At 68.2% G+C, this 43,703-nt stretch carries 43 protein-coding genes, 1 tRNA gene and 1 other RNA gene (1 of these 45 cut by a window edge); 21 read left to right on the forward strand and 24 right to left on the reverse strand.

What is annotated here, in order from left to right:
- The 3 genes from A5732_RS15240 to A5732_RS15250 all read right to left on the reverse strand — a co-directional run.
- Positions 1-219, reverse strand: partial view of an aromatic ring-hydroxylating oxygenase subunit alpha gene (locus A5732_RS15240; protein ID WP_076102661.1) — the beginning only. 1,086 nt of this gene lie to the left of the window's left edge; 219 of the gene's 1,305 nt are visible here — the first part of the coding sequence; it begins with the start codon at positions 217-219; its stop codon lies off the left edge, out of view.
- Complete coding sequence (locus tag A5732_RS15245) at positions 216-1,115, reverse strand: enoyl-CoA hydratase/isomerase family protein (protein ID WP_076102662.1); 900 nt, start codon at positions 1,113-1,115, stop codon at positions 216-218. The genes A5732_RS15240 and A5732_RS15245 overlap by 4 nt, the downstream gene beginning before the upstream one ends.
- Positions 1,116-1,217: 102 nt before the next feature.
- Entirely contained in the window at positions 1,218-2,183 is a 966-nt protein-coding gene (locus A5732_RS15250) for a TIGR03621 family F420-dependent LLM class oxidoreductase (protein WP_064953861.1), read from the reverse strand.
- A gap of 135 nt (positions 2,184-2,318) precedes the next feature.
- Between A5732_RS15250 and A5732_RS15255 the strand changes: the two genes are divergently transcribed.
- From A5732_RS15255 to A5732_RS15265, 3 genes are all read left to right on the forward strand, one after another.
- Positions 2,319-3,023, forward strand: a complete 705-nt coding sequence (locus A5732_RS15255) for an SDR family NAD(P)-dependent oxidoreductase (RefSeq protein WP_076102663.1) — start codon at positions 2,319-2,321, stop codon at positions 3,021-3,023.
- A 31-nt stretch (positions 3,024-3,054) separates the two neighbouring features.
- Complete coding sequence (locus tag A5732_RS15260) at positions 3,055-4,509, forward strand: aldehyde dehydrogenase (RefSeq protein ID WP_076055832.1); 1,455 nt, start codon at positions 3,055-3,057, stop codon at positions 4,507-4,509.
- 77 nt (positions 4,510-4,586) lie between these two features.
- The gene (locus tag A5732_RS15265) at positions 4,587-4,976 is read left to right on the forward strand and encodes a PPOX class F420-dependent oxidoreductase (protein WP_076102664.1); all 390 of its coding nucleotides are present in this window, start codon (positions 4,587-4,589) and stop codon (positions 4,974-4,976) included.
- A gap of 12 nt (positions 4,977-4,988) precedes the next feature.
- Here A5732_RS15265 and A5732_RS15270 read toward each other — a convergent pair whose 3' ends face one another.
- Genes A5732_RS15270 through A5732_RS15280 form a run of 3 tightly spaced genes read right to left on the reverse strand, consistent with a single transcriptional unit; the run spans position 4,989 to position 6,897 of the window.
- A complete protein-coding gene (locus A5732_RS15270) occupies positions 4,989-5,975 on the reverse strand; it encodes an NAD-dependent epimerase/dehydratase family protein (RefSeq protein WP_076102685.1) in 987 nt (328 codons plus the stop codon).
- Between the two features lie 26 nt (positions 5,976-6,001).
- Positions 6,002-6,724, reverse strand: a complete 723-nt coding sequence (locus tag A5732_RS15275; RefSeq protein ID WP_076102665.1) for a cutinase family protein — start codon at positions 6,722-6,724, stop codon at positions 6,002-6,004.
- Complete coding sequence (locus tag A5732_RS15280) at positions 6,724-6,897, reverse strand: CsbD family protein (protein WP_064953855.1); 174 nt, start codon at positions 6,895-6,897, stop codon at positions 6,724-6,726. Before A5732_RS15280 ends, A5732_RS15275 begins: the two co-directional genes overlap by 1 nt.
- Before the next feature lie 61 nt (positions 6,898-6,958).
- On the opposite strand from A5732_RS15280, the gene A5732_RS27355 reads away from it, so the two are divergent.
- Entirely contained in the window at positions 6,959-7,120 is a 162-nt protein-coding gene (locus tag A5732_RS27355) for a hypothetical protein (protein ID WP_170880131.1), read from the forward strand.
- A gap of 14 nt (positions 7,121-7,134) precedes the next feature.
- Here A5732_RS27355 and A5732_RS15285 read toward each other — a convergent pair whose 3' ends face one another.
- On the reverse strand, positions 7,135-8,154 hold the full coding sequence (locus tag A5732_RS15285) for a phosphotransferase (RefSeq protein WP_076102686.1): 1,020 nt from the start codon (positions 8,152-8,154) through the stop codon (positions 7,135-7,137).
- Positions 8,155-8,341: 187 nt separating this feature from the next.
- On the opposite strand from A5732_RS15285, the gene A5732_RS15290 reads away from it, so the two are divergent.
- Positions 8,342-8,935, forward strand: coding sequence for a TetR/AcrR family transcriptional regulator (locus A5732_RS15290; protein ID WP_076102666.1), 594 nt, complete (start codon positions 8,342-8,344; stop codon positions 8,933-8,935).
- 77 nt (positions 8,936-9,012) lie between these two features.
- Entirely contained in the window at positions 9,013-10,287 is a 1,275-nt protein-coding gene (locus A5732_RS15295; RefSeq protein ID WP_076102687.1) for a serine hydrolase domain-containing protein, read from the forward strand.
- Here the strand turns inward: A5732_RS15295 and A5732_RS15300 are convergent.
- Genes A5732_RS15300 through A5732_RS15315 form a run of 4 tightly spaced genes read right to left on the reverse strand, consistent with a single transcriptional unit; the run spans position 10,282 to position 14,490 of the window.
- On the reverse strand, positions 10,282-10,923 hold the full coding sequence (locus A5732_RS15300) for a cutinase family protein (RefSeq protein ID WP_076055838.1): 642 nt from the start codon (positions 10,921-10,923) through the stop codon (positions 10,282-10,284). The two genes, A5732_RS15295 and A5732_RS15300, sit on opposite strands and share 6 nt — an antisense overlap.
- Entirely contained in the window at positions 10,920-11,987 is a 1,068-nt protein-coding gene (locus A5732_RS15305; RefSeq protein WP_064953852.1) for an NAD(P)H-dependent amine dehydrogenase family protein, read from the reverse strand. Before A5732_RS15305 ends, A5732_RS15300 begins: the two co-directional genes overlap by 4 nt.
- 38 nt (positions 11,988-12,025) lie before the next feature.
- The gene (locus A5732_RS15310; protein WP_076102667.1) at positions 12,026-13,165 is read right to left on the reverse strand and encodes a hypothetical protein; all 1,140 of its coding nucleotides are present in this window, start codon (positions 13,163-13,165) and stop codon (positions 12,026-12,028) included.
- Entirely contained in the window at positions 13,162-14,490 is a 1,329-nt protein-coding gene (locus A5732_RS15315; protein ID WP_076102668.1) for a hypothetical protein, read from the reverse strand. Before A5732_RS15315 ends, A5732_RS15310 begins: the two co-directional genes overlap by 4 nt.
- 44 nt (positions 14,491-14,534) lie before the next feature.
- On the opposite strand from A5732_RS15315, the gene A5732_RS15320 reads away from it, so the two are divergent.
- Positions 14,535-14,873, forward strand: coding sequence for a hypothetical protein (locus A5732_RS15320; RefSeq protein ID WP_065126407.1), 339 nt, complete (start codon positions 14,535-14,537; stop codon positions 14,871-14,873).
- 3 nt (positions 14,874-14,876) lie between these two features.
- On the opposite strand, the gene A5732_RS15325 is transcribed toward A5732_RS15320, so the two are convergent.
- The 3 genes from A5732_RS15325 to A5732_RS15335 all read right to left on the reverse strand — a co-directional run bounded on the left by A5732_RS15325 (position 14,877) and on the right by A5732_RS15335 (position 18,503).
- The gene (locus A5732_RS15325; RefSeq protein WP_076102688.1) at positions 14,877-16,262 is read right to left on the reverse strand and encodes a CHAT domain-containing protein; all 1,386 of its coding nucleotides are present in this window, start codon (positions 16,260-16,262) and stop codon (positions 14,877-14,879) included.
- A complete protein-coding gene (locus A5732_RS15330) occupies positions 16,259-17,947 on the reverse strand; it encodes a hypothetical protein (protein WP_076102669.1) in 1,689 nt (562 codons plus the stop codon). Before A5732_RS15330 ends, A5732_RS15325 begins: the two co-directional genes overlap by 4 nt.
- Before the next feature lie 97 nt (positions 17,948-18,044).
- The gene (locus A5732_RS15335) at positions 18,045-18,503 is read right to left on the reverse strand and encodes a lipoprotein LpqH (RefSeq protein ID WP_170880145.1); all 459 of its coding nucleotides are present in this window, start codon (positions 18,501-18,503) and stop codon (positions 18,045-18,047) included.
- A gap of 176 nt (positions 18,504-18,679) precedes the next feature.
- On the opposite strand from A5732_RS15335, the gene A5732_RS15340 reads away from it, so the two are divergent.
- A complete protein-coding gene (locus tag A5732_RS15340) occupies positions 18,680-19,060 on the forward strand; it encodes a hypothetical protein (RefSeq protein WP_064953846.1) in 381 nt (126 codons plus the stop codon).
- 14 nt (positions 19,061-19,074) lie between these two features.
- The gene (locus A5732_RS15345) at positions 19,075-19,815 is read left to right on the forward strand and encodes an enoyl-CoA hydratase/isomerase family protein (RefSeq protein WP_253189073.1); all 741 of its coding nucleotides are present in this window, start codon (positions 19,075-19,077) and stop codon (positions 19,813-19,815) included.
- Between the two features lies 1 nt (position 19,816).
- Here A5732_RS15345 and A5732_RS15350 read toward each other — a convergent pair whose 3' ends face one another.
- Both A5732_RS15350 and A5732_RS15355 read right to left on the reverse strand, forming a co-directional pair.
- Entirely contained in the window at positions 19,817-20,665 is an 849-nt protein-coding gene (locus A5732_RS15350; protein ID WP_076102671.1) for a hypothetical protein, read from the reverse strand.
- An 89-nt stretch (positions 20,666-20,754) separates the two neighbouring features.
- Positions 20,755-20,843 (reverse strand) — tRNA-Ser (locus A5732_RS15355).
- A gap of 76 nt (positions 20,844-20,919) precedes the next feature.
- On the opposite strand from A5732_RS15355, the gene ffs reads away from it, so the two are divergent.
- From ffs to A5732_RS15370, 3 genes are all read left to right on the forward strand, one after another.
- Positions 20,920-21,016: signal recognition particle sRNA small type (gene ffs / locus A5732_RS15360), an RNA gene on the forward strand.
- Positions 21,017-21,101: 85 nt separating this feature from the next.
- Positions 21,102-22,394 carry an aminotransferase class I/II-fold pyridoxal phosphate-dependent enzyme gene (locus A5732_RS15365; protein WP_142248343.1) on the forward strand — a complete coding sequence of 431 codons (1,293 nt, stop codon included), beginning with the start codon at positions 21,102-21,104 and terminating at the stop codon, positions 22,392-22,394.
- A 49-nt stretch (positions 22,395-22,443) separates the two neighbouring features.
- Complete coding sequence (locus tag A5732_RS15370) at positions 22,444-24,324, forward strand: DNA polymerase III subunits gamma/tau (protein ID WP_076102673.1); 1,881 nt, start codon at positions 22,444-22,446, stop codon at positions 24,322-24,324.
- Between the two features lie 4 nt (positions 24,325-24,328).
- Here the strand turns inward: A5732_RS15370 and A5732_RS15375 are convergent, their stop codons facing one another.
- Both A5732_RS15375 and A5732_RS15380 read right to left on the reverse strand, forming a co-directional pair.
- Complete coding sequence (locus tag A5732_RS15375; protein WP_212568107.1) at positions 24,329-25,639, reverse strand: class I SAM-dependent methyltransferase; 1,311 nt, start codon at positions 25,637-25,639, stop codon at positions 24,329-24,331.
- Positions 25,636-27,027, reverse strand: a complete 1,392-nt coding sequence (locus A5732_RS15380; protein WP_076102689.1) for an FAD-binding oxidoreductase — start codon at positions 27,025-27,027, stop codon at positions 25,636-25,638. The genes A5732_RS15375 and A5732_RS15380 overlap by 4 nt, the downstream gene beginning before the upstream one ends.
- 82 nt (positions 27,028-27,109) lie before the next feature.
- Here A5732_RS15380 and A5732_RS15385 point away from each other — a divergent pair, with 82 nt between their 5' ends.
- Complete coding sequence (locus tag A5732_RS15385) at positions 27,110-27,547, forward strand: SRPBCC family protein (protein WP_076055857.1); 438 nt, start codon at positions 27,110-27,112, stop codon at positions 27,545-27,547.
- 1 nt (position 27,548) lies between these two features.
- Here the strand turns inward: A5732_RS15385 and A5732_RS15390 are convergent, their stop codons facing one another.
- Positions 27,549-28,310 (reverse strand): Rv3717 family N-acetylmuramoyl-L-alanine amidase, encoded by a 762-nt coding sequence (locus A5732_RS15390; protein WP_196770756.1) that lies wholly within the window; start codon positions 28,308-28,310, stop codon positions 27,549-27,551.
- 99 nt (positions 28,311-28,409) lie between these two features.
- Between A5732_RS15390 and A5732_RS15395 the strand changes: the two genes are divergently transcribed.
- Positions 28,410-28,754: a YbaB/EbfC family nucleoid-associated protein gene (locus tag A5732_RS15395; protein ID WP_075235041.1), complete on the forward strand. Its 345-nt coding sequence runs from the start codon at positions 28,410-28,412 to the stop codon at positions 28,752-28,754.
- A gap of 14 nt (positions 28,755-28,768) precedes the next feature.
- A complete protein-coding gene (gene recR, locus A5732_RS15400) occupies positions 28,769-29,380 on the forward strand; it encodes a recombination mediator RecR (protein WP_064953839.1) in 612 nt (203 codons plus the stop codon).
- 18 nt (positions 29,381-29,398) lie between these two features.
- Here recR and A5732_RS15405 read toward each other — a convergent pair whose 3' ends face one another.
- The 3 genes from A5732_RS15405 to A5732_RS15415 all read right to left on the reverse strand — a co-directional run bounded on the left by A5732_RS15405 (position 29,399) and on the right by A5732_RS15415 (position 32,750).
- Positions 29,399-30,721, reverse strand: a complete 1,323-nt coding sequence (locus A5732_RS15405) for an MFS transporter (RefSeq protein ID WP_076102690.1) — start codon at positions 30,719-30,721, stop codon at positions 29,399-29,401.
- 99 nt (positions 30,722-30,820) lie between these two features.
- Positions 30,821-31,516, reverse strand: a complete 696-nt coding sequence (locus A5732_RS15410; protein WP_142256626.1) for a type 1 glutamine amidotransferase — start codon at positions 31,514-31,516, stop codon at positions 30,821-30,823.
- A 4-nt stretch (positions 31,517-31,520) separates the two neighbouring features.
- Positions 31,521-32,750, reverse strand: a complete 1,230-nt coding sequence (locus A5732_RS15415) for a Mur ligase family protein (RefSeq protein ID WP_076102675.1) — start codon at positions 32,748-32,750, stop codon at positions 31,521-31,523.
- Between the two features lie 122 nt (positions 32,751-32,872).
- Here A5732_RS15415 and A5732_RS15420 point away from each other — a divergent pair, with 122 nt between their 5' ends.
- Positions 32,873-33,865, forward strand: a complete 993-nt coding sequence (locus tag A5732_RS15420; RefSeq protein ID WP_076102676.1) for a DEDDh family exonuclease — start codon at positions 32,873-32,875, stop codon at positions 33,863-33,865.
- On the opposite strand, the gene leuA is transcribed toward A5732_RS15420, so the two are convergent.
- Positions 33,866-35,665, reverse strand: coding sequence for a 2-isopropylmalate synthase (leuA, locus tag A5732_RS15425; RefSeq protein ID WP_076102677.1), 1,800 nt, complete (start codon positions 35,663-35,665; stop codon positions 33,866-33,868).
- Positions 35,666-35,959: 294 nt separating this feature from the next.
- Here leuA and A5732_RS15430 point away from each other — a divergent pair, with 294 nt between their 5' ends.
- From A5732_RS15430 to A5732_RS15440, 3 genes are read left to right on the forward strand one after another with little or no spacing between them, the layout of a single operon-like run.
- Complete coding sequence (locus tag A5732_RS15430) at positions 35,960-37,225, forward strand: aspartate kinase (RefSeq protein ID WP_064953834.1); 1,266 nt, start codon at positions 35,960-35,962, stop codon at positions 37,223-37,225.
- Positions 37,226-38,260 (forward strand): aspartate-semialdehyde dehydrogenase, encoded by a 1,035-nt coding sequence (locus A5732_RS15435; protein ID WP_076055867.1) that lies wholly within the window; start codon positions 37,226-37,228, stop codon positions 38,258-38,260.
- Positions 38,261-38,267: 7 nt separating this feature from the next.
- Positions 38,268-39,419 carry a DUF4185 domain-containing protein gene (locus A5732_RS15440; RefSeq protein ID WP_076102678.1) on the forward strand — a complete coding sequence of 384 codons (1,152 nt, stop codon included), beginning with the start codon at positions 38,268-38,270 and terminating at the stop codon, positions 39,417-39,419.
- Between the two features lie 26 nt (positions 39,420-39,445).
- On the opposite strand, the gene A5732_RS15445 is transcribed toward A5732_RS15440, so the two are convergent.
- Positions 39,446-42,088 (reverse strand): adenylate/guanylate cyclase domain-containing protein, encoded by a 2,643-nt coding sequence (locus A5732_RS15445; protein ID WP_076102691.1) that lies wholly within the window; start codon positions 42,086-42,088, stop codon positions 39,446-39,448.
- A gap of 490 nt (positions 42,089-42,578) precedes the next feature.
- On the opposite strand from A5732_RS15445, the gene A5732_RS15450 reads away from it, so the two are divergent.
- Both A5732_RS15450 and A5732_RS15455 read left to right on the forward strand, forming a co-directional pair.
- Positions 42,579-42,866 (forward strand): hypothetical protein, encoded by a 288-nt coding sequence (locus A5732_RS15450; protein ID WP_249266844.1) that lies wholly within the window; start codon positions 42,579-42,581, stop codon positions 42,864-42,866.
- Positions 42,867-43,142: 276 nt separating this feature from the next.
- Positions 43,143-43,577, forward strand: coding sequence for a hypothetical protein (locus A5732_RS15455; protein ID WP_170880150.1), 435 nt, complete (start codon positions 43,143-43,145; stop codon positions 43,575-43,577).
- Positions 43,578-43,703: the final 126 nt, after the last annotated feature.

Below are 43,703 nucleotides of genomic sequence, written 5' to 3' on the forward strand. Positions count from 1 at the left end.
CCGCCCGGGCAGGTCGCGGGTGAAGTACGACCCCTTGCGGGGCAGGCGTTCAATCCGCCCGACGCACAACCAGTTTCGCTCGAAGACCGCCTTGCGCTCGGCGGTGAAGAACTCTTCGGAGATGGAATCCTCATAGCTGACGGGCGCGGTCCCCAGTTCGGGATAGTCGGTGGTGAACTTGCCCCGCCCGGTGGACAGGCGCTGCTGGATGCCGGTCACGAGGGGACTCCTTCGCTGCGTTGCCCGCCGTTGGGCGCCGAGTTTGTCCAAGGCTCCTGGTCCCAGGCCCGGTCCAGCGGTGCCATCTCGCCGCCGAACGGGAAGAAGGCGCGCTGCGCGTAGGTTTCCCGGGCGAGACCATGGCCGAGCTCGTCGATGAAGGCCCGCTTGAGCGGGTTGGTGAACAACTGCCGCGAATAACGCAGCGTCAGCGGTGGGCGCTTGACCAGTTCTCGGGCGAGTTCCCAGGCCCTGTCCAGCAATTGGTCCTTGGGCAGCACCTCGTTGACGACGCCCCACTCCTTGGCCTCGGCCGCTCCGAGCTTCATGCCGGTCAGCAGGAAGTAGCGGGCGCGGGTATGACCGGCCAGGAAGCTCCAGATGACGTGCTGTCCGTCGCCGGGCACCTGGCCGCGGGGGAAGTGGGAGGCGTCCTGGAAGTAGGTGTCTTCGGAGGCCAGGACGATGTCGCCCATCAGCGGGACCTCGGAGTGGATGTTGCACGGGCCGTTGACGGCGCTGATCATCGGGACGTCTACGTCGAGCACATTGCTGATCAGGTGCCTTGCGTACCAAGCCTTTTCATCGAGCTTGACTAGGCCTCGGGTGCCGGGCATCAGCAGATATTCGGGCTTGTCCACCACTTCGCCGTTGGGTAGGCGGCCCCAGTTCGCGTTGTAGTTCTCACCGGTGCCGGTGTGGATGAGCACCTTGATCTCGCGATCGCCGGCGATGTCGGCGAACGCGTCCGACATGTCGTCGTGCGCGCGCCAGTCCCACACCAGACTGCCGCCGTTGGTGTGGCACTGCATGAACAGGATTCCGTCGTCGGTGAGTTCGAACCGGTAGTTCGCATACCGATCGTGATATTCGCTGTACCTGGTTCGTTTTGCCATTGAGCCGTCTCATTCTGCGAGAAACTGTCAGCCAGCTGGTTTGAGCGATCGCCCAAACCGCGTAGCTGACATGCTTGCACCTGCGGTCGCGGCGGTCAAGGCTCACCGTCCGTGCAGGCGGGCCACCACCGGCGCGAAGGAGTCGATCTGTGCCTGCTGCACCGTGACGTAGTTGATGCCCAGGGTTTCCCGGCGCGAATGCAGCGTCTCGGCAACGTGTTCCGCCGTACCGATCAGCACATTCGGATGATCGCGCAACAGGTCGGCGGCGATGCCAGTCGACTTCGCCAGCCCCGCGAGCACGGTCTCGGGGTCGTCGCTGATTTCGGTGAAATAGGGGGAGCTTTCGACGTCCAGCCGGCCGAAGCGCTCGCCGGCGGCGGCCCGCACGAAGCCGATCCGGCGCTGCGCCACCGCCTGTGGGTCCAGCCCGTCGGGATCACGTGCCACGAAAGGCACGCTCGAGATGCTGACGATGTCGGCCTCGCGTCCGGCCAGGGTGAGAACGCGCTGTCCGCCTCCACCGATCATGATCGGCGGATGGGGGTGCTGCACCGGCCGTGGCCGCCCCGCATAGCCGCGTACCTCGACCAACTCGCCCGAGTAATCCAGTTCTTCACCCTGCCAATGGGCCTTGACGAGCGAAACCACCTCGGCCAGCTTGGCGATGCGCCGGCCCGGCCGGTCGAATGCGAGCCCCATCGCGGCGTACTCGACTCCGCTCCATCCGGCGCCGATGCCGAATTCGAGGCGTCCGTCGGAGAGTAGATCGAGAGTCGCCGCTTCTTTGGCCAACACCGCGGGCACGTGGTAGTCGATGCAGAAGACGCGGCAACCGATGCGCAAGGTCTCGCTCCAGGCGGCCGCCGCCGCCATCGCCGCAATGGGCGCCAGGTCTTGGCGCGGAGTGCGCGCTTCTCGCTGCGCCGGCCCCGGTCCCAGGTAGTGATCCGCGAGGAAAAGCGTTGTGTATCCGAGATCTTCGACGCGACGAACGGTATCGCGCCACTCTCGTGACCCGGCGGCATTGGTGGCCTGCACTCCGAAACGAAACGGGGGTCTGTCCATCAACGGACCCTAAGTGGGCCCCTGAGCGGAATCAAGGCGAAATCGACAACTCGCGCTTGACCGCACGCGAGGCCGGGTGATAGGCATGTGAAGCCCATTTGGGCGGTCGCTCAGGAAAGTCGAGGTGTTGCTCGCGTGAAGACGGCGGTCGTAACCGGCGGTGCTTCGGGGATCGGCCGTGCGGTCGCCGAGCGATTGCGCAGCGATGGATTCCGGGTGGCAGTCCTCGACCTGACTCCCACCGACGACGGCTTCGGCTATGGCGCCGATGTCGCCGACCGCGCCCAGGTCGATACCGCGATAGCGGAGATCCGCGCGGCGTTCGGCCCGATTCTGGTGCTGGTGAATGCCGCGGGCGTGGAGGGGTTCGGAAAGTTCTCGAACATGTCCTTCGAGGAATGGTCCAAGGTCATCGACGTGAACCTGCACGGCGTGTTCCACACCGTTCAGGCCGTGCTGCCCGACATGGTCGAGGCCGGATGGGGTCGCATCGTCAACATCTCGTCGTCCAGCACCCACTCCGGGCAGCCGTTCATGGCCCACTACGTCGCCGCGAAGTCCGCGGTGAACGGCCTGACCAAATCGCTGGCCCTCGAATACGGTCCGGCCGGCATCACGGTCAACGCGGTTCCGCCGGGCTTCGTCGACACCCCGATGCTGCGCAGCGCCGAGCGGCGGCACCTGCTCGGTGGCACGGTGGAGGATCACATCGCGCGCACCCCGGTACGTCGCGTCGGCAAGCCCGAGGACATCGCCGCGGCATGCGCCTTCTTCGTCTCCGAGGAAGCCGGTTACATCACCGGCCAGATACTCGGGGTCAACGGCGGTCGCAACACCTGATCGCTGAACACGCAGAGCCCCAAGGAGATTGATGTACGAGAGGGACCAGCTCTTCATCGATGGGGAATGGACGGCACCAGCCTCTGGATACGACGCCGTCATCTCGGTGGTGTCGCCGCACAGCGAGGCGGTGATCGGCCACGCGGTCGCCGCCGGACCCGACGACGTGAACCGGGCCGTCGACGCGGCGCGCAGGGCATTCGACACCGGGCCGTGGCCCCGCATGCAGCCGGCGGAACGGATCGAGGCGCTCACCCGCCTGGCCGGCATCTACAAGGAGCGGCGGGCCGACATGGCCGCGCTGATCTCGGCCGAGATCGGCGCGCCCATCACCTTCGCGAAGATGGCGCAGGTTCGCCTACCGCTGACCATGATCTCGGCGTTCTGCGGCATGGCGGCGAATTACCAGTGGCGACAGGATCGTCCGGGCCTGTACGGCAAGGACATTCGGATCGTCAAGCAACCGGTCGGCGTGGTGGCCGCGGTGGTGCCTTGGAACATGCCGCAGTTCCTCACCATGTGCAAGATCGTGCCGGCGCTGTTGGCCGGGTGCTCGGTGGTGCTCAAGCCCGCCCCCGAATCCGTGCTCGACGCCCAGCTGCTTGCCGAACTCGTTGCGGCAGCGGGCTTTCCGCCGGGCGTGTTGAACGTGGTACCCGGCGGCCGCGACGTGGGTGAACTGTTGGTGGGCCACGCGGGCGTGGACAAGGTCTCGTTCACCGGGTCCACCGCCGCCGGGCGGCAGGTCGCGCTGGCGTGCGCCCAGGGGCTGAGACAGGTGAGCCTGGAATTGGGCGGCAAGTCGGCCGCCGTGGTGCTCGACGACGCCGACCCCGCCGCGACCGCCACCGCGATTCAGATGGCCAGCCTCGCCAACAGCGGTCAGGTATGCAATGCGCTGAGCCGCATCCTGGTGCCGGAGGCCCGCAAGGATGAGTTCGTCGACGCGCTGGCGGCGGGCATGCGGTCGATGACGGTGGGCGACCCGGCCGACCCCGACACCCAGATCGGGCCGCTGGTGGCGCGGCGCCAGCAGGAGCGGGTCCGCGGCTACATCGAATCGGGTAGAAGCGAAGGCGCGCGCCTGGTCACCGGCGGCGGCGAGATGCCCGACGGCCTCGAAACCGGTTGGTACGTAAGGCCGACGCTGTTCAGCGATGCCACCAACGACATGCGGATCGCCCGCGAGGAGATCTTCGGCCCGGTGCTGACGGTCGTCTCCTACCGGGACGAGGACGAGGCGGTTCGGATCGCCAACGACTCCGAGTACGGCCTGGCGGGATCGGTGTTCACCGCCGACGTCGAGCGCGGTTACGGCGTGGCGGCCCGGGTGCGGTCGGGCACCTTCGGCGTCAACGAGGGCTACATCATGGATCCGGCGGCGCCGTTCGGTGGGGTCAAGAACAGCGGGTACGGCCGCGAACTCGGCACCGAGGGGATCGACAGCTACACGGCCAGCCAGTCCATATCGACCGCGGCCTCGTGACCATGTTGCGTTCCGCGTTTAAGTTTCTTAACTACCGGGGATAGCGATGGGGCAACCCCGACAGGTAAGGAACACGCGTGGCCCCCAGCTTCAAGGACGTTATCCAATCCAAGTACTTGCTGTTGACGACCTTCACCAAGGATGGCCGTCCGAAACCGACACCGATCTGGGGCGTGCCCGACGGCGACGACACGCTGTTGGTGATCACCGATGACGGGTCGTGGAAAACCAAGCGCATCAACAACACTCCCAGGGTGACGATCGCCAAGAGCACGGTGCTGGGCAAGCCCAAGAGCGAAGAGGTCCAAGCGAAAGCCCGGGTGCTACCGAAGTCCGAGACGCGCCGCGTCTACAACGCCGTCCTCAAACGGTACTGGTACCACGCGCCGTGGTTCTATGTGCACTCGATCGTCCGCGGCGGCATCGACAAGGTGCACGTCGGCCTGGAGATCAAGCCCGAAGGCTGAGCCGCCCCATGGTCAGCCGCCCGCGGTGCGAATGGCCTCGAAGGTATCCGCCACGGTCTCTTTGGGGTCCCGATAGGTGATGCCGAGGTCTCGTTCGCTCGGGGAATCGTCGGACGCCGGCATCTGCGTGTAGTACTGCATGCCCGCCCAGGTGAACGGCGTCTCGAAGGGCAGGAAACGGTTCGCCCGGTCCAGCACCGCGCCCGCAACGCGCAACGCGGTGTCCGGGATCGGGACGGCGACCATCGGCGTCCCGGCGACCTCGCCGATCAGGTTGGCGAGGTCGGCCGCGGGCACCCGGTGACCCCCGGCGGTGTAGCGGCGCGGTCCGCGTCCGGGCTCGAGCAATGCCGCGTGCAGCGCGGCCAGGTCGCGGACGTCGACGATGAGCCAGGCCGCGCTGCGTCCGGGGATCGCGTGCATCTGCACGGCCGCGCGCACCCCCTCGCCGGCCTCACCGAACTGGTCGCCGACCGGCGGACCGAGCACCATGCCCGGATAGCTGATGTTGACCGGCGCTCCCGCGTCCTGCAGGCCGGCGGCGTAGATCTCGACCTGCGCCTTGGACGTTCCGTATCCATCCGCGCCGCCCACCACCGGCAGGTCCGCCGTCAGCGTCTCCAGGTCCGGATGGAACAGCGCGGTGAAGCTGGACACGTGGACGATGGGGTCCAGGCCGAGTTCGACGGACTGACCCAACACGTTCTGGGCGCCCTGCATGTTGGTCGCGAGCATCTCGGGCGTCTGGCGCGGGTCGGTGGCGACCAGCGCGGCGCTGTGCACGACGGCGTCGCATCCCTGCAACGCCTCGCGCGCCGCGACGCGATCGGTGATGTCCGCGACGGCGAAGTCCGAGACGTCGACGCCCAGCTTGGCGACGGTGGTGTGCAGCTTGTCGGGGTTGCGGACAAGAAACCTGACGGAGTGCCCGGCGTCGGAAATGGCCTTGGCGGTCCACCCGCCGACGAACCCCGTACCGCCCGTGATCAGAACCCGCATGGGCTCATTCTGCAAGACCGCCAAACCTAGAGGTGGCTGGAGGCGAAGTTGGCGGCTTGGTTTGTCATGCCGTTAACCGGATAGGAGGTGTGCGCCGCAAAGTCGTTGCCCTCGGCGTTGCCGCAGACCGGGTCGCCCTGCGCGCACAACTCGAGCGTCTTGGGCTGATACAGCGGCCCGATGGTCAGCGGCGGTGCGTTGTACTTCTGCAGGAATTGACCCGACGGCGTCCCGAACAGCGTCACGGCGGCCACGTGCTGCGCGACGTCCGGCGGCATCGGCGGGGGCACCAGGGATGCGGGCACACCCGGGGGCACGGCGGCCGATGTGGTGTAGCCCGCCACCGCCGCGCCCTGCGAGTAGCCGCCGAGCACCTCCTTGGTGTTGGGGCAATTCGCCGCCATCGACTCGATGTGTGAACTGGCATCCCGGATGCCGTCGATGACGGTCAACGGGAAGTCGGCGCTCGAAAAGTCAGTGCTGGCAGGGTAATTGACCGGGTAGACGGTCAGTGATCTGCCGCCGACCTGTGAGCGCAACGTGTCGATGAATGTCTGCCCGATCCCGCCGACACCCGGCGGTTCGCCGGATCCCCGGGCAAAGACGACCTCGACGTCGGGACACGGCTCGGCCGCCGCGGGCGGAACGGGCGCGCTCGGGACGAACGGACCGAACACCGCCGCAGCCGAAAGCGCGGACACCGACAAGCCGCGCGCCGACACGACGGCCAACACCTTGCGAATGTTCATTACTTCTTGAAAGCGTCCTTCACCTTCTCGCCGGCATCTTTCAGGCTGGACTTCGCCTGGTCCGCCCGGCCCTCGTCTTTGGTGTCGGGATCACCGGTCGCTTTGCCGACGGCTTCCTTGGCCCGGCCCCCGAGGTCCTCGATCTTGTTCTTCACTTTGTCTTCGTTGCTCATGGCCTGCTGGCTACCCCTCAACAGGAGCTATCGAAACCCCCGCCCTGTCATCATGGAACTCGTGAGCACCGCAATCGTGGTGGCAGTAGTGGTGGGGTTGATGCTGCTCGGCATCGGCATGGTCGTCAATCAGCTACTGCGGCTGAGGCGCTATTTAAGCGACTCACCCACCGAACAACCGCGCGTTATCAAGCCCGAGCCTCCCGACCCGCCGATCCCCTGAGGGGCGCCGCGGGTTCAGCTCGCAATCGCGGCGATCGCGGCCGCGCTCTCCAAGTCGCCGAAGGCGACCGCGTATCGCTGGGCCAGGGCCGCAGCGACTTCGACGCGTTGCCAGAGTCCCCCGTCGGCGCTGGCCGTGCACAGCCACAACGTCAGCCCGTGTGCAACCGACGCGCGATAGCGCAACCAAACCTCTGCACGGGACGGCATCTCGTCGGCGGACAGGGCGAGCGCATCGCGGTATTCGTCGAGCAGGCTACGTTCGTGCTTGCGGCGATCATCAACCGTCAGGGCGCCCTGCAGGAAGTAGCCGAGGTCAAGTGACCAGTTTCCGCGGCGCGTCATCTGCCAGTCGAGGAACCCCACTTCGCCCTGTGGCGTGACGTACGTGTTGCCGATGTGGGGATCGCCGTGCAGCAACGTCTGCGGCGATGAGGTGAGCGTCCGGATGTAGGGCTTCCACACTGACTCGACGAGATGGTCGATGGTCAGATCCAGCACCTCGGCGGGAGTGTCGCGGTCGAGGAGTTCCAGGGCCGACGGCAGCGGAGCGTATTGCAGGCCGTCGAAGGCCAGGAACGGTTCGAGCCAGACGAGATCCGGATGTCGCAGTACGCGCTCGCCCCAGTACCGGCCGTGCAGTCGGCCCAGGGCCCGCACCCCGGAGGCGGCGTGGTCGACGGTCAGCGGTCGGAGCGAATCACGCGGATCCGCCGCACGTGCGTTCAGATCCTCCATGACCATGATGAAGTCGTAGGCGTCTTCATCGATCACAGCGGTGTACACCGTCGGGTGTTCGAGGGGTAGGCGAACACCGGACATGAACAGTCGCGGCTCGTGGAACATCCCGCTGGTCATCCGGATCAGCTCTTTGTGAGCCGGATCGGCGGCCTTGACGAACACGGTGGCCGGACCGCTGCCGGTCGAATAGCTCAGCGCCAATCGGGCGCGCCGGTTGGTGCCGTCGTCGCAAAGCTCGACGGCCACCTCGTCGACGACGGCATCGGGGTGACGCTCCGCGAGGGCCGCCGACATCCAGGCCGGTGTGATGTCATCCCAGCTCTGCGGCACCGACAGCGGCAGTGTGGTCACCGGGATCCTCTCGCCGTGGATGGCCGTGGTGGGCCAGTAACGACACGGACCGTGTCGTTACTGGCTGGAGGCGAAGTTACCGCATGCGGCACACCCTTTGGAAGGGCTTGCCCTGATCTAAGCTCGCCCCATGCCTCAGATGAGGGGCGGCAGGCCGCGCGACATGCAGCTTGACGATGTGATTCTGGTGGCCACCCGGGATCTCTTGGCAGCGGGCAGCTATGCCGAGTTGTCGATGGAAAAGGTGGCCGCCCGCGCCAAAGTGGGGAAGAAGACGTTGTACCGGCGGTGGCCGTCGAAAGCCCCACTCGTCGCAGATGCCGTCCTGGACGCCTACGGCCGAGGCGGCTCGTTCGAGGTCCCCGACACCGGTGACCTTCGGGCCGATCTGCGCTCCTGGCTCGTCGAGCACGCCGAATTCATAGCCGACCCGGCGAGCGCAGCACTCATACGCGCGTTGATCGCCGCTGCGGCCGCAAGCGCGTTGGACAACGAGGCGCTCTACCAACAACTCAGCATCCCCCAGCACGCCGGGCTGTTGGACCGCCTGCGCCGGGCCGCCAGCGACGGCCACTTGCAGGCCGACGCGGACCTCGATTCGGTCGCGAACGCGCTGATCGGCACCCTGCTGCTGCGGGTGCTGACCGGCATACCGGCGGGTGGGCCGCCCGCGACCGAGTTCGACGGACTCCTCGACGCGCTTCTCGACGGCACCGCGCGTTGAGCTGCGAAGCCAGGGCCAGGGGTGAATCGGCTCAGGCTGATAGCTTCAAGCTCGTGAACGCTCGAGGCGTCGCGACGGTGACGCCGTCGACTCTGCTGGTAACCGACGCTGGCTTGCCGCGCGGTGTGTCCGGTGCTGCCGACCCGCGTTTCGCGCGCGCCATCAAAGTGTTCTCCCAGTTGTTTCCCGGGCGCCGGTTCGGCGGGGGAGCGCTGAGCGTCTACGTCGACGGGGTTGCCGTCGTGGACGTCTGGACCGGGTGGTCGGACCGGGCCGGCACCCAGCGCTGGGGCGCGGACACCGGCGCCATGGTGTTCTCGGCGACCAAGGGCGTCGCGTCGACCGTGATTCACCGGCTCGCCGACCGCGGCCTGCTGTCCTACGACGCGCCCGTCGCCGAATACTGGCCGGAGTTCGCCGCCAACGGGAAGGCCGAGATCACGGTCCGCGACGTCCTGCGGCACCGTTCCGGGTTGTCACACCTGCGCGGCGTCACCAAGACAGACTTGATGGACCACCTGCTGATGGAGGAGCGCCTGGCGGCGGCGCCGGTCGATCACCTGCGCGGCGTGCAGGCCTACCACGCGCTCACCTACGGATGGCTGCTCTCCGGTCTGGCCAGGGCGGTGACCGGCAAAGGCATGCGCGAGCTGATCCGCCAGGAGGTGGCCCGTCCGCTCAATACCGACGGGCTGCATCTGGGCCGCCCACCGGAAGGCTCGCCGACCACTGCGGCCGAAATCCTGATACCGCAGGGCCGGCTGCGCGCACCGGTGATCAACTTCATCGCACCGCGGGTGGCCGGTCTGCCGTTCTCCGGTGCGCTGGGCGCGATGTACTTCCCCGGCGTCATCTCCCTGATCAAGGGCGACACCCCGTTTTTGGACGGCGAGGTGCCCGCCGCCAACGGCGTGGTGACGGCGCGGGCGCTGGCCAAGATGTTCGGCGTGCTGGCCAACGACGGCCGCATCGACGGGAAGACGTTCGTGTCCGAGGACCTGGCGCACGGGCTGGCCGGGCAGGCGCGCCGCAGGTGGCCGGACGCGAACATGGTCGTGCCCATGCCTTTTCACCTGGGCTACCACGAGTCGCCGGTTCCCGGTTTGCTGCGCGGCTTCGGTCACGTCGGGCTGGGCGGGACGCTCGGCTGGGCCGACCCCGAGGCCGGCAGCTCCTTCGGCTTCGTCCACAACCGGCTGCTGACCCCGCTGCTGTTCGACATGGGATCCTTTGCGGGCCTTGCCCGTCCGCTGCGCAATGCCATCGAGTCGGTCCGCGACCAGGGGCCGATCGCGGTGCCGGCGCTGGGTGCCCGCTACGCCAAACCCGCTCGGCGACGGGCCGCCCTATAACCGTCCCGCGACCAAGGTGGCGGCCTCGGCCGTCATCCCGGATGGGACGTACGAGCCGTGCGCCATGAGGCTGCCGCCAGCGGCGGAGCATACGGGATCGCCGTCGGCACACATGTCAATGGTCTTGGCGGCATACGGCGGGCCGATCGACGAAAAGACGACGCCGGTGAAATTGCCTGCGCGCTCGCTGGTGGGATTACCGAAGATGGCGATCGCCGCCACGTGATCAACGGCCTGGGGCGGCAGGGCCCTGGTCGCCAGATCCATCACGCCCGCCCCTTGGGAGAAGCCGCCGAGCACCAGCCGCGTGTCGGGGCAGCGCCCGATCATGTCATTGACGTGAGCGACCACATCGTCGGCGCCGGTTAGCGCGCTCGACGCGAAATCCCCTGTCGCCGGGTAATTTACGGGATAGACGCCCATCGAACGCCCGATGATCTGCGATCCGAGCGAGTCGACGAAGGCCTGACCCACCTCGCCGAGGCCAACGTCCTGGCCGGTGCCGCGGGCGAACACCACCTCGACGTCCGGGCACGGATCGGCATGCGCCGCAGTGCTATCGAGGGGCCCGCTCAAGGTCCCCGATGTCGTCGCGGCCGCAACGCTGAGGATGCGAATGATGCAGCGCGCACTCACCGATCAATGCTGACATACGCGTTGCCGCGCGGCAGTGTCAGCGGAAGATCGGCGTACGTGGCGATGCCCGGCGCCGCGGCCACGACGGCGGCGATCCCGTTGATGGCGGGCACCGCCGTCATGATGTGACCGAGGTCCATGAATTCCTCGAGCGTCGTGGCCTCGAAGTACGGCGGCGGCAGGAAGCCGACCTTGGTGGTGACCGTCGGCTGCCCGTCGACCTGGATGACCCAGCCGTCCTGCTCGATCTGCCAATCGGGTTCGAGCGTCTGCCCCTTTTTCCACCGCACGTTGAGGTCGATCAGGACTTTGCCGTTGACGATGCCCTGCCAGCTGATGTAGGTGCCCGCGACGTGCCCCGCCGGGATGGTCCAGGACGCCATGACGAGATCCTCGGTGGTCTGGGCGAACTCGGCGACGCACTTCACCTCGTCGAGCTCGACCCCCAGCGCGTCGCCCACCAGCCGGACGGCCTCGCCGAAAATCGCCGTGCCCTTCGCGGCCATCGCCGGCAGGTCGGGGTGGTCGATCGGCTGGCCGAAGCCGACCGGCTTCTCGGTCTCCGGGGAGTCATAGAACGTGGTGTCGGCGGCCTCGTTGACGGTGACCTTGTCGATCCGGTTGCACACCATGGCCGACACGATGGCCAGCAGTTCGGCGAAGCCCGGGCTGACGCCGGACCCGAAGATCGTGGAGCCGCCCTTCTCGCAGGCCTCCAGGATCCGGTCGCGGCCCTCGCCCAGGTTGTGTCCGGTGATGAACGACGCGGTGGTCACCACGTTGACGCCCGCGGACAGGATGCGGACCAGTTCGTCGACGTTGATCCACATCGGGTTGTAGACCACGCAGTCCGGCTTCAGCGCCAGCAGCTCGTCGATGTCGTTGGTCGCCTTGATGCCGAGCGGCGGGAGCCCGACGAGTTCGCCGGCGTCGCGCCCGGCCTTCTCCGGCGACCAGGCATAGCAGCCCACCAGTTCGAGGGTGGGGTTGGTGACGATCGATTTCAGTGAGCTCTTGCCGACGTTTCCGGTGTTCCACTGAACGACGCGATAGGTGTTTGGCACTCGCTCAGCATAGGGAATGACCGGGGTTCTTAGTAGGCCTAATAGGCAGATTCTGAGGCCAATATTTCGGCGAGGAAGGCGTCGCGCGGCGGTAGGTCCAGCCGGGCCCGCACCCACCCTCGCACGCGTTCCCTGGTCTCGGCGGATTCGGGCGTTTCGGCGCCCACGACCACCGACGTCGCAGACCAGTCGTGGTCCCACGCCGCCGACTCGGTGAGGGCGCGCCCTTGGCCGTCCTCGAGCGGAAGGGTCGCGCGCCCGGCCGCGTCCAGGGTGCCAGTGCCGTCGATGGCCGCCGAACGCAGCCGCACCGCGATGCCGGTGGCCGGGTCCGGGCCGATGACGGCCGCCTGCACCGCGGCGACGGCCGTCGCCCCGGCGGTCTCGATGCTCCAGCCGACGGTGTTCTCGCCGGCATCGAAGATCGCGGGCGGAACCCCGCTCCAGGCGACGGACGCGACGCCCCGGGCTATCGCGCCCGCACCGCGCGGACCCGAGCCCGCGCCGGCGGCCAGCGCGTAGTCGTCGCGGCGATCGCTCGGCAACGTCACGATCAAGCTCGAATCATCCACGGCCGCAATCAGTTCGGACCAGTCGTCGTCGTCCGTGCCGATCTCGTCGGCGAGTCCGGCGCCCGCCCGGACCAGGTCGACAACCCGCGAATCAGCGCTGCGGACATGGCTTATCAGCGCGGCGGCGTGCGGCGCCAGCAGCTGCGTCATGTCGGAATCCAGCGTGTCGTCGGGGAAGAAGCTCTGCGCCCCGGCGGTCAGCAACGCGACCTCGACGTCGAGCAGCGCTCGGTCCAGGCCGGCGATACCGTCCTGTCTGCTGGCCGGCCACCATCGGCGCAGCCAGTGCCCGGTGGCCAGCCTGCGCAGCGGGGCGACCGAGCCCGGCACCAGCTCGACGCCGGTGAGCTCGATGCTGTGCGGCCGGCCGGCCGCCCCGTCCACGGCCGACACCACGGCGACATGTCCGGCCTCGCCGAGGATCCGCCACAACCAGTCCGCGCGCGACACATCGGTGAACGTGATGTGCGGCGCCGCATCGTCGGGATCGTCGAGTGTCCAGGACAGCACCGCGCCGCTGACTTCCAGCAGCACGACCAGTGGCGTCGCGGCCGCGGTGTCGTCGGGGCCGGTGCTCCAAAGCCCGGAATCGGCAACCAGTCTCACCCTGCCACCTGCAATTCCAGCATCGCTTTGATCCGTTGCCGGTGGTCGAGGCTCACCGACCGGGCCACACCGTCGAGCAGCGCGCGCACGTCGTCGACGTCGGCACAGGGTTCCTGCCAGACATCGCGCCCGTGCAGCCGGGCCCACAGCCGGCTCAGGTAGGGCTGCGCGTAGGCGGCCAGGTCGTCGACCACCTGCCGTTGGCGAGGATGAATCGGCCCGTTCTCGGCCAGGTAACGCCGGGCGTGCAACACATATGCTTCCTTGCGAAGCCGCGCCTGGATCTGGGTGGCCAAGTCGTAGCGGCAGGAGGCGGACGGATCCAGCGGAGCCAGCTGGACCGCGACCTCGATGCCGGCCACCAGCGTGGCTTGTTTGTCTTCGGCCAACAGTCCCCACGGCGCGCAGGCCCGGTCGACTTCTTCCTCGCAGAGCAAAGGGATTTCGGGCAACGCGTCGCGATCCAGGGCACGCCGCAGGGTGGCGCGCACCCGGTCCACCACGCTGCGATCCAGCGGTCGGTCGCCGTCCGGGCTCTGTGAGATCGCCGGGGGGCGTTGCGGGGCAATCGAACTCAATCCCAACTCGACGAGCGACCATGGCAGCCGGGCGGTGTCGGTGCGGGCCAGCGCGCCCAGGTTGTACGGGGTGGGGCCGGTGATCATCGCCGTCCAGACCCGCTGACGGGCCGCGGCGGCGCCGTGGCTGCCGGCCGCGCCCAAGACGGTGCCGAGCTCTGCCCGCAACGGATCGATGGCGGCCTCTCCCGCGCGCACGTCGCGCCAACTGCGCTCCAGCTGCTTGGCCAGCGTGGCAACGACATCGGGGTCCGCGACGTATCGATGCAGCACCTCTATCGCGGTGCGATCGCGATCCCGGTGGATCTCGCCGAGCACCGTCGCGGCCGTCTCGTAATCCTGCGGCGTCGGTGGACCTTTGGTGACGGCGAGTTCGAAGCACACCGGAAAGTACAGTTCCTGCGCGTTCCCGGTGCGAATCCGCTGCCGGCGTCGCTCCAGTTTCAGAGCGTCGAACCAGGCTGCCGCCGCGCGCAATTCGGAACCGCTACCGACGATGAGGTCATGCATCGCCGTGGCCGTCTCGGGCGCCACGACCGGGGCCGAATACGCGGGGTTGGACCGCAGGCGCAGCACCAACGGGTCGATGATGCGTTTGACGGTGCGGCTCAGCGGGCCGCCATCGTCACCGCTGAGCACCTCCACGCCCGGACCGATGGCCCGCCACGCCGCCTCGATCACCAGCCGCCGCGGATGGCCCGACGTCTCGCCTTCCACGGCGGTCGCTACCTGGGGGTCGGCGCTCATCTGCACAGAATAGGGCCATCGCAAAGTTTGCGGCAGCAATAAAGTTGGGTTCGGTAGCCGGTGCGCGGCGCGACGCTGATCGGATGAACAAGCTATTGCTGCTGGCCGATTGGGTCGGGTCGCGCCGCCGCCGGGACGCCGGGAACCGCACCGTCGGGGTCGGCACCGTGCGCAAGGTCAAGCGTCAGGTCTTCATCGAGGTGGTGGCCGTCTCGGGGGAGACGTTCATCGGCAAGCTGGCGCGATGCGAGGGGGGCCTGGATTTGTCCGTGCTGCGGCCGGGCCTGGTCGTGCTGGTGGCCTTCGATCCGACCGCCCGCGAGGAACTTTCGCTGCCCGACGATGTGCTGGCCGTGCACGCGGCCTGGGTGGCATCGCTGTGAGCGCTACCGTTCGCCGTCCACGGCGAACGTGACCAGGGCGGCCCAATACAGCGGGCTGGCACTGAGATCCCCGTCGCGCCAGCGCCGCATCTGCTCTCGCTGCCAACGGTTTACCGCGCATCCGGCTTCCCGCGCGGCGTCGTGCGCGCCGTCCACGGCGGCCACCAGCTCGGCCATCGGATCGGCCGGTTCGGGCTCCGGCGCACCGGACAACTCGGCGAATTGCCGGTACGCCGCCGTCGTCGGCAGCGACCATAAGGTGGCGGTCACCAGTTGCGCGCCGTTCAGGATCATCGCCGCCACCAAACCGGTTGCCTCGTCGAATTGGTAGTCACCACCCGAGCCGCACGCCAGCAGCGCTACGCGTGGCGGCATCGGCAATCGAAGGGCCATCAGGTCCGAGGCGGTCAATGGGCGGTGATCGCCGATCGCGTTGGCATCCCCGGGGATATCCGCGGTGTCGGCCAGGTGCAGTGCCGCCCGGTCCGCCCGAGTTCCCTGGTCGTGCTGGTCGTCCGCCGAGCTGGCGTGGCCGACGTAGAGCAGCCGGCACGGGGTTTGTGCCAGCAGCTCGCCCAGCCACGCGCGGTCGGCGTCTTGCCGGCGGAACAGGTCGAGCACGGTGTCGGCGCGCGGCAGGACGGGTCGCCGTTCGATGAGTCCGGCGAAATGCGCTGCCACGGGCGTGTGCGGCGAGGGCCTGCCCAGCACCGATCCCAGCGCGGAGTCCGGTCGCTGTCCCGGCACCCGAGGATCGAGAACGAGCAGCGGCGGCCCTTCTCGCCGGGTGTCCCACCCGGCGGGCGTTCGCGGCGAGTGCACGATGTTGGGCGGCACCGCCATCAGCACGTCGACCAGCTCCATCAGCCGATGGCCATCGGTGAGCTCGTCGATATTGCCTAGCCGCCAAGGGATTTGGGCCGCCGTGCGCCCGCTGGCGGTAATCGCGTCCTGGCGCGCACGCACCAGTTCCTCTTTGCTGGGGCCCGACTTCGGGATTGCCAGCAGCCCCCAGGGCATCCGGGCCAGCCGTGCGCTCGGCGAGACGAACAGCACCGCCCGCGGCGAGGCGACGCATTCGGCCAACAGCTGCCACCCGGGCGTACCGATCAGCAGCACACCCAGGATGTAGGCGACCGTGAGTTCGGTGTCCGGCTTGGCGAATGGTCCCGTGGCCAGGGCGCGCTGGATGGCATCGTGCCGCGTTTCGGCGCCATGCGGCTCGGGCAGGGCGGCGGTGAGCTCCTGCAGTGCGGCCAGCAGCAGCGGCTCTTCCAGCACCCAGGTGACGGTCCTCGACGGCTGTCCGACGATCCGCAGGCTGGCGTAGGTCGCTATCCCGAGGTCGGCGTACCGCAGCACCAGGGTCAGCCGGCCGGCCTCGCTCATGGCCACGTCGACCAGGCAGGCTCGGCCGCGGTGACATCGCGTCCGTAGCGCTGCGAAGCCAGCTCACGATAGTGACTCAGGATCGGCCCCGCCCCGGGTTGCATCTGCAACGGCGGCAACGGCCCCAGCCTGGTCAGCGACGCGCCGCCCGCGACGGGTGGGCCCGCGGCGGCCAGCGCGGCGGGCTCCGCGTCGGCGTCGATGGGCACCGACGCGATGGCCGTCGACGCCCATTCTCCGATCCGCGGCCTTTGTAGGCCCTCGAAAGTCCCTCGCGCGCTGTGGTATTCGACGAGCTCGCTGATCAGCGCGGTGTTCTCCCACTCCCAGGCCACGGCGAACGCGCCGGCCAGGATGGGCGCCGCGATGCCGCTGGCCCAGCGGGCCCGGGCGTCGGCGTCGGCGATCGAATATCGCACCGAGTCAACCGCCAGGGCGGCCGGCACCTTGAGCTCGGCGGCCTGTTCGAGCTTGGTCATTCCGCGCCAGTACTCCGGCGTGCCGACCTCGCCGCGCAGGATGCCGAGCCCGTCGGCCTGGCGCGCCTCGGTTTCCTCCAGGGTCTCGTCGGGATCACCCGAGCTGTCGAACCCGAGGTCGGCCAAAGCGTCCGCGCGCCAGACGGTTCCGAGGTGATTGTCGAGCTGGGCGTACTGCAGCCAGCTGCTGCGCGGCGAGGAGTCCAGCAGTTCGCGGGCCTGCGCGATCAGCTCGACCGCGTCGGAGAAGTGGCTCCAGAAGATGGCGATCCAGCTGCGCTGCAACAGGATACGGTGCAGATGCAGCGGCTTTCCCAATTCCCGCCACTGTCGTTCGGCGTGCTCCCAGCATTCGTCGGCGGCCTCCAGCGCGCCGGCTCCCAGCCGGGTGAGTCCCATGTACAGCCAGCACCGCGCGACGTCGTGGGCCCGCTCGTGGCGGGCGATGACGGGATAGGCCTGCCCGACCAGTTCCTCGGTGCCGGCGTGGTCGTTGGCCGCCCACCGCGCCGCGGCCCGCTCCAATTGCGCTCTGGCTGCGGCCAGTTCCCACCCGTTGGCGTGTGCCCGCGCTTCGGCGCGGCGCAGCCACGGCTCGGCTTCCGGCAACCGTCCGGTCTCCACGCAGAACCTGCCGTACCCGGTCGCGGCGGTGACCCACAGGTGGTCGGCGCGCTCACCGGTGTCCCCGGCACGCCCTATGCCTTCAAGAACCGTCTCCCACAATGGGACTGATCGCACGTGCAGGTCGTCGTCGCACAGCGCGATCGCGCACAGGACGTGCGCGTACGTGCACAGGTACCGGTGCTCGTCGGCGAGGTCGTCGGGTCCGGAGTCGTTGTCGCACAACGACTCCAGCTCCGCCGCTGCGCCTTCGTGATCACCCAGCGCCGCGCCCAGTGCCGTCTGCAGGAACTGGGCGCGCCGCGAGTACCGGCGGATCATGTGCGTGATTTCGGCGTCGGCGGGCAGGCCCGCGTAGATGGCCACGCAGTCCCGAATACGCCGGACCGATTCCCGCACCCCGTCGTAGGCCCCGCGCGCGAGGTAGATCTCGCCAAGCTGTGCAAGGGCTTCCAGCATCAGGTCGTCGCGGTCCTCGCGCTCGATCCGCGGAATCAACGAGAGCAGCAGGTCGCGTGCCCCGGTCTCATCGGCGGCGAACGCCATGCGACGCGCCTTATCCAATTCGTCCGGGATCGACACGGCTGCATCATAAGTCCGGGGGCGGTATCTGGTTGGCCAAACCGCGAGCGGCGGACGCGTGAGTGAGGCACGTCCGCCGCTCGAGGGCCGCAATCGATCAGCCGCAGGACACCTTGATGGTGAAATCCTTGGTGATCATTCCCGCCATCGGGTTCTTGATGTCGGCGCCCTGCGCCTGACCGGTGATGGTGTAGGTCTTGCCATCGACCGCGACGCTGGCCGAACCCACCTTCGCGCCCATGTTGTCGCTGACCGCCAGGGCGTTGCCGTCGACAAAGAGGGCCACCGACTGGACCTTCGGGTTGGCTTCGTCGGTCATCACGACGGCCAGCGCCTGCTGGGCGCCGCCCGTGGAGCCGCTGCCGATGTCGATCTTGCCGCCGGTCCGCACACACGTCACCGAGGCCGGGTTCACGCCGGCCAGGTCCGTACCGCCCACCTTGACCTGCGCGTTGGTGCCGGTGGAGGCGCTGGGGGTGGTGCTCGGCGCAGGTGCGGCCGTGTGGCCACCGCCCGAGCATCCCACCAGGGCCACTGAAGCCGCGGCGCAGCCCAGGGTCCCAATCGCAGCTGCGAGAAGACGTTTCACTTGTAGTTCCTTCCTTCGTGCGCCGCCCCGATGGCGTCGTCCTGGCGCAAGTACAGACCGCCCCGGTTGCTACCGATCCCAAATTTCGCGGGGCCGAGCCGGTAGGCTGCGTCGATGTCGGAGCCGGCACATGGAGGAACACGATGCTCAGCGTGAAATGGCTGGAAAAGCCTGAGGCCCATGACTTTCCGGCGGCAGCGGACTATCTCACCATGCTTGCGGACGGCCAGACCGTGAAAAAGGTGGTCAAAAAGCTGAAGTCCGGCACCGTGACGCACAGAAAGGCCAAAGACATCCTGCGGGCGGCGCAGCTGAGCCTGCTGCCGGTGGACAACCCGCACGTCGCGGCGGACCTGACCAAGATCGAGAAGGGCCTGCCCCTCTCGCCCATCCTGCTGGTTCGCGGCGACTTCATGACCGGGGTTCCGTTGCAGATCGCCGACGGCTACCACCGCGTCTGCGCGAGCTATCACACCGACGAGAACACGGACATCCCAGTCGTCCTCGCGGCGGTCAGCCGCTGATCGGAGGAATGATCATGATCGACATCAGCATCGTGGGGACCGTGCAGGTGCTGACGCTGTCATCGGGTGCAGTCAACGCGCAGGATGTCGAGCTGCTCGAAGAGCTCTCTTCGGCGGTGCGCGACCTGGCACGGTCGGCCGCCGGTGCACTGGTTGTCACCGGTGCGGGCCGAGCTTTCAGCGCCGGCGTCGACCTCAACCGCGTGGTGCAGGGCGGCACCGGCTACACCGATCGGCTGGTACCCGCGCTGTCCGCGGCGTTCGAGGCGGTGTTCAGCTATCCGGGGCCAACGGTCGCCGCGATCAACGGCGCCGCCATCGCGGGCGGCTGCGTGCTCGCGTGCGCCTGCGACCGCCGCCTGATCAGCCCCGAGGCGCAGATCGGTGCGGCCGAGGTGCGCGTCGGGGTGCCGTTCCCGGTCGCCGCGCTGGAGGTCATGCGCTACGCGTGCGGGGTGCACGCCGATGAGGTGTTGCTGGGCGGCCGCAACTATCGCGGCGGGGATGCCGTGGCCCGCGGGCTGGCCCACCGCGTCGTCGCCGACGAGCTCATCGAGGTGGCCGTGGCGGAGGCGTCGGACTTGGGCGGCATCCCGGCCGACGCCTACCGGCAGACGAAGACACAGTTGCACGCCCCGACGATGGCGCGCATCCACGAGGCCCGCGGCGTCGATGACGAGGTGCGCCGGATGTGGGGCACGGACGAGACGCTGCGACGCATCGCCGTCTACGTGGAGGGGCTGCGGCGCCGCTGAACTAGTCCTCGTCGGCGTTTTCGTCCAGAGCCACGCCGGCCCGAGTGCGCCTGCGCCGCATTCGGTGCGACCCCTTGCCGGTCGGGCGCCGGTTGCGCAATTTGGCCTTCGACTCGTCGCTTTCGTCGCCGACTTCCTCGGTGTCCTCGGCGGGCGCGGCCTCGGTCGTCGGCTCCGGTGCGGCCTCAGGTTCGGCGGTTTCGATGGTTTCGGCGGTGACTTCGGCGGGGGCCGCCGCAGGCTCGGCCTCTTCGGTCTTTGAGGCTGCTTCGGCTTCTGCCTCGGTGGTCTCCGCCTCATCGTCAGCCGCGGCGGCTTCGGCTTCTTCGGCTTCTTCCGTTTCGTCGGCTTCGGCCTCGGCGCCCTTCTTGCGCCGCACGCGACGCTCCTTGGGCTTCTTGGCCTTGATCGGTTTGGGCGGCGGCGGGGGCAGCTCGGCGACGAAGGAGAGGTAGAAGGCGAAAATGCCGAGCAACGCGATCGCGGCGGCGGCGCCGTAGATCCCGAACAACCACCGCCCGGCGGCGTCCAGGCTCAACCAGATCTCGCTGATCGCCGTCCCGATGATCAGCACCCCGGCCAGCACGTGGGCCACGATCGACCAGATCCTGATGGACAGGGCCAGCTGCGGCGTCCCCAACTCGGGCTTGCGGGTGCGCAGCAGGGTGAACACCACGGGCAGCGCCGCGAGCGCGACGAGCGCACCCGTCACGATGCGCAGCGCCGTCCCCAACGTGTGCGCGGTGTCGCCCATCAGCTCGGGCCAGCGGGGCAGCACGAAGAAGAAGTAGAGGAAGCCGGCAGCGATCGAGAATGACGCGTGCCATGGGATGGCGACCTTGCGCCCCATACCCCTCCTCGTGCTGGTGATTTCACGCCAGCCTAAAGGCGGCCGACCCGAATCCATATCAATTCGTACGTGTCCGCTTGGCGGACCAATGGCGGAGGATGCGGGATTTGAACCCGCGAGGGCTGTTAACCCAACCCGCGTTCCAGGCGAGCGCCATAGGCCACTAGGCGAATCCTCCGTGGCCATGGTAACCGAGGGCCCGATGGCCCCCGCCAGTTGCTCGTCGTCGGCTCCGGGGCAGGTATTAGACTCGTCGCTGGACCCCGCGCGGCGTCTATCCTGTGAACTCCCCCAGGGCCGGAAGGCAGCAAGGGTCAATGGGCTCTGTCGGGTGCGCGGGGTCCCCTATCTCCATGAGTGGCGACCCGCTTCGCCCGGCTCCGCCGCGCTTGCGATCGCCACTGGCTTCCCGCCTTCGACAGCGAAAGGGTCCATGGTGTCGTTGGAGTCGCTCAGCCCGGAAGAACTTGCCGGCGCACACGCTCGTCACCAGCAGGATTACGCCGATCTGCAGGCCAAGAAGCTCGCGCTGGACTTGACCCGCGGCAAACCGGCTCCCGCCCAGCTCGACCTGTCCAACCAGCTGCTGAGCCTGCCCGGCGACGACTACCGCGACAGCGAGGGCACCGACACTCGCAACTACGGCGGCCTGCACGGCCTGCCCGAGCTGCGGGCCATCTTCGGGGAGCTGCTCGGCATCCCGGTGCAGAACCTGATCGCGGGCAACAACTCCAGCCTGGAACTGATGCACGACCTGGTCGCCTTCTCGATGTTGTACGGCGGCGTGGACTCGCAGCGGCCCTGGAAGGACGAACCGAGCGTCAAGTTCTTGTGCCCGGCCCCCGGCTACGACCGCCACTTCGCCATCACCGAGACGATGGGCATCGAGATGATCGGAGTCCCGATGCTGTCCGACGGGCCGGACGTCGACCTAATCGAGGAGCTGGTCGCCGTCGATCCGGCCATCAAGGGCATGTGGACGGTGCCGGTGTTCGGCAACCCCACCGGGGTCACCTACTCGTGGGACAACGTCCTGCGGCTCGTCCAGATGCGGACCGCGGCGCCCGACTTCCGGCTGTTCTGGGACAACGCCTACGCGGTGCACACCCTGACGCATGACTTCATCCGGCAGGTCGACGTGCTCGGGCTGGCCTCCGCGGCGGGCAACCCCCATCGGCCCTACGTGTTCGCGTCCACCTCGAAGATCACCTTCGCCGGCGCCGGCGTGAGCTTCCTGGGCGGATCGCTGGGCAACATCGCCTGGTACCTGCAATATGCGGGGAAGAAGTCGATCGGACCCGACAAGATCAACCAGCTGCGGCACCTGCGCTTCTTCCGCGACGCCGACGGGGTGCGGCTGCACATGCTGAAGCACCAGCAGATCCTGGCGCCGAAGTTCGCGCTGGCCGCCGAGATCCTCGATCAGCGGCTCAGCGACTCCAAGATAGCGTCGTGGACCGACCCCAAGGGCGGCTACTTCATCAGCCTCGACGTGCTGCCCGGCACGGCGAAGCGGACCGTCGCGCTGGCCAAGGACGCCGGTATCGCGGTGACCGAGGCGGGTGCGTCGTTCCCGTATCGGAAAGATCCGAAGGACACCAACATCCGGATCGCGCCGACCTTCCCGTCGCTGCCGGACCTGCGCGACGCCGTCGACGGGCTGGCCACCTGCGCGCTGCTGGCGGCGTCCGAATCGCTGCTGGCGTCGTCCGCGTCGAGTGTGAGCTGACGACCCTGCCGGATCCGCATCGTCAGCGCGCGCCGGTAGCCTGCTGACCGTGGCCCTCTACCGCAAGTACCGTCCGGCTACCTTCGCCGAAGTGGTGGGGCAGGAGCACGTCACCGAACCGCTCTCGATCGCCCTGGAAGCCGGACGGATCAACCACGCGTATTTGTTCTCGGGTCCGCGCGGCTGCGGGAAGACCTCTTCCGCGCGCATCCTGGCCCGCTCGCTGAACTGCGTTCAGGGCCCGACGGCCACCCCGTGCGGGGTCTGCGACTCGTGCCAGGCGCTGGCGCCCAACGCGCCCGGCAGCATCGACGTGGTCGAACTCGACGCCGCCAGCCACGGCGGCGTGGACGACACCCGCGAGCTGCGCGACCGCGCCTTCTACGCGCCCGCCCAATCGCGCTACCGCGTGTTCATCGTGGACGAGGCGCACATGGTGACCACCGCGGGGTTCAACGCGCTGCTCAAGATCGTCGAGGAGCCCCCGGAACACCTCATCTTCATCTTCGCCACCACCGAACCGGAGAAGGTGCTGCCGACGATCCGGTCGCGCACTCATCACTACCCGTTCCGGTTGTTGCCGCCGAAGACGATGCGGTCGTTGATCGGACGGATCTGCGAGCAGGAGGGCGTCGTCGTCGACGACGCCGTCTACCCGCTGGTGATCCGCGCCGGCGGCGGCTCGCCCCGCGACACCCTGTCGGTGCTGGATCAGCTGGTGGCCGGCGCCGAGGGCGGGCACGTGACCTATCAGCGGGCGCTGGGCCTGCTGGGGGCCACCGACCTGGCGCTGATCGACGACGCCGTGGACGCCCTCGCCGCCGCCGATGCCGCCGCGCTGTTCGGTGCGGTGGAGTCGGTGATCGATGCGGGGCATGACCCACGGCGGTTCGCCACCGACCTGCTCGAGCGGTTCCGCGACCTGATCCTGCTGCAGGCCGTTCCGGACGCGGCGAGCCGCGGCGTGGTGGACGCGCCCGAGGACGTGCTGGAGCGGATGCGGGAACAAGCGACCCGGATCGGGCCGGCGACCCTGACCCGCTACGCCGAGGTGGTGCAGGCGGGGCTGGGGGAGATGCGCGGAGCGACGGCACCGCGCCTGCTGCTCGAGGTCGTGTGTGCGCGACTGCTGCTGCCCTCGGCCAGCGACACCGAATCGGCGCTGCTGCAACGCGTCGAGCGGATCGAGACCCGGCTGGACATGTCCATTCCCGGCTCCGAAGCCCCCGCCGCGGCGCCGCGCAGCGCGCCCGCGCCGGCCCAACCCGAGCCGCCCGTCCGGTTCACCCGGCCCTCCGCGGCGGCCGCCGCCAAGCCCGAACCGAAACCGGAACCGGAACCGAAGCCCGAGCCCAAGGCGCCCCCCGCCCCCGAACCCCCTGCGGCCGCGGCGCCCGCGCCCGAACCCGCTCCGCCGCCGGCGGCCGAAACTGCCGCTGCGCCAGGTGAACTCAACACCGCCGCGGTACGCAGCATGTGGCCGACGGTGCGTGAAAAGGTGCGTCAGCGGAGCCGGACCACCGAGGTGATGCTGGCCGGGGCGACCGTGCGGGCCATCGAGGGCAACACGTTGGTGCTCAGCCATGAATCGGCGCCGCTGGCCAAGCGGCTCTGCGAACAGCGCAATGCCGACGTCATCGCCGAAGCGCTCAAAGACGCGCTGGGCGTCAACTGGCGGGTGCGCTGCGAGGCCGGCGCACCGGCGCGGCCCGCGCCACCCTCGCCCGCCGGTGGGGGCGCCGGCCCGGCGGTGTCGAACGTGGCCGAGCCCGCGCCCGACGTCGATACCGCCCGCCGCGACGAAGAGGAACACATGCTCGCCGAGGCCGTCCGCGACGAGCAGGCATCGGCGCCGCGCCGCGACCCCGAAGAGGTCGCGCTCGAATTGCTGCAGAGCGAGCTGGGCGCCCGCCGCATCGACAACGGCTAGCGGGTCAGGCCGTCCACCACGGCCGCAGCGGCAGGTCGTCGTCACCCCGCGCATCGACGTTGGCTGCCAGCACGTGATGGAGCTGAAGGTTGTTCTGCTCGAACGCCACCCGCGAGGCCGCCATGTACAGGCCCCACACCTTGGCGGTCGGCAGGCCGACCTCGGCGACCGCCACGTCCCAGTGCTCCACCAGGTTGTGGCACCAGTCGCGCAGCGTCATCGCGTAGTGGTGGCGGAAGTTCTCCGCGTGCAGCACCTCGAAGCCCGCATCCTGGATCGCACAGGTGATGCGGCCCGAGCCGGTCAGCTCCCCATCCGGGAAGACGTAGCGGTCGGTGAACCCGCCGGCGAACGAGGTCGAGGTGTTGTCGTGCCGGGTGATGCAGTGGTTGAGCAGCAGACCGCCGGTGCGCAGCTTCGACTTCAGGAAATCGAAGTAGGCCGGGTAATTCTTGACGCCGATGTGCTCGGTCAGCCCGATCGAGGAGACGGCGTCGAACTGCGCCTCGCCCACGTCGCGGTAGTCGGAGTGCCGCACCTCGGCCAGCTCCGCCAGCCCCTCGTCGGCGATCGCGCGCTGCGCCCACTTCGCCTGCTCGGCCGACAGGGTGGCGCCGATCGCCCGGACACCGCGGCGCGCGGCGTAGCGCACCATGCCGCCCCAGCCGCAGCCGACGTCGAGCAGCCGATCGCCCGGCTGCAGCCGCAGCTTCTCGAAGATCAGCCGGTACTTGTTCTGCTGCGCATCTTCCAGGGTGGCCTCGGCGTCGGGATACACCGCGCAGGTGTAGGTCATCGACGGGCCCAACACCAGTTCGTAGAAGGTGTTGGAGACGTCGTAGTGGTGATGGATGGCCTCGGCGTCGCGGGTCTTGCTGTGCATCAGCCCGTCGGCGACCCGGCGCCACCGCGGCCGGGTTTCCTGCGGTGGCGGTGGCACCGGCAACAACCGCTCGAAGCCGATCGAACGCACGACGTTGGCCAGCACCCGCGCCGGCGGCCGCTTGAATTCGACCCGATCGGTCAGCGTCTTGAGCAGTCGGTACGGATCACCTGGATGCACGCCATAGGCCTGCAGGTCGCCCGACACGTAGGCGCGGGCCAGGCCGAGTTCGCCGGGCGCGGTGGCCAGGTAGGTGGCTCCGCGGGGTGTCCGGAGGTCCAGACCCAGTTCGGCGTCCTCGCTGCCGGCCGTGCTGCCGTCGTAGGCGGTGAACTTCAGCGGATGTCGCCCGGTCGCGGCGAAGACCTCCAGGATCTCGGCCATGCTCAGTTTGCCGGTCGGTGAGCGGTGGGGTTCTTTTGTCGTCGTCATCGCCTTTGCACCGCCTTCGCGTAGAGGTCGAGTAAACGAGAATCCGGGTCATAGGTCTTCTTGACCGTGTTGTAGGCCTCGCCGCCGTACAACTCGTCGAAGTCCTCGCGGGAGTAGAAGGAGTCCGAATACAGCGACTTGTGGCCGTCGAGCTCGTCCACCTTGGCCTCGATCATCCGGTTGGTGGCGCCCTCGGTGGCGCCGGCCGGCACCGACGACCAGAAGCCCACGTTGACGTAAGTGTGATCCGGACGCATCGGGTACAGCGGCCAGCCTTCGTGGTCGCGTAAACGCAACGGGCACAACCAGATTGGCGTGATGGGCACGCTGTCCAGGAACCACTCCAGGAAGTCGCAGGTCCGTTCGACCGGCACCTCGATGTCCTGCACCACCCGCTCGCGTGGTGGTCGGCCGTTGCGCTTCTCGATCCGGTCGGCGATGCCGAACCGCTGATCCATCGCGATGAGCTTCGAGTAGACACTGCTGCGTCGGTAGCGGCGCGGCCACCAGCGCCGCAACCGCGGATTCTGCACGCCGAACGCGCGTGAGCACCAGAACCAGTCGGTGTCCCAGCGCCAGAAATAGTCGTTCATGGTCAACCGGTCATCCTTGGTGGCTTCCGGGCCCGGGCCGTCGTGCCGGATGGACTGGTAGTAGATGTTGCGGCCGGTGTAGTCGCTGACCGGACCGGGCGTGGTGGTCCGCCGGCCCACGCACAGATAGCTTTCGTCGGCGCTGAAGACCACCCCGTCGAGATAGTCGACCGGCGTCCCGCCCTGCCCGCCGGTGTCGATGATGCGTTCCATGGCCGCGATCAGATCGGGCAGCGAGTGGAATCGGACGTGCCGCAGCGCCACGAACGGCGCGACGGATTCCAGCTCGATCCGGAGCCGCGTCGAATAGCCAAGCGTCCCATAGGAATTCGGGAAGGCGCGGAACAGGTCGGCGTGCTGGGTGCGCGAGGTGGTGAGCAAATCGCCAGCGCCGGTGAGGATGTCCATCTCCAGCACCGATTCATGCGGCAGGCCGTTGCGGAACGACGCCGACTCGATGCCCAGTCCGCTGACCGCGCCGCCCAGGGTGATGGTCTTCAGCTGCGGCACGACCAGCGGCGACAGACCGTACGGCAGCGTCGCGGCGACCAGGTCCGCATACGTGCACATGCCCGCCACGTCGGCGGCGCGGCTTTCGGGATCCACGCTCAGGACCCCGGTCAGCCCCGACGTGTCCAGACCGGGTGCATCGCGTTTGGTGCGGGCGCGGAACAGATTTGACGTCGGCTTGGCCAGCCGGACGGCGGACGTCGCGGGAATGGATCGATAACTTGCCAGCATCCGGTCAACGCCGGACTTGTGGGCCGAGAGTGCAGATCCAAGGACAGGCACCAGATATACCCTAGTCTTCGACAACAGCCCGTGCACCCGTCAACAGGGCCGGCACCGGCGAAAATCTTCATGAGGAGGGGTCGCCTTGGGACAGGTGAGCGCAGAGAGCACCATCTTGATCAACGCGGAGCCTGCGGCAGCCCTTGCCGCCGTCGCGGACTATCAGACCGTCCGCCCGAAAATTCTCTCCCCGCAGTACAGCGAGTACCAGGTGCTGCAGGGTGGGCAGGGGCCCGGCACGGTCGCCAAGTGGAAGCTGCAGGCCACCAAATCACGCGTGCGCGACGTGCAAGTCAACGTCGACGTCGCCGGGCACACCGTCATCGAGAAGGACGCCAACTCGACCATGGTGATCAACTGGACGGTCGCTCCCGCCGGACCCGGCTCCAGCGTCACCGTCAAGACCACCTGGACCGGCGCCGGCGGTGTGAAGGGCTTCTTCGAGAAGACCTTTGCGCCCTTGGGGCTCAAGAGGATTCAGGGTGAGGTGTTGGCCAACCTGAAGAAGGAACTGGAGAGCTGAGCTAGCGCGCCTGGCCCTGCGAGGCCAGGAAGCCGGCGACCCCGCGGACCAGTGCGTCGGCGTATTTCTGCCGGCCCTCCGCCGACTCCATCAGCGCCGAATCGGCGGGGTTCTTCATGTTGCCGCACTCGACCAGGATCGACGGGTATTGCGCCAGGTTCAGGCCGGTCAGGTCCGAGCGGCCGTATAGGCCGTTCTGGCCGATGTAGTTGGCCGGCGGGATCCCCGAGCCCTGCATCTGGTCGCGCATGATCCGCGCGTACTGCACCGACGGGCCGGCCTGCACCTGGTTGAGCGGCGGGGCCGAGTAGTTGACGTGGAATCCCCGCCCGGACGCCGGGCCGCCGTCGGCGTGGATGGACAGGACCGCGTTGGGGCGCAGCGCGTTGGCCGCGTTCGCGCGTTCGTCGACACACGGCCCCAGGCCGTTGTCGTTGGCGCGGGACAGCGCGGTCCGCACTCCCAGGGCGCTCAACTCGGCGCGCACCCGCAGCGCGGTGTCCCAGGTGAAGGTGTGTTCCTGGTAACCGGTGTTGGTCGCCGTTCCGCTGGTCTGGCAGTCCTTGGTGCCGCCGCGACCGGTGGGCACCTGGCGGTTGATGGAGCCGTCGTTGGAGCCGTTGTGACCCGGATCGATGAAAACCACCATGCCGGCGATGTTGGATGGGACCGCCGTCGCGGTCGGCATGATCGCCGTCGACGCGGCGACGAGCACACCAACCGCCAATTTGATCCCGACACGTCTGCTCAGTCGTAGGTCCACGGCGCAAAGCTAACGCCGCGCGGTCTACGCTGGGGGTTTCGAATCGCCGGAAGACTCACGAGCGAAACCAACTCGAGACCAAGATGCGAGGGGATTGTCATGCAACCCGGAGGCGATATGTCGGCGCTGCTGGCCCAGGCGCAGCAGATGCAGCAGAAGCTCATGGAGGCCCAGCAGCAACTGGCGAACGCTGAGGTGCATGGTCAGGCCGGTGGGGGCTTGGTCAGCGTCGTCGTGAAGGGCAGCGGCGAGGTGGTCGCGGTGAAGATCGATCCCTCCATCGTCGACCCGTCGGACGTGGAGACCTTGCAGGACCTGATCGTCGGCGCCATGGGTGACGCGTCCAAGCAGGTCACCCGGATGGCACAGGAGCGGCTGGGGGCGCTGGCCGGCGGCTTCGGCCCCCCGCCGGGGCAACCGCCCGCGCCGGCGCAGGGGCTTTAGGCTCCCCGACCGACATGTTCGAAGGACCCGTCCAGGATTTGATCGACGAGCTTGGCAAGCTGCCGGGCATCGGGCCCAAAAGCGCCCAGCGCATCGCCTTTCACCTGCTGTCGGTGGAACCGGCGGATATCGACCGGCTGACCGCGGTGCTGGCGAAGGTCCGCGACGGGGTGCGGTTCTGTGCGGTGTGCGGCAACGTCTCCGACAACGAGCGATGCCGGATCTGCGCCGATCCCCGCCGGGACGGCTCGCAGGTGTGCGTCGTCGAGGAACCCAAGGACGTCCAGGCCGTCGAGCGCACCCGCGAATTCCGCGGCCGCTACCACGTGCTGGGCGGTGCGCTCGATCCGTTGTCCGGGGTGGGGCCCGATCAGCTGCGGATCCGCGAGCTGCTGAGCCGGATCGGGGAGCGGGTCGACGACGTCGACATCACCGAGGTGATCATCGCCACCGACCCGAACACCGAGGGCGAGGCGACGGCCACCTACCTGGTGCGGATGCTGCGCGACATCCCCGGACTGACCGTGACGCGGATCGCGTCGGGGCTGCCGATGGGCGGTGACCTGGAGTTCGCCGACGAACTGACGCTCGGCCGCGCCCTGGCCGGCCGCCGGGCCATGGTCTGAGCCGCCGGTCGCGAGCTGTCACGCGCCGGTCAGTTCGCCGGCCTCGCTGTCGACCGGAGGACCGGATCCCGGCAGCGGCTTGCCGGCGACTTCCGGCATGAATCGAAGGGTGACCGTCCCCACCAAGCCGGCGAAGATCAGCATGTAGGCCGGCACCATGGCGCTGCCGGTGCCGGATATCAGCGCTTGAGCGATCACCGGAGTGGTTCCGCCGACGGTCGATAGCGCGATGTTGTACGAGATGGCCAGCGATCCGTTGCGCACTCTGGTCGGGAACAGCGCCGGCAGGGCCTGCGGCGTGGTGCTGTCGAAACACAGTTCCATCAGTCCGACCAGCAGCACACCGATGAAGATCAACGGAAGGATGCCGCCGAAGCGCATCAGCAAGAATGCGGGAACCGACGCCAGCACGAGCAATCCGCAGCCCGTCCACATGATCGGCTTGACGCCGATGCGGTCGGACAGCATGGCGACGAACACCACCGCGGCCATCAGAATCGCCAGCGTCGCCACGATGATTACCAGGCTGGCCGTATTACCCACGTGCACAACCACTTTGAGGTACGTCGGCAAGTATCCGGTGAGCATGAAGTCGGGGACCTGCGAGGTCACCACTATGGCCGCGCAGACCACCATCGGTCTCCACTGCTCCAGCACCGTGCGCCGAAATTGCTGCCAGCCGCGGTCGGCCGCCGGGGTGTCCGGGTCGCTGCTCAGCTGTGCGTAGGCGGGTGACTCATCGATCCGCAGCCGCAGATAGAGGGCGAGGACGCCGAACGGCGCTCCCAGCAACAGCGGAATCCGCCAGCCCCATGCCAGCATGTCGCGGCTTGGTAGCCAGGCCTGTAACGCGGTCACCAGCAACCCGGCGAGCACGAACCCGACCAGGTTGCCCAGCGGCAGGAACCCGACCATCTTGCCGCGCTTGCGGTCCGGGGCCCGCTCGACGAGATATGTCATCGCGCCGACGAACTCGCCGCCGGTCGACAAGCCCTGAAAGACCCGGGCGACCAGAAGCAGGATCGGCGCCCAGATGCCGATGGTGGCGTAGCCGGGCAGTAAGCCGGTCATGGTGGTCCCGACTGCCATCAGCAGGATCGTGATCAACAGAATCCGCTTGCGCCCGACGCGGTCACCGAGCGGGCCGAGGACGAACCCGCCGAGCGGCCGCACCACGTACGCCGCCGCCAGCGTGCTGAAGGTGGCGATGAGATGGACCGCGCTGACGCTGTTACCCGGATAGAACACCTGCGCGATGATGGTCGCGATGTAGCCGTAGACGCCGAAGTCGTACCACTCCATGAAATTGCCGATGGCCGTGGCCAGGGTGTCGCGGCGCATCGCCGAATCGGCGTCGCCGGTGTCGTTGCCCGTAGTGCGATGCCGGTGGCGTCGGATGCTCATTGACACGTCACGTACCCAAAACTTTGCTGTGTGGAACTAGCGTGCCGCCAGCCGTTCGCGGCGCAGCAGGTCCACCTCCGGCATCGGCAGCGGCGGCAGCTCACCGACGACCGTGCCCAGCAGCAGGTCGGCCAGTTGCGGGTTGCGGGCCAGGCATGGCCCGTGCATGTAGGTCGCGATCACGCTGCCCTGCACCGCGCCGTCGAAGCCGTCGCCGGACCGGTTGCCCGCGCCCTTGACCACCGCGCCCAACGGCGACGCCGCGGGTCCCAGCACGGTGCCGCCGCGATGGTTCTCGAAACCGGTGAGACGCTCGGTCAGGCCGGCTAACAGCGGCTTCGTCGCCAGCTCGCCGATGGTGCGCGCCTGTTGCGGCGACGTCGTCGCGTCCAGCATGCCCACGCCGTCGACGCGTTCCCCGGCCGACGTCTCATACCAGTGCCCGAGCACCTGGACGGCCGCGCAGATCGCCAGCACCGGGGCGCCCCGTTCCGCGGCGCGCTGCAGGCCCGGGTGTTTGATCAGGTGCCGGGTGGCCAGGCGCTGCGCGTAGTCCTCGGCGCCGCCCAGCGTGTACAGGTCCAACGACTCGGGCACCGGGTCGGCCAGCGTGATCTCGACGATCTCGGCGGCGATGCCGCGCAGCCGGAGGCGCTGCCGCAGCACCAGGGCGTTGCCGCCGTCGCCGTAGGTCCCCATCACGTCGGGCAGCACCAGCCCGATCCGCACCACCGAGTCAGCCATGTCGCGCCAACGCTCGTTGCAGCTGCAGGAACGCGGTGTAGTTGGCGACGACCTCCACCCGGCCGGGCGGGCACGACGCGATCGCGGCGACGGTGTCGTGCACCAGGGTGTGCTCGACGCCGGCGTAGCCCAGCCGCACCGCCAGGTCGGTCCCGCGCTCGCCGGCGGCCACCACTTCGGTCTCCTCGAAGTGCTCAAACCGCACATCCCACAGCCACGACAGGTCCTCCCCGTCGGGCACCTGGCCGTTGACCGAGATGACGACCCCGGCGGCATGCTTGTCGACCATCGACAGCGCCTCCTGCCAGCCGGCCGGGTTCTTCGCCAGCAGGATGCGCACCTCGTGCGCACCGACCCGGACGGTCCGATAACGCCCCGCGACCTCGTCGACCGCCGAGACGGCCGCGACCGCGTTGGTGGGGTCGGCGCCCAGCGCGACCGCGGCCGCCACGGCCTGGGCGGCGTTGCCCCGGTTGACCGCGCCGGGCAGGGCCAGCCGCATCGGCAGGGCCAGGCCGTCGGGCCCGTAGAGGGCGTCGTCGTCGAACCACCACTGCGGGCTGGGGCGTTTGAAGTCCGCACCCGTGGAATACCAGTGGCCCCGGTCGCGGACGATGATCTCGCCGCTGCGCGGACAACTGACCGAGTCGTTCGACCACGAACCGCCCGCGGCCACCCACACCACGTTCGGGCTGTCGTAGGCCGCCGACGTCATCAGCACGTCGTCACAGTTGGCCACGACGACCGCCTTCGGGTGCCGGGCCAGGCCGGCGCGCAGGGTCCGTTCGATGACGTTGATCTCGCCGACCCGGTCCAGCTGGTCACGCGACAGGTTGAGCAGCACGACGACGCCGGGTTCGACGGCGTCGGAAACGTGCGGGACGTGCATTTCGTCGACTTCCAGGGCCGCCAGCGGCGCATCGCGGCTGGCGGCCAGCGCGGCGACCAGGCCGGCGTCCATGTTGGCGCCCTCGGCGTTGGTGGCCACCCCGCCCAGCGTCGCCAGCGCGGCCGACGTCATCCGGGTGGTGGTGGATTTGCCGTTCGTGCCGGTGACGATGACGGTGCGCCGGCCGGCGGCGAGTTGCCGAAGGACCGAGCGGTCCAGCGTCATCGCGATCAGGCCGCCGATCATCGCCCCGGCCCCGCGTCCGGTCACCCGCGACGCCCAGCGCGCGCTCGCTCCTGCGGCGAGGGCCAGACGGGCACGGGTGGTAACCACCCGGGAAGTTTAAATGTGTGCCGCCGAGGTCTTCGAATTCCGGGCGCCGCCGGTCTCGATTTCCCAGCCGACACGGCGCCTAGCGGCCCGATGATGTCGGTCGGCCGTGCCATCCTCAGTGCATGAGCGGCGTGTCCTGGGGTCGGCCGGCCAGCGAGCCGGACGCCGGCTGGGCCGTCGTCGATGTCGAGACCTCGGGCTTTCGGCCGGGTCATGCGCGGATCATCAGCGTCGCGGCGCTCGGCCTGGACGCCGACGGCAACGTCGAACACTCGGTGGTGAGCCTGCTCAACCCCGGCGTGGACCCCGGCCCCACCCACGTGCACGGCCTGACCGCCGCCATGCTGGAAGACCAGCCTCAGTTCGCCGACATCGTCGGCGACGTGGCCGACGTGCTGCGCGGCCGCACCTTGGTGGCCCACAACGTGGCGTTCGACTACGCGTTTCTGGCCGCCGAGGCCGAACTGGCCGAGACCGAACTGCCCGTCGACAGCGTCATGTGCACCGTCGAGCTGGCCCGGCGGCTGGACCTCGGCGTCGAGAACCTGCGGCTGGAGACGCTCGCCGCGCATTGGGGGGTCACCCAGGAGCGGCCGCACGACGCCTTCGACGACGCGATGGTGCTGACCGGTGTGCTGGCGTCCGCGCTCAAGCTGGCCCGCGCGGGCGACATCTGGCTGCCGATCCACCCCGTGACCCGGCGTCGCTGGCCGAACGGCCGGGTCACCCACGACGAACTGCGACCACTCAAGGTGCTGGCGTCCCGGATGCCCTGCCCGTACCTCAACCCGGGCCCCTACGTCGGCGGCCGGCCGCTGGTGCAGGGCATGCGGGTGGCGCTGGCCGCCGAGGTCGGCCGCACCCACGAGGAACTCGTGGAGCGCATCCTGCACGCCGGACTGGCCTACACCGACGCCGTCGACCGGGAGACCTCGCTGGTGGTCTGCAACGATCCCGCCGCCGAGCAGGGCAAGGGCTACCTCGCCCGGCAGCTGGGGGTGCCGGTGATCTCCGACGCGCAGTTCATGGACTGCGTCGGCGCCGTCATCGGCGGCACCAGCATGGACGAGTTCACCGACGCCAGCACGCTCGACCAGCAGCTGGCGCTGTTCTGATCAGCCGCGGGCGGCGCGGTTGACCGCCGACACGACCGCGCGCAGCGACGCGGAGGTGATCGACGGAGCGATGCCGACCCCCCACACCGTGCGGCCGTCCACCGACGCCTCCACGTAGGCAGCCGCCTGTGCGTCGTCGCCGGCGCTCATCGCGTGCTCGGAGTAGTCCAGGACGGCCACGTCGAAACCGACGTTGCCCAGCGCGTGCACGAACGCGGCCAGGGGGCCGTTGCCCTGCCCGCTGATCTCGGTCTCCGCCCCGTTGAGCTTGACCGTCGCGGTGATGCGGGTGACGCCGCTGTCTTCCTCGGAGGCGTCGACGCGCTGCTTGATCCGCTCCAGCGGCGACACCGGGGCCAGGTACTCCTCGGAGAAGGCGTCCCACATCTCCTTGGGACTGACCTCGCCGCCTTCGCCCTCGCTGATCTTCTGCACCACCTGGGAGAACTCGATCTGCAGCCGTCGCGGCAGGGCCAGGCCGTGATCGGCCTTCATGATGTAGGCCACCCCGCCCTTGCCGGACTGCGAGTTGACCCGGATCACCGCCTCGTAGGTGCGCCCGACGTCCTTGGGGTCGATCGGCAGGTACGGCACCTGCCAGAGCATGTCCTCGACGTCGGTGTCCGCGGCGTCCGCGTCGATCTTCATCTGATCGAGGCCCTTGTTGATGGCGTCCTGGTGGCTGCCGGAGAACGCGGTGTAGACCAGGTCGCCGCCGTAGGGGTGACGCTCGTGCACCGGCAGCTGGTTGCAGTACTCGACCGTGCGGCGGATCTCGTCGATGTTGGAGAAGTCGATCTGCGGGTCCACGCCGCGGGAGAACAGGTTCAGCCCCAGCGTCACCAGGCAGACGTTGCCGGTGCGCTCGCCGTTGCCGAACAGGCATCCCTCGATGCGGTCGGCGCCGGCAGAAAAGCCCAATTCCGCTGCGGCGACGGCGGTTCCGCGGTCGTTGTGCGGATGCAGGCTCAAGATGACCGACTCCCGGTTGGCCAGGTTGCGGCTCATCCACTCGATGGAGTCGGCGTAGACGTTGGGAGTGGCCATCTCGACCGTGGCGGGCAGGTTGAAGATGATCGGGTTGTCCGGCGTCGGCGCGATGATCTCGCCCACGGCGTCGCACACCTGCCTGGCGTACTCCAGCTCCGTGCCGGTGTAGGACTCCGGCGAATACTCGAACCGCCACCGGGTGCCCGGGTGCTTGGCCGCCTCCTGGACGCACTTACGCGCACCGTCGGTCGCGATGGCTTGCACCGCGGCCCGGTCCGCGCGAAAAACCACGCGGCGCTGCAGGATTGACGTCGAGTTGTAGAAGTGCACGATGGCCTGCGGCGCGCCGTGGCACGCCTCGAAGGTGCGCTCGATCAGTTCGGGCCGGCACTGGGTCAGCACCTGGATGGTGACGTCGTCGGGGATGGCGCCGTCGGTGATGATCTCACGGACGAAGTCGTAGTCGGTTTGGCTGGCCGACGGGAATCCGACCTCGATTTCCTTGTAGCCCATGCGGACCAGCAGATCGAACATGCGGCGCTTGCGGGCCGGGCTCATGGGGTCGATCAGCGCCTGGTTGCCGTCGCGCAGATCGACCGCACACCACAGCGGCGCCTTGTCGATGACCCGGTCGGGCCAGGTGCGGTCCGGCAGCCGGATGGGCTCGACCTCTTCGGCGAAGGGCCGGTACCGGTTGACCGGCATCGACGAGCCCCGCTGCGGGTTCCACGCGGGCTGTCCGGGGCCCGGGGGGCCGGCCGGCTGGACGATGGTTCGTGTCGAGCTGAATGCGTCGGGATCGGTAGTCACGGTGATTGCTCCGGGAATCTCAGAAGGGGGACTTCAGACCGGCGCATCGCGAACACCCGCGACGGGAAGCCGGTCTGGATCAGACCCCGTCGCGGCGTCCGAGGAGGAGCACCCGCTGCACGTCCTGCACTTTACCGCTTTTGGCGCCCCGGTAAAAATGCCGCTGAGACCGACGCGAATGCGCAGGCCGGGCAGCCAGGTATCGCGACGTAAATCACCATGCCCGGGCACGTATTCTGTTGTGGACTTATACCCGAAATTGAAGTGCGCAGGGCCGGAGAGGCAGGCAAAAACGTGGCGCTCGTCGTGCAGAAGTACGGCGGATCCTCAGTGGCGAACGCCGACCGGATCCGGCGGGTGGCCGAGCGCATCGTCGCCACCAAGAAGCAGGGGAACGACGTGGTAGTCGTCGTCTCCGCGATGGGCGACACCACCGATGACCTGATGGATCTGGCCCAGCAGGTGTGCCCGGCCCCGCCGCCGCGCGAACTCGACATGCTGCTCACCGCCGGCGAGCGCATCTCCAACGCGTTGGTCGCCATGGCGATCGAATCGCTGGGTGCGCAGGCGCGCTCCTTCACCGGATCGCAGGCCGGGGTGATCACCACCGGCACGCACGGCAACGCCAAGATCATCGACGTCACGCCGGGGCGGCTGCAGACCGCGCTCGACGAGGGGCGTGTCGTGCTGGTGGCCGGATTCCAGGGCGTCAGCCAGGACACCCGGGACGTGACCACGCTGGGCCGCGGCGGTTCGGATACCACGGCGGTGGCCCTGGCCGCGGCGCTGCGCGCCGACGTCTGCGAGATCTACACCGACGTCGACGGCATCTTCAGCGCCGACCCCAGGATCGTGCACAACGCCCGCAAGCTGGACACGGTCACCTTCGAAGAGATGCTCGAGATGGCGGCTTGCGGCGCCAAGGTTTTGATGCTGCGCTGCGTGGAATATGCACGCCGCTATGGCATTCCGGTGCACGTCCGATCGTCGTATTCGGAGAACCCGGGCACCGTCGTCGTCGGATCGATCAAGGACATAGCCATGGAAGACCCCATCCTGACCGGAGTCGCGCACGACCGCAGCGAGGCCAAGGTGACCGTCGTCGGCATTCCCGACATTCCCGGATACGCCGCCCGCGTCTTCCGGGCGCTCGCCGACGCCGACGTGAACATCGACATGGTGTTGCAGAACGTCTCCAAGGTCGAGGACGGCAAGACCGACATCACGTTCACCTGCTCGCGCGACAGCGGGCCCACCGCGGTCGCCAAGCTGGACGCGCTCAAGGAAGAGATCGGGTTCAGCCAGCTGCTCTATGACGACCACGTCGGCAAGGTGTCGCTGATCGGGGCGGGGATGCGCAGCCACCCCGGGGTCACCGCCACCTTCTGTGAGGCCCTGGCCGAGGTGGGCGTCAACATCGAGCTGATCTCCACCTCCGAGATCCGCATCTCTGTGCTGTGCCGCGACACCGAACTAGATAAGGCCGTCGTGGCGTTGCATGAGGCGTTCGGGCTCGGCGGTGCGGAGTCGGCGACGGTGTATGCGGGGACGGGTAGATAAATGGTTGCCATCGGAGTTGTGGGCGCCACCGGCCAGGTCGGCCAGGTGATGCGCAGGTTGCTCGACGAGCGGGATTTCCCCGCGACCTCGGTGCGGTTCTTCGCATCGTCGCGCTCGCAGGGACGCAAGCTGGAATTCCGTGGCCAGGAGATCGAGGTCGAAGACGCCGCGACGGCCGACCCGAGCGGCCTGGACATCGCGTTGTTCTCCGCCGGCAAGACGATGTCGCTGGTGCAGGCGCCGCGGTTCGCGGCGGCCGGGGTGACGGTGATCGACAACTCGTCGGCCTGGCGCAAGGACCCCGAGGTGCCGTTGGTGGTGTCCGAGGTGAACTTCGCCCGCGATGCCGCCAACCGGCCCAAGGGCATCATCGCCAACCCGAACTGCACCACGATGGCAGCGATGCCGGTGCTCCAGGTGCTGCACCAGGAAGCCGGGCTGCAACGCCTGGTGGTGTCCAGCTATCAGGCGGTGTCCGGCAGCGGGATCGCCGGGGTCGAGGAGCTGGCCACGCAGGCCCGCGCGGTCATCGACGGCGCCGAGCAGCTGGTGCAGGACGGCCGAGCGGTGCCGTTCCCGGCGCCCAAGACCTACGTGGAGCCGATCGCCTTCAACGTGGTTCCGCTGGCCGGCTCCCTGGTGGACGATGACTCGGGTGAGACCGACGAGGACCAGAAGCTGCGCCACGAGAGCCGCAAGATCCTGGGCATCCCTGACCTGGCAGTCAGCGGCACCTGCGTGCGGGTGCCGGTGTTCACCGGGCACTCGCTGTCGATCAACGCCGAATTCGCCCGGCCGCTGTCGCCCGAGCGGGCCCGCGAGCTGCTCGACGCGGCGCCCGGCGTCAAGGTGGTCGACGTGCCGACCCCGTTGGCGGCCGCCGGCGTCGACGAATCCCTGGTCGGCCGGATCCGGCACGACCCCGGGGTGCCCGACGGCCGCGGGCTGGCCCTGTTCATCTCCGGCGACAACCTGCGCAAGGGGGCTGCGCTGAACACCATCCAGATCGCCGAGCTGCTGGCCGCCCAGCTGTGACAAGCGGGTGAGCACCACCCATAGTCGCCTGATCGCGCGGTGCTCACTGTTCGCCGCGGTGTGTTTGGTTGTGCCGCAATGGTTTTCCACTTCCGCGCGCGCCGATCCGGCGGCGCCGGCGCCCGAGCCGGTGGTGCAGCCGCTGGCGCCCGGTCAGGTGTTGCGAATCGGGCCCACCGCGGGCACCGGCACGCCCACCGGGGACTACGGCATCGGCGCGACCGACCTGTGTGAGTTCATCGAATTCCCCGCCGAGTTGCTCCAGGTGTGCGGCGACAGCTTCGCCGGTCAGGGCGTCGGCTTCGGCGGTTGGTACGCGCCGGTCGCGTTGCGCGTCGACACCGCGTCCGTCGACGACCCCGGCGGGGTGCGCTACACCGGGGTCACCGGCATCAGCAATCCGCTGCTGGCCGACCCCACCCCGCCGGGGGCCTCGCAGCTGCCGGCCGGGGTGGTGCAGATCAACCGGCGCAACTACCTGATGGTGACGACGACCAAAAACCTCGAGCCGCAGACCTCACGCCTGGTGAGCGCGGAGCCGGCGCGCGCGGGCTGGCAGACGATCCCGGGATCCAAGCGGCCCGCGTCGTATCAGGGCGGCTCGCAGACGCAGATCAGCGGCTACTACGACCCGATCCCCACCCCGGACTCGCCCAGCGGGTGGGTCTACATCGTCGCCGACAGCTTCACCCGCAGGGACCCGGTGCTGCTTTACCGGGCCACCCCGCAGACGTTCACCGACCGGTCGCGGTGGCAGGGCTGGGCGAGAGGCCCGGGCGGGGGCTGGGGCAAGCCGCCGACTCCGCTGTGGCCGGACGCGGTGGGCGAGCTGTGCATCCGGCAGATCGACGGTAAGGCGGTGCTGTCCTATTTCAACGCCGTCACCGGCAACATGGAGGTCCGGGTGGCCAACGACCCGACGGGCCTGGGCGACGCGCCGGTCACCACGGTGGTGCAGCACGACGAGTGGCCGGATCCGCCGGAGAGCCTGCCGCCGCCCTACGACAACCGGCTCGCCCAACCGTACGGCGGCTACATCTCGCCCGGTTCCACGCTCGACGAACTGCGAATCTTCGTGAGCCAGTGGGATACTCGCGCGCGCGTGGCCGCGCCATACCGGGTGATCCAGTTCGCCGTGAACCCGCTGCGTCCCGAGTAACGGCCGTTTCTGCTCTCGTAAGTGCTCTATTTCGAGACGGCGTTCAGTTCTGTTCGCGCATGGTCGATTTGGTCGTAGGCGTAGTTAGCCATAGCGGCGGTGGTCAAGAGCGCTCCCCGATGTGCGAGCGTTTCATAGGTTTGGTCGCCGAGGACCTCGCGAAGGTGGGCCATTGTGGTGCTGAGTTCTGGGTAGGACGCTGCGGTGATGGGACCGAAGGCGTAGCCCGCAAGGATGGCTGACGGCTCATAGCGTCCGAGTCGATCAAAGAAGGTGGCGAGCGAGGCCAGCGGCGTGCTGATCATCGTCGAGTTGCCAGATTCGTGATGACAGTGGATGGCCAATCGGAAGTAGTCGAGCGCCGCAACAGGTTCGCCGTGGGCGCTCTCGACGCGGCATAGCACGGATGCGGTCTGCGATTCGTTGTTGCGGTTACCGCTGTCGCGCGCGACCGTCAGTCCCCGGCGAAGTGCGCCCAGGGCCCGCAATGGGTCGGTGTCGCGGTAGGCAAAGCCATATGCCAGCAACATGAAACAGAGCATGAAGGGATTGGACGAAGCTTCAGCGGGGGGAATCAGGTCATCGGCGATCGTCATGGCCTCCGCGCTGGGACCTTTAATCGTCAAGGCGAACACCAGGCACGCCTTCGTGAAGTTGTGGGTATCGCGGATCCGCGCGAGCCGGCGGCGATCGAACTCGATGGCGCGTTCTGGTTGTCCGATCGCGATGTAAGCTCCGCCAGCCCATCCGTCGATGTCGAAAGGCACCGCGCTGCGATTGGTCCCCAGAATTTCGGCGGCGGCGTCGGCGTAACGCGCTGCGTCCTCGATCCGTCCGGGGTGGTAGCAGCATGCCGCAATGACGCACAGCAATCCGAGCTGAGGATGGTCGGTGGCCCGCGCCGGCTCGATGAGTTCCTCAGCCCAGGCTATCGGCTCGAATTGATCAATCACGAAGCCAAGGAACGCCGCAGTTGTCGCGATCGCCGCGGCCGCATCGAGATCGTTGTGGTCGGCCGCCCACCGAAAAGCGGCGCGCAAATTAGGGAGTTCGGTGGTGAACCATTCGTAGGCGTCCCGTTGGCGGGGACTGTCCCATAGGTCGAGGATGTCGCCTTCCCGCGCAGCGAAGTAGCGAGCGTGCGCGGTGCGCGTTGGTGCGGAGGCGCCGCTGTTAACCAGTTGCTCATTGGCGAACTGGCGGATGGTCTCCAACATTGAATACCGGGTCCGGCCCGATGCTCGGTCGGCGACCAGCAGCGACTTGCGCACCAGCGCGTCCAGCAGATCGAGCAGGGCATACTCATCGAAATTATCCGAACCGGCTATCCCGCAAGCGCTTTGGAGATCAAATCCTCCCGCAAAAACCGAACAACGTTCCAGCACAATCTTTTCAGCGTCGTTAAGGAGGTCATAGGACCAGGCCACCGCATGGCGCAGTGTATGGTGTCGTTCCGATCCGCGCCGTGATCCGACCAGCAGCCGCAACCGCTGATCCAGACGGTCACGTACCTCGCTCGCGCTCATCGACGCCATGCGCGAGGCCGCCAGTTCGATGGCTAATGGGATCCCATCGAGGCGGCGACAGATCTCGACCACCGCCTCCTCCTCGTCAGCCCCGGACAGCGAGAACCGCTGCGCCACACTACGGGTGCGCTCTACGAACAGGGCCACCGCTCCCGAGCCGGTTCCGGCGTCCAAATCCAGCGAGGGCACCAGCCACAACTGCTCATCGGCAATGCCCAAACCTTCCCGGCTGGTGGCCAAGACTTTCGTAGTTGTGGAGTGCACGAGGATGGCTTCAATCAATTCGGCAGCGGTATCGAGGACGTGCTCACAGTTGTCGATCACCAGCAGCCGAACCCGGCCCTCCTGCGCTGCGGCCACCGACTCGCTCACGGTCTTGCCCGGCTGCTGCGTGATACCCAGGACCGCCGACACCGCGTCTGGCACGGCCCCGGGGTCGGTGACGGCGGCCAGTTCGAAAACCCAAACCCCGTCGGGGAACTCGTCAGCCAAGCGCGAGGCGACGTCTAACGCAAGGCGGGTTTTGCCAACCCCACCCACCCCGGTGAGTGTCACCACCTGATGCGATCTCACGGCTTCGGCGACCCCGGCGACCTCAGACTCGCGCCCGATCAAACGCGTGGTGACAGGCCGCAGATTTCCCGGGCTCGTCTCGAGTGCCCGCAATGCCGGAAAGTCGGTTTGCAGCCCCGGCGCGCGCACCTGAAAGATCCCGACCGGCATCGGCACGTCCCGCAGCCGCCGCGGCCCGAGGTCCAGTAAGTCCACTCCGCTGAGCAGGACGGCGGTCGAGTCCACCAGCAGGATTTGCCCACCGTGCCCGGCCGCCATCACACGGGCCGCTCGGTTGAGCACGGCGCCGAAGTAATCCCCGTCCCGCAGCTCGGCTTCGCCGGTAGCGACACCCATCCGCACTGGCAAACCCAGGTGCTGCTGCGCTGAGACGGCGGCATCGACCGCTGCCTTCGGGGAGCTGAATGCCGCGCACATACCGTCCCCGGTGTGCTTGAACATGTACCCGCCATGCGCCGTGATCGCGTTGCGCAACGCCTCGTCGTGGGCAACCAGCGCCGCCCGCATCGTGTCGGCGTCGGCTTCCCAGCGACGGGTCGAACCTTCGACATCGGTGAACAGAAACGTCACCACACCGGAAGGCGGTCCCCCTGCGGACACTCGCACAGAATGTCATACCGAGCACATGACCACCCAGCAAATTGGGGCTGACTGTCTGGACTCTTGAAATTGATCTTCTTCAACACACTGTTCAGTTTTGCTCTCGCCTGGTCGATAGCCGTAGGCGCGGGTCGCCTTGGCCGCCGTCACGGCGGCGTGGGTTAGCCCGCGTACGGCAGTTCGGTGATGGTTTCGGCGTCATCCTGGGCGGCTGGGGTTAACTAGCGCCGGCAGGGTATCCCCTCATTGTGCAAGTGTTGAACGCACTGCTCGGCGTGGTGTTAGCGATCCTCGGGGCTGTCATGAAGCTCGGCGGCCGCCTTTTCACCCTGGCCGGGGGTTGTGACGCATTTCCCTTGATGTGACCGAGGAGGCCATCATGCGACTGCTACGCGGAGTTCCGGGAGCGGTGTTGTGGATCCTTGCGGCAGTACTCGGACTCGTCGGGGCGTTGCTGTGCGTGACCATCATCCTGCTTCCGGTCGGTATTCCTCTCGTAAAGGTTGCTGGCCGTCTGTTCAGCCGTTCTGTGCGGCTGATGCTGCCGCGTGGGCTGGCGCATCCGGTCGACGACCTCACGAAGCAGGCCGACAAAGATGCCCGCTCCGTGAGTTCGGCTACGTCAGAAGCCGCCAACCACGCCACCAAGAAGGGCCGCAAGTTGGGTACGGCGGTGTCCGACACGCTCGGCGGTGCTGCCAAGAAGGGACGCAAGGTCGCACGCAAACAGGCGAAGAATCTGGGCTGACGTCGTGTTGGTTTGCGCCCCCGCGCATGCCGTCGGCGTTAAAGACATCGCGACCCCATGACCAAGCCCTTTCGGACAAACAACGCGGCCTCGCGGTGCCAATGCGAAAGTTAACAGTTAGCGCTCAACCCGGCAGTTGTGCGATTAGGGTGCGGGGCGATATGCCCCCTGACCGGGGGCTTTAGTTCACAGCTGCTACATAAGTAGCGCATAGCCGCCACTACTGTTAACGGCTTCATCATTTGTCTCATGAGTGAAACATCTGAAACCCCCACTGTGCGGCACTCCACCGCAACTGCACCGGTCGCCGCCGAAGCGGCGGCGGCCTACCGGGCCCCGCGGGTATTCCAACTCGCCGCCTGGGTCGCCATCGTCGCCGGCATCGTGTTCATCGTCGCGGTGATCTTCTTCACCGGCTTCATCCTCGGCCACCGCGGCGGCCACCACGGCCACCACCACAAGCACCACCACGCCATGGTTCACCACCGCGGTCCTGGCGGCCCCGGCAACTTCGGCGGTCCGGGCGCACCGGGTGGCCAGGGCGGTCAGGGTGGACAGGGCGGACAGACCGGTCCGGGAGCCACCACCACTGCTCCGGCTCCGTCGGGCGTGCGTCCCAGCGGCATGGCCCCGGGTCAGCTCCCGCCGTCGGTCTTCCACTCCGCGGCCACGACGGGTCAGGTCCCCAGCATCGTCGTGTTGACCAACTGAAAAACCCCCGTCAACCAGTGGCCCGGCGGGGCGCGCCCCCGCCCGGGCCCCCGGGGTTTTTGGGGGGGGTGTTTTAAAAAAAACCCCCCCCCCCCCCCCCGGGTAGTGAGGGGGTGGGGGGGGCGG

This window comes from Mycobacterium colombiense (assembly GCF_001953985.1).
GTDB classification, from domain to species: domain Bacteria; phylum Actinomycetota; class Actinomycetes; order Mycobacteriales; family Mycobacteriaceae; genus Mycobacterium; species Mycobacterium colombiense_B.

Bases quoted from the DNA above. Each gene is read 5' to 3' on its own strand.
- A5732_RS15285 (WP_076102686.1), bottom strand. From the start codon at position 8,154: ATGTCGGCGGCCCTCGCGGAGCGTCACCCCGATGCCGTCGTCGACGAG.
- A5732_RS15395 (WP_075235041.1), top strand. From the start codon at position 28,410: ATGCAACCCGGAGGCGATATGTCGGCGCTGCTGGCCCAGGCGCAGCAG.
- A5732_RS15435 (WP_076055867.1), top strand. From the start codon at position 37,226: ATGGTTGCCATCGGAGTTGTGGGCGCCACCGGCCAGGTCGGCCAGGTG.
- A5732_RS15250 (WP_064953861.1), bottom strand. From the start codon at position 2,183: ATGGACAGACCCCCGTTTCGTTTCGGAGTGCAGGCCACCAATGCCGCC.
- A5732_RS15275 (WP_076102665.1), bottom strand. From the start codon at position 6,724: ATGAACATTCGCAAGGTGTTGGCCGTCGTGTCGGCGCGCGGCTTGTCG.
- A5732_RS15375 (WP_212568107.1), bottom strand. From the start codon at position 25,639: ATGACGACGACAAAAGAACCCCACCGCTCACCGACCGGCAAACTGAGC.
- A5732_RS15270 (WP_076102685.1), bottom strand. From the start codon at position 5,975: ATGCGGGTTCTGATCACGGGCGGTACGGGGTTCGTCGGCGGGTGGACC.
- A5732_RS15315 (WP_076102668.1), bottom strand. From the start codon at position 14,490: ATGAGCGCCGACCCCCAGGTAGCGACCGCCGTGGAAGGCGAGACGTCG.
- A5732_RS15325 (WP_076102688.1), bottom strand. From the start codon at position 16,262: ATGAGCGAGGCCGGCCGGCTGACCCTGGTGCTGCGGTACGCCGACCTC.
- A5732_RS15420 (WP_076102676.1), top strand. From the start codon at position 32,873: ATGAGCGGCGTGTCCTGGGGTCGGCCGGCCAGCGAGCCGGACGCCGGC.
- A5732_RS15260 (WP_076055832.1), top strand. From the start codon at position 3,055: ATGTACGAGAGGGACCAGCTCTTCATCGATGGGGAATGGACGGCACCA.
- recR (WP_064953839.1), top strand. From the start codon at position 28,769: ATGTTCGAAGGACCCGTCCAGGATTTGATCGACGAGCTTGGCAAGCTG.
- A5732_RS15290 (WP_076102666.1), top strand. From the start codon at position 8,342: ATGCCTCAGATGAGGGGCGGCAGGCCGCGCGACATGCAGCTTGACGAT.
- A5732_RS15280 (WP_064953855.1), bottom strand. From the start codon at position 6,897: ATGAGCAACGAAGACAAAGTGAAGAACAAGATCGAGGACCTCGGGGGC.
- A5732_RS15340 (WP_064953846.1), top strand. From the start codon at position 18,680: ATGCTCAGCGTGAAATGGCTGGAAAAGCCTGAGGCCCATGACTTTCCG.
- A5732_RS15345 (WP_253189073.1), top strand. From the start codon at position 19,075: ATGATCGACATCAGCATCGTGGGGACCGTGCAGGTGCTGACGCTGTCA.
- A5732_RS15350 (WP_076102671.1), bottom strand. From the start codon at position 20,665: ATGGGGCGCAAGGTCGCCATCCCATGGCACGCGTCATTCTCGATCGCT.
- A5732_RS15245 (WP_076102662.1), bottom strand. From the start codon at position 1,115: ATGGCAAAACGAACCAGGTACAGCGAATATCACGATCGGTATGCGAAC.
- A5732_RS15405 (WP_076102690.1), bottom strand. From the start codon at position 30,721: ATGCGCCGCGACACCCTGGCCACGGCCATCGGCAATTTCATGGAGTGG.